This is a genomic window from Armatimonadota bacterium, assembly GCA_023511795.1.
Lineage (GTDB): Bacteria > Armatimonadota > UBA5829 > DTJY01 > DTJY01 > JAIMAU01.
This window is the reverse complement of record JAIMAU010000008.1, coordinates 1-57,671: the sequence shown is the minus strand read 5'-3', so window position 1 is coordinate 57,671 and position 57,671 is coordinate 1. Positions and strand designations below refer to the sequence as shown.

General features: G+C 45.7%; 44 protein-coding genes (1 of these 44 running past the window's edge). 13 read left to right on the top strand and 31 right to left on the bottom strand.

The genetic code is table 11. The features are described 5' to 3' along the window. Positions 1–165 carry the 5' portion of a hypothetical protein gene (locus K6T99_08600; GenBank protein ID MCL6519878.1) on the bottom strand. It extends 90 nt beyond the left edge of the window, so 165 of the gene's 255 nt are visible here — the first part of the coding sequence; it begins with the start codon at positions 163–165; the stop codon falls past the left edge of the window. A 456-nt stretch (positions 166–621) separates the two neighbouring features. On the opposite strand from K6T99_08600, the gene K6T99_08595 reads away from it, so the two are divergent. Continuing rightward, the gene (locus tag K6T99_08595) at positions 622–2,508 is read left to right on the top strand and encodes a S8 family serine peptidase (GenBank protein ID MCL6519877.1); all 1,887 of its coding nucleotides are present in this window, start codon (positions 622–624) and stop codon (positions 2,506–2,508) included. Positions 2,509–2,519: 11 nt separating this feature from the next. Here the strand turns inward: K6T99_08595 and K6T99_08590 are convergent, their stop codons facing one another. The 12 genes from K6T99_08590 to K6T99_08535 all read right to left on the bottom strand — a co-directional run bounded on the left by K6T99_08590 (position 2,520) and on the right by K6T99_08535 (position 23,496). Next, positions 2,520–4,043 carry a trypsin-like peptidase domain-containing protein gene (locus tag K6T99_08590; protein ID MCL6519876.1) on the bottom strand — a complete coding sequence of 508 codons (1,524 nt, stop codon included), beginning with the start codon at positions 4,041–4,043 and terminating at the stop codon, positions 2,520–2,522. A 468-nt stretch (positions 4,044–4,511) separates the two neighbouring features. Further along, a complete protein-coding gene (locus K6T99_08585; GenBank protein ID MCL6519875.1) occupies positions 4,512–6,590 on the bottom strand; it encodes a tetratricopeptide repeat protein in 2,079 nt (692 codons plus the stop codon). A gap of 17 nt (positions 6,591–6,607) precedes the next feature. Continuing rightward, positions 6,608–8,620: a tetratricopeptide repeat protein gene (locus K6T99_08580; protein MCL6519874.1), complete on the bottom strand. Its 2,013-nt coding sequence runs from the start codon at positions 8,618–8,620 to the stop codon at positions 6,608–6,610. Between the two features lie 40 nt (positions 8,621–8,660). Further along, positions 8,661–10,757 (bottom strand): tetratricopeptide repeat protein, encoded by a 2,097-nt coding sequence (locus K6T99_08575; GenBank protein ID MCL6519873.1) that lies wholly within the window; start codon positions 10,755–10,757, stop codon positions 8,661–8,663. Between the two features lie 137 nt (positions 10,758–10,894). Beyond that, positions 10,895–12,973, bottom strand: coding sequence for a tetratricopeptide repeat protein (locus K6T99_08570; protein ID MCL6519872.1), 2,079 nt, complete (start codon positions 12,971–12,973; stop codon positions 10,895–10,897). A 16-nt stretch (positions 12,974–12,989) separates the two neighbouring features. Next, entirely contained in the window at positions 12,990–15,104 is a 2,115-nt protein-coding gene (locus K6T99_08565; GenBank protein ID MCL6519871.1) for a tetratricopeptide repeat protein, read from the bottom strand. Positions 15,105–15,551: 447 nt separating this feature from the next. Then, complete coding sequence (locus tag K6T99_08560; protein MCL6519870.1) at positions 15,552–17,501, bottom strand: amylo-alpha-1,6-glucosidase; 1,950 nt, start codon at positions 17,499–17,501, stop codon at positions 15,552–15,554. A gap of 73 nt (positions 17,502–17,574) precedes the next feature. Further along, the gene (locus tag K6T99_08555) at positions 17,575–18,501 is read right to left on the bottom strand and encodes a hypothetical protein (protein ID MCL6519869.1); all 927 of its coding nucleotides are present in this window, start codon (positions 18,499–18,501) and stop codon (positions 17,575–17,577) included. A gap of 95 nt (positions 18,502–18,596) precedes the next feature. Next, complete coding sequence (gene dapF, locus K6T99_08550) at positions 18,597–19,439, bottom strand: diaminopimelate epimerase (GenBank protein MCL6519868.1); 843 nt, start codon at positions 19,437–19,439, stop codon at positions 18,597–18,599. Positions 19,440–19,600: 161 nt separating this feature from the next. After that, on the bottom strand, positions 19,601–21,541 hold the full coding sequence (locus K6T99_08545) for a hypothetical protein (protein MCL6519867.1): 1,941 nt from the start codon (positions 21,539–21,541) through the stop codon (positions 19,601–19,603). A gap of 200 nt (positions 21,542–21,741) precedes the next feature. Continuing rightward, entirely contained in the window at positions 21,742–22,578 is an 837-nt protein-coding gene (locus tag K6T99_08540; protein MCL6519866.1) for a metallophosphoesterase, read from the bottom strand. A gap of 204 nt (positions 22,579–22,782) precedes the next feature. Further along, positions 22,783–23,496 (bottom strand): hypothetical protein, encoded by a 714-nt coding sequence (locus K6T99_08535; protein ID MCL6519865.1) that lies wholly within the window; start codon positions 23,494–23,496, stop codon positions 22,783–22,785. A 530-nt stretch (positions 23,497–24,026) separates the two neighbouring features. On the opposite strand from K6T99_08535, the gene K6T99_08530 reads away from it, so the two are divergent. From K6T99_08530 to K6T99_08505, 6 genes are all read left to right on the top strand, one after another. Further along, a complete protein-coding gene (locus K6T99_08530; protein MCL6519864.1) occupies positions 24,027–24,776 on the top strand; it encodes a glycerophosphodiester phosphodiesterase in 750 nt (249 codons plus the stop codon). A gap of 158 nt (positions 24,777–24,934) precedes the next feature. Beyond that, the gene (hisI, locus tag K6T99_08525) at positions 24,935–25,318 is read left to right on the top strand and encodes a phosphoribosyl-AMP cyclohydrolase (GenBank protein ID MCL6519863.1); all 384 of its coding nucleotides are present in this window, start codon (positions 24,935–24,937) and stop codon (positions 25,316–25,318) included. Continuing rightward, positions 25,315–26,832, top strand: a complete 1,518-nt coding sequence (locus K6T99_08520; protein MCL6519862.1) for a bifunctional metallophosphatase/5'-nucleotidase — start codon at positions 25,315–25,317, stop codon at positions 26,830–26,832. Before hisI ends, K6T99_08520 begins: the two co-directional genes overlap by 4 nt. Then, positions 26,829–28,358 (top strand): amidohydrolase, encoded by a 1,530-nt coding sequence (locus K6T99_08515; GenBank protein ID MCL6519861.1) that lies wholly within the window; start codon positions 26,829–26,831, stop codon positions 28,356–28,358. The genes K6T99_08520 and K6T99_08515 overlap by 4 nt, the downstream gene beginning before the upstream one ends. Positions 28,359–28,490: 132 nt before the next feature. After that, positions 28,491–28,904, top strand: coding sequence for a hypothetical protein (locus K6T99_08510; GenBank protein ID MCL6519860.1), 414 nt, complete (start codon positions 28,491–28,493; stop codon positions 28,902–28,904). A 15-nt stretch (positions 28,905–28,919) separates the two neighbouring features. After that, entirely contained in the window at positions 28,920–29,126 is a 207-nt protein-coding gene (locus K6T99_08505) for a hypothetical protein (protein ID MCL6519859.1), read from the top strand. A gap of 131 nt (positions 29,127–29,257) precedes the next feature. Here the strand turns inward: K6T99_08505 and K6T99_08500 are convergent, their stop codons facing one another. Both K6T99_08500 and K6T99_08495 read right to left on the bottom strand, forming a co-directional pair. Next, positions 29,258–29,878, bottom strand: a complete 621-nt coding sequence (locus tag K6T99_08500) for a hypothetical protein (protein ID MCL6519858.1) — start codon at positions 29,876–29,878, stop codon at positions 29,258–29,260. 28 nt (positions 29,879–29,906) lie between these two features. Next, a complete protein-coding gene (locus tag K6T99_08495; protein ID MCL6519857.1) occupies positions 29,907–31,070 on the bottom strand; it encodes a hypothetical protein in 1,164 nt (387 codons plus the stop codon). A gap of 243 nt (positions 31,071–31,313) precedes the next feature. On the opposite strand from K6T99_08495, the gene lexA reads away from it, so the two are divergent. After that, positions 31,314–31,931, top strand: coding sequence for a transcriptional repressor LexA (gene lexA / locus K6T99_08490; GenBank protein MCL6519856.1), 618 nt, complete (start codon positions 31,314–31,316; stop codon positions 31,929–31,931). Here lexA and K6T99_08485 read toward each other — a convergent pair. The 7 genes from K6T99_08485 to K6T99_08455 form a co-directional block, all read right to left on the bottom strand. Further along, the gene (locus K6T99_08485) at positions 31,928–32,290 is read right to left on the bottom strand and encodes an STAS domain-containing protein (GenBank protein ID MCL6519855.1); all 363 of its coding nucleotides are present in this window, start codon (positions 32,288–32,290) and stop codon (positions 31,928–31,930) included. The genes lexA and K6T99_08485 overlap by 4 nt on opposite strands. A 34-nt stretch (positions 32,291–32,324) precedes the next feature. Continuing rightward, positions 32,325–32,969, bottom strand: coding sequence for a CPBP family intramembrane metalloprotease (locus K6T99_08480; protein MCL6519854.1), 645 nt, complete (start codon positions 32,967–32,969; stop codon positions 32,325–32,327). A 255-nt stretch (positions 32,970–33,224) separates the two neighbouring features. After that, entirely contained in the window at positions 33,225–33,503 is a 279-nt protein-coding gene (locus K6T99_08475; protein MCL6519853.1) for a helix-turn-helix transcriptional regulator, read from the bottom strand. Between the two features lie 303 nt (positions 33,504–33,806). Beyond that, complete coding sequence (locus K6T99_08470) at positions 33,807–34,889, bottom strand: hypothetical protein (protein ID MCL6519852.1); 1,083 nt, start codon at positions 34,887–34,889, stop codon at positions 33,807–33,809. A gap of 88 nt (positions 34,890–34,977) precedes the next feature. Then, entirely contained in the window at positions 34,978–36,171 is a 1,194-nt protein-coding gene (locus tag K6T99_08465; GenBank protein ID MCL6519851.1) for a glycogen debranching protein, read from the bottom strand. Between the two features lie 179 nt (positions 36,172–36,350). Continuing rightward, a complete protein-coding gene (locus tag K6T99_08460; protein MCL6519850.1) occupies positions 36,351–37,502 on the bottom strand; it encodes a glycosyltransferase family 4 protein in 1,152 nt (383 codons plus the stop codon). After that, entirely contained in the window at positions 37,480–38,070 is a 591-nt protein-coding gene (locus tag K6T99_08455) for a PIG-L family deacetylase (protein ID MCL6519849.1), read from the bottom strand. Before K6T99_08455 ends, K6T99_08460 begins: the two co-directional genes overlap by 23 nt. A gap of 230 nt (positions 38,071–38,300) precedes the next feature. Here K6T99_08455 and K6T99_08450 point away from each other — a divergent pair, with 230 nt between their 5' ends. Together K6T99_08450 and K6T99_08445 are read left to right on the top strand one after the other, a co-directional pair. Next, positions 38,301–39,374 carry an alkaline phosphatase family protein gene (locus tag K6T99_08450; GenBank protein MCL6519848.1) on the top strand — a complete coding sequence of 358 codons (1,074 nt, stop codon included), beginning with the start codon at positions 38,301–38,303 and terminating at the stop codon, positions 39,372–39,374. A gap of 391 nt (positions 39,375–39,765) precedes the next feature. Then, the gene (locus K6T99_08445) at positions 39,766–40,287 is read left to right on the top strand and encodes a nitroreductase family protein (GenBank protein MCL6519847.1); all 522 of its coding nucleotides are present in this window, start codon (positions 39,766–39,768) and stop codon (positions 40,285–40,287) included. Positions 40,288–40,293: 6 nt separating this feature from the next. Here the strand turns inward: K6T99_08445 and K6T99_08440 are convergent, their stop codons facing one another. From K6T99_08440 to K6T99_08425, 4 genes are all read right to left on the bottom strand, one after another. Beyond that, complete coding sequence (locus K6T99_08440) at positions 40,294–40,857, bottom strand: hypothetical protein (GenBank protein MCL6519846.1); 564 nt, start codon at positions 40,855–40,857, stop codon at positions 40,294–40,296. 563 nt (positions 40,858–41,420) lie between these two features. After that, on the bottom strand, positions 41,421–42,287 hold the full coding sequence (locus K6T99_08435; protein ID MCL6519845.1) for a metallophosphoesterase: 867 nt from the start codon (positions 42,285–42,287) through the stop codon (positions 41,421–41,423). Then, the gene (locus K6T99_08430; protein ID MCL6519844.1) at positions 42,288–43,031 is read right to left on the bottom strand and encodes a class I SAM-dependent methyltransferase; all 744 of its coding nucleotides are present in this window, start codon (positions 43,029–43,031) and stop codon (positions 42,288–42,290) included. It abuts the gene before it with no gap. Continuing rightward, on the bottom strand, positions 43,021–43,776 hold the full coding sequence (locus K6T99_08425) for a glycosyltransferase family 2 protein (GenBank protein MCL6519843.1): 756 nt from the start codon (positions 43,774–43,776) through the stop codon (positions 43,021–43,023). The genes K6T99_08430 and K6T99_08425 overlap by 11 nt, the downstream gene beginning before the upstream one ends. Positions 43,777–44,208: 432 nt before the next feature. On the opposite strand from K6T99_08425, the gene murJ reads away from it, so the two are divergent. Beyond that, positions 44,209–45,720 (top strand): murein biosynthesis integral membrane protein MurJ, encoded by a 1,512-nt coding sequence (gene murJ, locus K6T99_08420; protein MCL6519842.1) that lies wholly within the window; start codon positions 44,209–44,211, stop codon positions 45,718–45,720. A 17-nt stretch (positions 45,721–45,737) separates the two neighbouring features. Here murJ and K6T99_08415 read toward each other — a convergent pair whose 3' ends face one another. The 4 genes from K6T99_08415 to dacB all read right to left on the bottom strand — a co-directional run bounded on the left by K6T99_08415 (position 45,738) and on the right by dacB (position 52,507). After that, positions 45,738–45,923 carry a hypothetical protein gene (locus tag K6T99_08415; protein ID MCL6519841.1) on the bottom strand — a complete coding sequence of 62 codons (186 nt, stop codon included), beginning with the start codon at positions 45,921–45,923 and terminating at the stop codon, positions 45,738–45,740. A gap of 73 nt (positions 45,924–45,996) precedes the next feature. Continuing rightward, a complete protein-coding gene (locus K6T99_08410) occupies positions 45,997–48,735 on the bottom strand; it encodes a UPF0182 family protein (protein MCL6519840.1) in 2,739 nt (912 codons plus the stop codon). 212 nt (positions 48,736–48,947) lie between these two features. Then, positions 48,948–51,050 carry a hypothetical protein gene (locus K6T99_08405; protein ID MCL6519839.1) on the bottom strand — a complete coding sequence of 701 codons (2,103 nt, stop codon included), beginning with the start codon at positions 51,048–51,050 and terminating at the stop codon, positions 48,948–48,950. Further along, entirely contained in the window at positions 51,047–52,507 is a 1,461-nt protein-coding gene (gene dacB, locus K6T99_08400) for a D-alanyl-D-alanine carboxypeptidase/D-alanyl-D-alanine-endopeptidase (GenBank protein MCL6519838.1), read from the bottom strand. Before dacB ends, K6T99_08405 begins: the two co-directional genes overlap by 4 nt. Before the next feature lie 87 nt (positions 52,508–52,594). On the opposite strand from dacB, the gene K6T99_08395 reads away from it, so the two are divergent. After that, positions 52,595–53,683: a dipeptide epimerase gene (locus tag K6T99_08395; protein ID MCL6519837.1), complete on the top strand. Its 1,089-nt coding sequence runs from the start codon at positions 52,595–52,597 to the stop codon at positions 53,681–53,683. 359 nt (positions 53,684–54,042) lie between these two features. Beyond that, complete coding sequence (gene murA / locus K6T99_08390; GenBank protein ID MCL6519836.1) at positions 54,043–55,323, top strand: UDP-N-acetylglucosamine 1-carboxyvinyltransferase; 1,281 nt, start codon at positions 54,043–54,045, stop codon at positions 55,321–55,323. Positions 55,324–55,724: 401 nt separating this feature from the next. On the opposite strand, the gene K6T99_08385 is transcribed toward murA, so the two are convergent. Next, the gene (locus K6T99_08385) at positions 55,725–57,590 is read right to left on the bottom strand and encodes a glycoside hydrolase family 127 protein (GenBank protein MCL6519835.1); all 1,866 of its coding nucleotides are present in this window, start codon (positions 57,588–57,590) and stop codon (positions 55,725–55,727) included. Positions 57,591–57,671 lie beyond the last annotated feature (81 nt).

Sequence of the window (57,671 nt, the reverse complement as noted above, 5' to 3'; positions counted from 1 at the left end):
AATTACATAAAATCGCCGTAGTTCTGTGGAAACATCAACCAATTTGTCGCTGCGTACCCCATAAGCCGAACCCTTTTCCCCAGGACTCAATTGCCGAGGATATTTATACTTGACCTTCAATTCCTCGCCTGACATCAGTCTTGATTCTATAGCTGCCAGGTCCATAACCGTCACCATCCTGGTATAGTATGCAATGCTTCAATAAATGTATTCCCTCCAGGCTAGCTATGCCCATAGGTTTGGAATACGATTGCAATGGGGTAGCAAAAAATAGTATAGCGTCCGAATTGCTTGCATGTTTAATACCTACGCTATACGATCACCTCTCTCCAGGGCGATAGCAGGTAAATTACATTGCCTGCTATCGCTTTTATACCAAATACGTTTTATATAATTGAGATAGGAGATCGCTATTATTCTAACAACCATGGGCAAAAGTGTCAAGCAAGCTAGTAAAATTGCTGGTTTGTGAGCCGTTAGTTGACAATTTGAGCTGTCGGTGATAGAGTAGAAATGCAAAGTAAAGTCTTCAAAAATGAAAACTAGTAACCACCAACAACCCCTCGTACACCGACATGCAAGCGAATTAGAAAAAATCGCTTGGAAAGTAGTGCGATACAAATGAAAAGCATTAGATGCGCTTCAATATTAGCCATTTATTTCTTGATTCTGCCTTCGTTTTGCTTTGCACTACCATGGAAGCATTCGCTTCCAAGACACGGGAAATACGTCCCTGGCGAAATACTTGTGCAATTTCGAAAAGGTGCGCCAGCAGATAAGATAATTAAAGAACACGGTGCTTCCATCAAAGAAGTTATCCCGCGGATTAATGTATACCGCCTCCGTCTGCCAAAAGGGAAAACAATCGAAGAAGCGCAAGCCGAGTTTTCACGCAACCCTCATATAAATTTCGCTAGCCCCAACCATATAATATACGCCGATTTGTTTCCAAACGACGAGCTTTTCTTCCTGCAATGGGGTCTTTATAACAGCTATGGACGATACGATATACATGCGCCTGAGGCATGGGATATAAACACTGGCTCAGATAGCATAATCATTGCAATAATAGACACAGGCATAGACTCCAGCCACCCTGACTTAGCAGGTAAGATTGTCGCTGGCTACAATGCGATTGATGGTTCATCAAATACAGAAGACGACCACATGCACGGTACTTTTGTATCAGGAATTGCCGCCGCGTGGGGAGACGACTACACGGGAATAGCTGGAGTTAATTGGAATGCCCTTCTTATGCCAATTAAGGTGTTGAACGCCGACGGTTATGGAGAAGAAGCAGACGCAGCCGAAGGCATAATCTGGGCTGTTGAGCACGGCGCCAAAGTTATCAATACGAGCATTGGCACATATTTGCATGTGCCAGCTTTGGAAGCTGCAGTGAATGAAGCATGGGCCGCTGGATGTGTACTTACCGCTGCAAGCGGCAACGACGGCCTTGATGACCGAACTGACCCGCATTATCCCTCATACTATCCAGCAACAATCTCAGTGGGTGCAACCAATGAATATGATATGCGTTGCACAGCTGCCGACTGGGGCGAAGGCGGAAGCAACTATGGAGATTCGCTCGATGTCATGGCGCCGGGGAGCTTCATAATTAGCAGTGTACCCTGGTGGTATTGGTCATGGTTATTCGATGGCTTCGAGATACTGAGTGGAACTTCAGCCTCAACACCATTTGTTTCTGGCCTAGCTGCGCTCATATGGTCAGCGCACCCCGACTGGACAAACCAACAAGTGCGCGACCAAATTGAGCAAACCTGCGACGATATCAGCACAGCAGGTTGGGATAGGTATACAGGCTGGGGACGAATTAACGCATATCGGGCACTCAGTGAGGCGTTTGAAACTTATTTAACCATCGGAGAGCTTTGGAACGCCGAAATTGGCGAGTTTGTCAAACTATCTGCAAAGCCTGTACCGGCAGGAACGGTACAGTTTGGGGATAGATTCTATATCGAGGAACCTGATCGGTCAGCAGGAATTATGGTCTATTATGGCCAATCGGTAACCACACCAACGTCAATAGGCGACCTTGTGGAAGTTGCTGGCGAGCTTTACACAGCAAAGCCTGAGGATTTCCCAAACGGCGAATTAGCGATTATCAATCCACGCGTCACAATAGTAGGCAATGGAATAACAGTAGCTCCACTAGGTATTTCAAATAAAGATGTTGGAGGGCAGGAGTTGGGATATCGAGGCATAACAGGCGGAATTGGGCTGCCGAACACAGGGTTGTTGGTAAAAACATGGGGCAAAGTTACAAGTGTTGGTCGAAATTTCATATATGTAGACGATGGATCCAATCTAAATGATGGTTCAGGCCTTACAGGACTTAAGGTTTACACAGCTGGGACGCCTTCCGTTAAGAAAAACGATTTTGTAAGCGTGACCGGCATCAGCACCATTGAAATTCCTGCATATACAGAAATAAGAATCCCCGTAATTCGTGCCAGACAACCAGCTGATATAAATAAGCTGAATTAAGCTTCTGATTGTTACTCCCAACGGAAGCCGATTATCCGGGGCAACCCATCACGCAAAACGCGCATAACGACTATATCCCCAACTTGAATATTCGCCCACATCTCGGCAAACTGGCGGAATCCTCCAACAGACTTGCCATTAAGCGCTAGTATTACGTCGCCAACCTCAAGGCCTGCTGCCTGCGCCGCAGACCCCGGCTCTACCTGCGTAACAATCACTCCCATCACAACGTCCAAACCAATTCGTTTTGCCATCGCAGGAGTCATCGCCCTAGTTTGAAACCCAGGAGTCAACTTCTCAGGGGTTTCTGGTGCGGTTGGCCGTGCCTTTGGCGTGTTCGGCGACTCCCTCACTCGGACTGATATATTTATTTCCTTCCCATCCCTCACTATTGCAAGGGTTACCCGGTTCCCAGGCTCAGTATGAGCTACCAAACGCTTGAGGTCTGCTACATTATTGATTGGAACTCCACCATAGGAGATAATAATATCCTCACTCTTAAGGCCAGCAAAAGAAGCAGGACCTTTCTCATCCACATAAGCCACAAGGACTCCACTTTTAACATTGTAATATTCCGCAAGCACTGGGGTGAGTTGCTGTATACCAATACCAAGCCAGCCCCGCACAACTCGGCCATTGGTGATAAGCTCATCCAGTATTTCCTTCGCATCGTTGATTGGAATTGCAAACCCCAAACCAATAAAACCGCCCGTCGGGGATGCAATTGCGGTATTTATACCAATTACTCTGCCCTCCATATCAAGAAGTGGGCCGCCACTATTGCCTTTGTTGATGGCCGCATCGGTCTGTATTAGATTGAGATACTGAGTATCCTTGTCTTCAAGTTGGCGCTGAAGAGCGCTTATTATGCCAAAAGTAAGCGTATGCTCGAAACCGAACGGACTGCCGACAGCCAGAACCCAGGAGCCAACCTTTACCTTATCTGAATCACCTAGCGGTAAAACATTCTCATCGCTCAATCTGGGCGAAGATACCCGCACAACCGCCAAATCTGTTGCTGGGTCTACACCAACAACTATGACTTTCAAATCAGTATCATCAGCAAGCCTTACAGAAACGGCATACGAATTTGCAACAACGTGATAATTTGTAAGGATATAGAAGTTGCGTCCATCTCGTCGAATTATGGTGCCAGAACCGTTTGCAGTTTCAGATTGAACAGGAAAATTGCCTGAGAACTTATCCCTAGTGTTAGAAGAATACTCAGGATGCAAGAAACGCTGGGAGTACTTGTCAAGCGATTCTGAATTCTCGCGAAGGTTCCCACCCAAATCTGGAGGGCGCACCGCAGTTATGCTAACCACGCCTGATTCCACGCGTTGGGCAATTTCTCTAAATGACTTTTCAAGAATCGGGAGGATTGAATTCTGCTGAGTAATGTCAGAAGTTGAACTTGCCGCCAATCCAAAATATTTTGGCAACAAAAGTGAAATCAAGACGGCGAGGATTATGGAAAAGATTAAAAGGAAAGAGGGCATTCGCAGCCAAATGACGCCGTTTGTACGCAATGGCATTATCTACTCCCTCCTGTTCTGCACTTACTTCATAATGCTTATGGAGTCTGTTACCCTTGGTTGATATTGTGCAAAACAGCAGGCGACAACCGCTCTTAATGATTGAAATTCACCTTTATAAAAAGAAGAAGCCCCGGTAATAATCGGGGCTTAATACGACGTCACTAGCACTCAGAAAGTGATATGCAATAAGAATGCTTCACTACGTGACTCTACTCGCTTCCGATGTAAAAATTGCCTCGCTGACCCAATTCGAGGCAAGGTCAACCTTTAGAAACCAGCTACCCAGTTGCTAAAAGCTTGGGCAGTCTCCACAAAGCACATAATTATAATTAATGCCAGAAAAGTAGCCAGAACTTTCACTATACTCTACCTCCTTGCTTGAGGCTTCCTCTTCCAAATTAAGTCTTTTGCAAATTCCATGCCAATTTGCAGCATTTCCCAGACCTACTAAAACGTCAAACGAATCTAACGAGGGCGAGGTGTCTTACTTGACAGCAAACGGATTAATTCAAAATTTGGAGTGCCACCATAACTTTGACATTTCTGAACTTCTTTCCATGCCTCGGAATATTTTCCCTGAAGATACAACACTGCCGCTATGTTATTTCTTGCCGGGATATGGTTTGGCCTTATTCGCAATACATTTCTGTATTCTTCGATAGCCTTATCAAGTTCCCCCAGCGATACCATGGCATTCCCCAAGTTATAGTGCGCCTCAATTAATTGCGGGTTAATCTTTACAGCAACACTGAGATGCCTAACTGCTTCATCAAACCGCCCAAGCTTAACGAAGGCTGAGCCAAGATTGCAATGAATTTCTGCATCGTTGGGTTTAAGTTTTAGTGCGTTGGAGAAATGGGCTGCTGCTTTGTCAAAATGCCCCAATTTCGCTAATACCAAGCCGAGATTGTTATGAGCATCAGCATCGTCAGGATTTATCCGTAAAACTGCCTCATAGTTAGCAATTGCCTCGTCATTTCTGCCCCACTTCTCCATGATGAAAGCCATGTTATTCCTCGCATCCTCGAGGCGAGGGTCCAATCTAATAGCAGTACTGAAGTGCTCAACTGCCTTGTTATACCTACCTTGGCACATAAGGACTGCACCAAGGCCATTGTGTGCGGGCGCATAAGATGGCTTTAACTTCAGCGCGGCACGGAACTCATTGGCAGCGGCATCGAGCTTGCCTTGGTGGAACAATGCCACACCTAGGTTTTGGTGTGCTAGGTAATTGCCTTTCGTTACTGCAAGCGCTCGTCGAAATAAAGTAATGCTGTCCTTCCAATATCCAATTTGAACTCGAGCACCCCAAGTAAGAACAACAAGAATAACAACCGCAGGAACTATTAATAGTGAGTGAGAGTAAATGGAAGCTTTTTCTTTTGAGGAACGAGCCTTTAGCAAACATTGAATCAAATCGGGAGTACCCCACGCAATTATTATGAAGAGCCCGATTAGTGGAACATACGTATACCTATCTGCCATGGCTTGGATGCCAATTTGAACGAGGCCAATTACCGGAACCATCGTGCCTATATACCAAAGCCAGCCTACTGCTAAATATGGTTTGTTTCTTGAACCTCTGACTACCAACAGGGTAAAGGCAACCAAGAGCAATGCCGAGCCAAGCCAATTCCATATCGGCAAGGTGCTCCCAGGATGAGGGTATAGCACTGCCAGCTTTACCGGATAAAGCATCTTGAGCATGTAGCATGTATATGCTACCAAAGCATTTGCAGCCCGAACCCCCAGCGTCATGCGTTCGAATGAAGCGACGGCTCCTCCTGCACTTTGGGCAAAATAGGTTATCGCACACGACAATAGGGATAGCCCGAATAAGGGTAATTTTTCCACCAATAATTTTTTGAACTTACCAGAGGTAGCCACTCGAAATGAACTACCATCAAAAGTAAACCTGCCAAGAGGCCAATAATCAAAAAGCAATAACAAGAAGGGAAGAGTCACGAGCATTGGCTTGGACATAAGACCTAAGACAAAAAAGATTACTACAAAAATATAAGTTGTAATTCGCGGTGACTTGACATATTGAACATATGCCCACATCGTAAGTATCCCAAAAAGTGTGCTGAGTACATCCTTTCGCTCTGCAATCCAAGCCACAGATTCAACATGGAGAGGATGCATCGCGAACAAGGCGGCTACAAAAGCACTCCTCCATACAAAGCCTGTTATTTTAAATAAAAGCAAGAATAAAAGCAATACATTAGCGCTGTGGATTACGAGGTTCGTAAAGTGATGTCCCGCTGGATTCAACCCATAAACTTGGCAGTCGAGCATATGCGATATCCAGGTCAGAGGGTGCCAATTGCCTGCTCGTATTGAAGTGAATGCCCACTTTATTCCCTTAAATGTAAGACCAGCCTGTACATTGGGGTTATCCGTTATATATATCTCATCATCGTAGTTTAGGAACCCACAGCGAAGGACAGGCAAAAAGACAGTGATGGTTACCGTCAACAGGATAACGCCAACAATATAAACCAGTCTTTGCTTTTCTCGATTACCTACAGCACCGCGAACCATGATGGATGAGAAAGCGCTTATCTTTTTAGTTTACGAGCTACCTCAGCAATGAATTGAGGATTCGGATTTCCACCGCAGTTCCTGCTCAAAGTTATTTGGTCCCATGCGCCCTGGTAGTCGCCCTTAATATAAAGCGCAACCGCCAGGTTGTTATGAATCTCAGCGTCGCCGGGTTTAAGCTCCGAAGCCTTGCGCAAATGTTCAATAGCCTCGTTCAACCTACCGATATTTCCAAGAGACATTCCCAAACCCATCTGGACGTCTGGATCATTCGGATTTATGCGAACCGCCTTCGAGAAATACATCACGGCTTCTTCCATCTCCCCTAGACGCACAAGGGTCTTTCCTAAAGCTTTATATGCCTCCAGATAATCAGGAAGTATCCTAACAGCCTTCTTAAAATGTTCTACGGCCTCAACTTCCTTACCTTGTGCCTCCAGCACAACACCAAGATTGTAGTGTGCCTTTGCATAGTTGGGCGTGATTTTGATAGCTTCTGTAAGATGGGCGGCAGCTTCATCTAGCTTGCCCTGGCCAGCCAATGAAACACCAAGATTGTTGTGTGCTTTGTCGTAATCGGGCTTGATTTCTAAAGCTTTTCTAAATAGCTGAATAGCTTTTTCAAGCTCATCTTGTTCGGCATATTCAAGACCGAGATTATAGTAGGCTGCCGAACTTCGTGGGTTAACCTCAACCGCATGCTGAAAAAGCAGTGAGGTATTAGCCCAGTACCGACTTTGAAAAATTGTAAGCGTGCCGAGAACCACAAGCAGGGTAACCAAACCAGCCTTTACATTTTTCATTGGCCGAATGCTTGCAAACCATGCAAGCGCAAGTGCAGGGCCAAGCATCGAGAAATACACATATCGGTCGGCAACTGTTGAATAGGTTTGGAAGGCGAAAGGAATGACCCCAGACACAGGGAGAATACCGATGGCAAACACTGCCGCCGCCGACCACAATTTTCGTTCTTTCAAACGCCATATTAGAACACCCAAGCCAACAGGAACAACCCATGCAACATAAGCCCACCAATGTTCCAATACAACCTCGGGCCTTCGCCCATAATCTACGCCTAAAGAAATGGGAACAATAAGCTTGTAAAGATAAAACGTGAGCGTATCTCCCACAATAAATGGCCGCTTCCAAATTGGAGTGATATATGCAGTATGGTCGCTCCCTTGTATGATGCTGGTCATTATTGCCCAAGGAACAGCAATCACAACTAAGGGCAGCAAATCACAAGTGGTCTGCCTCAACGAGCGTCCCATCTCCCCCCAAGCGAACACCAACGCCACGAACGGCACAATTACAGCGCTTGGCTTGGTGAGAAGAGCAAGGATATAAAACAACACCGCTAGTGCATAATGAACAAATGCCTTTCTTCCAATTCCAGGCTCGCCTGCAATCTTTACGTAAAGGAGATATTGCCACACCGCTGCCAATGAAAGAAGTCCACAAAGCACATCTTTCATTCCGGTGACCCACGCAACGGATTCGACTTGCATTGGGTGAAGGGCAAAGAAAAGCGCTCCAAGTACCGCCGCTAACTCTGCATGCAGAAAATTTAAACCTTCGGCTCTCCGGGGCTGCATTTCTTTTTGAATTTTTACACCCTTTCTTGAAAAAGGAGAGCGGCTGATGTTAGAACTTGCCGTAGCCAAAAGCATTTTCAGCAAAATAAAAACAACTAGAACGCTAAGAACATGCAGAAAGAGATTACACGCATGGAATACATGGGGATTGAATGCTTCCGCCCCCCTCCTTCCGGGAACATAGGCAACGACTGCCTGAAGTGCCCATATGGTGTACGTCAGGGGGATATACAAATGCTCGAATGGCTTCTGCCAGAAGCCAAGTATATTTTGAAATGTTACTGGTTTAAAATTTGGATTATCGTATATGTTAACGTTGTCATCCCAGGTAACAAACTTGTAGGTGACAACTGGAGAAAAGACAGCAATCGTAACCAAAGTTACCAATAGCCATGTTGGAAAGTACCTTGGCTTTGTCTTCTTAGCCTTACGCATAGCGGACAATCCCCTTGCCTGTGTAAAACATATTTATTCCTCATTCGGCTGGCCAAGGATTAGCCATTCGCTGTGATAGCGCCTGCACAAATGCAGGATTTACAGCATAACCATACCGTGTGCTTAGATGAACTTCTCGCCATGCTTCCGCATATCGCCCCTTCATTGCAAGAACAACTGCAATATTATAGTGCGCCTGGCCAAGACTGGGCTGTATGCGTATTGCCTCTTCATAATGTTCTAATGCTTCATCAATTTTCCCCTGGGAAGCATAAGCAAGCCCAAGGTTATTGTGAATATCTGCAGACTCAGGGTTCAAAGCCAGCGCCCTTTGATACACTTCAATCGCCTTATCAAATTTGCCTAGCATTGCAAAGGCAACACCGAGATTTATGATAGTCCGTACATCTCTCGGATTGAGTTTTAAAGACTTCTCATATTCCAAAATTGCCCTATCAAATTCGCCCAGTTTTGCAAAAGCTAGACCCATATTCGTATGAGCAGCTGCATAGTCTGGATTAATTCTCAAAGCCTCTTTGAACTGCTCAATTGCTTCTCTTGGGTTGCCTTGCCCTACCAAAGCCGTCCCATAATTGTTCCTAAATACTGCCGAACGAGGTTCACTTTTTAGTGCTTCCTTAAAATGTGATACTGCTTCATCAAAGCGCTTCATGTCTACAAGCGCAAGGCCAATATTATTGTGCGCCAAAGGAAAATCTGGCTTAATCTCGAGTGCTCGTCTATAATGTCGAATTGCCGTACTAATATCGCCTTTATCAGCCAGTGCCAAGCCAAGATTATTATGCGCTAAAGCATTGTTTGACGTGCTGGCCAGGGCATGGGTGAATAGAGAAACGCTGTCCCTCCAATAACCAACCTGAATATAAGCGCATGTTGTAAACGAAAAAACAACTAAGCCTGCCGCAAATGGCAAAATCGAGGAAAGCCGAAATGAAATTAATGTCAAACCCCTTTTCTTCTTTTCGTCAGCTTCTCTATTAACCACTGTGCATTTAATAAGGTCAGGAATTCCCCATGCAATTATCACAAAAAGCCCTATTAGCGGAATATATGTGTATCGGTCAGCCATCGCTTGTGCCCCAACCTGCACAATGCCTATTACGGGAACAAGCGTACCAAGATACCAAAACCACCCAGTTGCCAAATATGGCTTGCTCCGTGATGCAACGATTACAATTGAAGTCACAGCTGCTAGAAATATACCAGCCCCTATGACCTGCCATATTGGCAACATGGCGACTGGATGCGGATAGAAGACAGCCAGCTTCTGCGGCCAAATCATTTTACCGATATAGGCGACATATGCAACTAATGTATTCTCAATCCTTATGCCAAGTGGAAATTGCTCCGTTGAGGTCACAGCCCCGCCTTTTTGCTGTACGATGTATGTTACCGTACATACTAGAGCGGAGAAAACAAATAACGGCAACTTCTCTGAAACTAGGGTTTTAATTTTACTCGTGGTTGAAGCAACTAACGAACAATGACAAAGGCGAGTGCGACCGAGAGGCCAAAAATCGAGAAGAAGAAATACAAAGGGCAAAGTAACAAGCATAGGCTTGGCAAGAAGTCCCATAGCAAAAAATACTACAACCCAGAGGTAGGTGACAATTTTAGGGCGTTGGACATATCGAATATATGCTAGCAACGCCAAAATACCAAAAACAGCGGCAAGAACATCCTTGCGTTCAGCAACCCACACTACTGATTCTACATGAAGAGGATGGATACCAAAAAGCAACGCCACAAAAGCGCTTCTCCAAATAAAACCCGTCATTCGCGTAAAGGCAAGAAACAAGAGAATGGTAGCAATAGTATGGAGAACGATGCTAGTGAAATGGTGCCCACCCGCTTTCAGTCCAAACAATTGGACGTCAAACATATGAGAAATCCAAGTTAGAGGATGCCAGTTAGCCGCATGAGTACTCGCAAATGCCCAGGCGACCCCTCGCCAAGTCAATCCTGCCAAAACCATGCCATTCTCGGTAACATAACGGTTGTCATCATAGTTGGTAAAATTATGACCAACCGCACGACCGAACACAATAATTATGGCGGTGGCAAGAAACAAGCAAATCCAAAGCTTAGATTGGCTAACCAAGAAATTTTCTTTCATTCGCAAAGAAAATCGCTGTGAACTTAAGTAGCGCCGTTACTGAATGCAGAAATTATTCCAAAGCCAAGTATACTGCCCTTTGAGCCTAAGTGCAACAAGGATTGGAATTTGGAGAGGACGGCTGATTAAAAGCATCTCTATTTCGGTTCGCCCATTTTTGCAGAGAGATCACGGATAATTGCAGGATGAACAGGGATTCCGCGTTCCTTGCATTGCTGTACTTGACGCCAAGCTTCAAGGTAATTGCCTGAGTATAAGAAAGCCGCAGCAAGATTATTCTGCGCCTGTTGGTTCTGTGGATTAGCCTCGACTGCCTGGCGGTATTCGTCTATTGCTCCTTCGTAGTCATGGCGGCTGAAAAGCATATTCCCCAAATTATTGTGAGCTGCCGAATGATTGGGGTTTAAGCGAATTGTCTCACGATATTCCGCCTCCGCTTCGGCATCGCGTCCCATTGACTTAAGAACCAATCCCAAGTGGAAATGTCCGTCAGCAAAATTAGGCTGAAGTCTCAGAGATTGGCGAAACTCCGCTTCTGCGGCGGCAGGATTGCCCATTGCCGCGTGCAATCTACCTCTTAGCCAATGTGCAACCGGATCATACGGAGCTAGGCGAAGCAGTTCTTCGCAATGATAGACAGCCTCATCAAACCTTTTGGCATCTGCAAGCATCATCGCCAAGTTCCCATGGGCATCTGGGCTGTTTGGCTTGAGTTCTACCGCTTTTTGCAAGCACTCTATCGCTTCCTGGAAACGCCCTTGCTTCTCCAGTGCGACTCCGAGATTGTTGTACACCTTATCGCTCAGTGGGTTTATCTCCAGTGCTCTGTAATAATGCCTGATGGCATCGTTGACGTTGCCGCTAACTTCGAGTGCGATACCCAGATTGAGATGACCGGCGAAGTTATTTCTCGTTACAGCAAGAGTATGCGTAAAGAGAGTCTTAGAGTTTTTCCAATATCCCACTTGGAACCAAGTGCATATACTTAAAGCAGTGATAGAAATGCACGAAACCAGCGGAAGAACAGAGGGGAAAGATGATAAATAAGATTCAGCGCCTAGGTTTTCCGCCTCCTTTTCATTTACTCGCCCAAGCGCAATTAGGTCTGGCAATCCCCATGCAACTATTATGAACAAGCCAATCAGCGGCACATAGGTAAAACGGTCCGCCATTCCAAATGAACCAACTTGAATAATCCCTATTACTGGTATTAAAGTAATTACATACCAAAGCCATCCAACTACAAAATACGGGCGCTTTGCGGCAATGCGAAAAGCCATCACCGTGATACCCGCTAGCACCAGCACCGATGCAATAGCTTGCCAAATTGGAAGCTCATGACCTGGGTGCGGATAAAAGGCTGCTAATCCCCTGGGCCAAAACATCTTCAGAATATACTTCGCATAAGACAAGAAAGCATTTCCAATGCGGCTCCAAAGTGGCACATCGATCAAGGTGCTCATGGCCCCACCTTTTCTTTGAGCAATAATGCTTATGACTCCAAATGCTATCGAGAGCACCAAAAGAGGTAGTTTCTCAAGTACGAGATTCTTATTTTTCCTTTCGAAAAAGCTTTGCAAAGAATGCCAGGCAAGGTTTGTGCGATGTAGCGGCCAATAATCGAAAAGAAGCAAGACAATTGGAAGCGTCATTAGCATTGATTTTGCTGTCAATCCGAAAAAGAAAAGCACCAGCACCAATAGGTATCGCTTCACGCCTGGTTTCTCGACATAGAAAAGGTAAGCCCACATGGTAAGAATCCAGAAAAGGGTGCTGAGCACATCTTTTCTTTCCGAAATCCAGGCAACAGACTCGACATGTAGCGGATGTATTCCAAATAACGCCGCCACGAAGGCACTCTTCCAAATCGAGCGCATAAATCTATCCATTACTATAAAAAGCAGAAAAACGTTGGCGAGATGCAACAACAAGTTCACTAAATGGAAACCGAACGGCCCAGGCCCAAAGATTTGTCTATCTATCAGGTAAGAAAGCCACACCAGTGGATGCCAAAAGCATTGATATAAAGTTGTAAGAGCCCACTTAATGCTTTGCCACTTTAACCCCAATTGGACGTGGTGGTTGTCGGTCACAAAGTAATCGTCATCATAATTGAGAAAGTCGCTTGTAAGTACTTGCCAAAAAACTGCAAAGGTAATTAGAACTAGCGCAGTTCCAATTAAATAGGGTAAGCGTTTGTCAAAAGGTTTTTCCATGGCAGCAATTCATCAATTAAGGCTCGGGCATTTTTGAAGAGAGTGCCTTAATAAACTCCGGATGTGGCGTCATGCCATACTTCCGACATAACTTAACTTCTTCCCAGGCGGCTGCATATTGACCTTTAAAGAAGTATGCAACTGCTAGATTATTATGAACTGGTGGAAAATTCGGCTTGAGCTTAATTACCTCAATATAATGGGCAATCCCCTCATCAATCCTCTGCATATCCACCAATACAGCACCCAAGTCGAGATGTGCCTCCGCATTAGTAGGGTTAAGACGCACAACTTCTTCAAGATGTGGAAGTGCATCTTGCAATTGTCCCCTCTCAACCAGCAAACGCGCTAGGTTGTAATGGGCGAGCTCAAGCTTGGGATCAAGGCGGACGGCTTCGGTTAGCTCTCGAATTGCATCATCCGGTCTTCCAACAAGAATTAACAAACGCCCAAAATTTAGATGGGATGTCGCTGAACTCGGATCAGCTTTTACTGCTTCCTCATATTTGTGCATCGCCTCAATTATTTGACCTTTTTGCTCGAGTATTCCCGCAATATTATTCAGCGCTGGTGCAAACCCAGGTCTTACCTTAAGTGCCGCTTGATATTCGCGCAGAGCCTCCTCTGTTTTGCCCTGTTCGGATAGAATGTTGCCAATATTTACGTGGGCCTCAGCATATCGTGGATTATCCCTCAAAGCAGCTCGGAAGTGCTTTATCGCTTCATCATGCCTTCCTGCCTCCATAAGGAAGAAGCCCAAGTTATTCTCCATTAAGTAATTGCCGCCAGTAGTCTCAACTGCACGCCCAAATAGTGTGAAATTATCTTTCCAGTAGGATAATTGCCGCCATGTACACACCATAAGGGATAAAATAATGACGCAAGCACAAAATGGCAAAACTTGAGAATGGGTAATGGTTGATACCTCGCCAGAAGCAATGACTCCTGCTTGGCATTCATTATCTCCACGTCCTCGTCCTTTCATCCCATATCTCTTTCCCAGGCACTCAACCAAATCCGGCACTCCCCAAGCGATTATTATGAAGAGACCTATCAGCGTAATATACGTATATCTATCAGCCATCGCCTGCATGCCGACCTGGACTAAACCGAGAACAGGAACTAGCGTGCCAAGATACCAAAACCAACCCACCACAAGATAGCGACGGTTTGGGGCAGCTTTGATAACAAAAGCAGTAATTATGACAAGGAACAAAGTCGCCGCTACTACCTTCCAAATTTGGAGATTTAGCCCAGGATGCGGATAGAATATACTCAACTTATATGGAATAATCATCTTAGCAATGTAACCAACGTATGCTAACATTGCATTGCCAATTCGAGCAGAAAACGGAAATTGTTCCAAAGAACCAACAGCACCACCATGTTGTTGAGCAATATAGGTGATAATGCAAGAAAATAAGGACAGACCAAACAAGGGAATCTTCTCCCACAACAACCTTTTGCTTTTGCTTCTACCCAAAGGGTCTTTCAGCAACGAATAATAAGTGAAGTCAATTCTTCCAAGAGGCCAATAGTCTAGAAGAAGCAAAACGAATGGTAAAGTCACCAACATCGGCTTTGAAAGCAACCCTAACAAAAAGAAACCTACTATAGAGGCATATTTTTTTCTATCCGGCGCATTAACATATTGATTGTATGCCCAAATGGTAAGCAGCATAAAAAATGTGCTGAGCATGTCCTTTCGTTCCGCTACCCAAGCTACTGATTCCACATGAAGCGGGTGTACGGCGAACAATGCTGCAACAAACGCACTACGCCACATTGATGCCGTCAGCTGCATTAGCACAAAGAAAAGTAGAAAAACATTGGCTGCATGAAAAAACAGATTGATTAAATGGTGCAAACCAGCTTTCTGACCAAATAGTGCGCAGTCAAGCATGTGCGAAAGCCAAGTCAAAGGATGCCAGTTGAAAGCATACATCGAGGTAAAAGCCCATCCGATACCCTTAAAAGAAAGACCATCTCGTACCTGATGATTGTCCTGAATATACTGCTTATCGTCATACACAAACTGATAACCCAATACCCGGCTAAAAAGCACAAGGGTTATAAGCACTAGAACCAAAGCGACCAGATATTCCCGCCGCATGCCAAGAGTTTTCTCCATATGCAGGGCTATCCTCCTGAAGACATAGATGCGAAAAGGAACACCGCTTCGGCAAAGTTATTTCAAGAGAAGAGGAGTCGCCGAACGGGTGGGTTGGTATTTTAAAGTATAGTGTAGGAATATCTGCTAGTCAACGTTTATTTAGGGGATAGCCAAATTGCATAGCAAGCATGCTTCCGAAACGCAAAAGTACCAGCATTGCAAGGAAAAGTTTAGCAATCTTCGAGGAAACTTACTTCTTATGCTTGCCCTTGCTAGTCTTCTTATGCTTGGTCGGTTTGTTTTTTGGTGCAGGGTCCTTCAGCTCTTCGTCAATAACAGAGCCACCCTTTTTGCCGGTCTGCTGACGCTTCTTCGCCATCTTCAAATTTCCTCCAGGAGTGCTACTAATCCGCCTATACCCTACGCATGAGCGAATGAAACACAAAGCCACAAAACTTCGAAAGTTTATTCTATCTTTCGAAGATTTGTGAGAATCCTGAGGATTTCTCCAACGCTCCAAGCCTGCGCTATACATCCGCCAGGGTTATGTGGAGGATCGCCATCAAAAAGTTCGCTAATGGTTCCAATACCCGCCTCACCGAGATGTTCTTCAAATGGTTGAAGAAGTTCCCTTACTCGGTTGCGATTCTGATATACACGATAATGAGCGTCAGCAAACTGACCTAGAAGCCAAGGCCAGACAGTTCCTTGATGGTATGCACTATCCCGTTCAAAAGGGCCGCCCGAGTAAGCGCCACAATATTTTGGGTTCCTAGGAGACAAGGTACGAAGGCCATATGGCGTGAGCAGTTCTCGCTCTACGACATCCACTACCAACTTCTGCTGATATGGATTTAGCGATGAAAAAGGCAACGATACAGCCATGATTTGATTTGGCCTAAGTGAATCATCCGCTCTGCCCGAGCAATCAATTACATCGTATAGATAATTTCCTTCACACCAGAATTTACTCTGAAAGCTTGAGGCGCACTTAGAAGCAAGTGATTCATACTCTTGAGCAGACTCTCCAACATATCCAGCCCAGCATGCCATCAGACAAAGCGCATTGTACCAAAGGGCATTGATCTCCACAGGCTTTCCGACACGCGGCGTGACGGGTTTGCCATTCACGCGCGCATCCATCCATGTAACTTGACTTTGTCTTTCACCTGCAAAAAGAAGGCAATCGTTAGGGTCCATTCTAATACCAAACTTAGTCCCTTTAACGTGATTTTCTATTATCTGTTTTAAGGATGGAAACAAATGGTGAATAATCTCCATTTCGCCTGAGGCAACCATATAGCGGTAGATTGCTTGAAAAAACCATAGAGTTGCATCAGCGGCGTTATATTCAGCATCACCCTCATCGGAAAATCTATTTGGAAGCAAACCTTGGTTAAGGTAGTCTGCGCAGTCGAGCAAAATTTGCCTAGCAACATCCAATCGCCCTGTTGAGAGAAGAAGCCCAGGTAGACTGATCATGGTGTCGCGGCCCCAATCGGTAAACCAGTGGTAGCCAGCGATAATTGCATGTCTTTGATAATTCCTATTCGCGGATGGAAGCTTTGCTATAAATTGGTCAGCAGCTAGAATTAAATACCGTCGGAAACTACTCCTCTCGCCGCGAACCAAACACCGCCTTCGTTGCATTTCACGCTCAAATGCACCTTGAACAATTGGAAGGTCCTCCTCACTCGTTGCCGTTAAGATAACTCGTTCACCTGGGGAAAGCCCTATCGTAAACAAGCCCGGCATATAAAGATCTTCCAAACAGTCAAAGCCGCGTGCACGCTCAAGCCTGTAAAGGTAATCCCAGTACCAATCCTCCTGATGTTTGAATTCAGCGCCTTCACAAATCAACTTGAGCTTGTAAGGTGCTCGTGCCGACCAAACAGTAAGAACCCCATTTTCCCATTTTGAGTAATAGCTAACTTTGCCTCTTTGGCATTCGTGGTATCCTCTAAACGCACAGAAAGGTTTAATTCTGAGTATAATCGGCTTTGAAGACTCAAGCAGCTCATAAAGTATGTAGACGGTATTCTGCCCATGCTCCATCCATATCCGCTTGCGAAGAACTAATCCTCCGGCACAATATTCGGCGGTAGGGATGCCTAATTCAAGGCTAAAACCTTCAAGGAGCTTGTGCCCCTGAGGATAGATTGTTCCATCGCGATATTCATTACAGCCAAGCATATAAAATTGGCCATCGATTTCAATTTCTTCGTCAACTTTTGAGAAGAGCATTTGCCTGCCAAGTGGTGGTGGGAACGAGGCTAAGAGGAGACCGTGATATCGTCGAGTATTTGCCCAAGCTACTGTTGATGAAGCATAGCCACCAATGCCATTTGTGACAAGCCATTCACGTGAGAAAGCAGAATCAACATCACGGAGAACGGATTTTGGTATACGAATCAACCTTCACTCCATGTGAGACTATTTCAGTATATTCCAATTATCGGCGAGTGCTCAGCCTGGATAGAGGTAGGCATTACTCTACAACTTGCCGAATTGCAAAAAGGTTTTCCTCCGGCGTCTCTGTAGGAATAGCGCATCCTGGTGTGAGGATAAAACCAACGGCACCTGCTTCTGCAACCGCACTTCGGCATTCATCCATTACTTCGTCCGCCGTCTTGCCTAATATTTCCAATTCGTTTATTCCACCGGCAATACAGCCTTGGTGGATTCCCCTTGCCTGCCTAAGACTAGGATATGTCGTTTGACTGCTCCAGTTAAGCACATGATTTGGAAGGGTATGAAGTAAATCGAACATGATGTCAGTGCCGTGAATATGGAGAACGTTGAAAGTGCCTTTCTCCATCACTGTTTCAAGGATATAGCGGTCAAATGGCAAAAAAATCTCACGGTACTCATCTTCTGACATCGTCGTAGTCTGCGCACCATCTAAAGCGTAAAATATCCCATCGCCGCCCTCCTCTATCCATGCAAGCGAGTAGTCAGCAAGTGAAACTGCAATTGCTTCCAATGCATGGCGCACTACCGACGGGTTCGCGCAGTAATGCTCCAAGAACCGCTTGCCGCACAGCTTGTTTGCGGCAGCATAGGGGTTAAATATCGTATCAATAATTGGCATATCTACAACAAGTTCGCGACGGATTAATCTCAAAGCCTCAAGCTGCTGTGCAAAATTTCCCTCTCTAGGAGGTAAAGGTTTGATCTTTGCCCAATCCTTTGGATTCTCTATCAAGGTCATGCCGGCAGGCAAATCAAGCTTCAAGTCATGCATTACTTTAAGGAAGTCAGGGTCGTATTTTCGTGCGAATGCCAGTTCGGCTTCTGCGAGAGGAGCACCAGAGGGATGTTCTAGGTGAAAATGATACCAAAAGCTTACGGGCACGCGGTCGCTCTCACGTCCCTCTACTGCAGCCATTACCCTCTCGCGCTTGCTCTCCCTCATTTCAACCTCCCATATTAAACATTTGCTTTCATTGGCTTATTTGTTGGTAATTCTTAAGGCTAAGTTTCGCTAAAACTCACACGCCGAAATTACAATCAGTTGGTTACCCAAACTCCCTCAAAAACTACCCTAGCAGGGCCAGTAATATATATATCCCTTTGATCTAGCCATTCAACATATAAAGTACCACCAGGTGATATAACATTTGCACTTTTGCCGACAGCCCCATGAACATTAGCAGCGACAAGCGCCGAGCATGCACCTGTGCCACAGCCTAGAGTCGCACCGACACCACGCTCCCATGTCCTTATTCTCAGCTCGCCTGCTTTACTCACAGACCACCATGTAACATTCACCTTTTTTGGAAAAATTGGGTGCGATTCGATTACACGGCTGACAGCCGGCAATTCTTTCCAGAAAAAATCTAGCGGTGCTTGAATTACCGCATGCGGCGTTCCAATAGAAACACAGGTCACTAAATACACCTTTCCGCCTACCTCAAGCGGAAAATCTATCACTTCATCGATATCGGCATTCATAGGAATATCAGCAGCTCGAAGTGAAGGCTTTCCCATATTCACCTTAACGTCGCCTGAGTTGTCCTCGCATTTGATTATCTCCGCTGTGCTAATTCCGCTCATGGTCTCAAATGTCAGCTTGTTCTTACCACATATGCCGTTCGAGTATACATAAACGGCTGAACACCTGAGGCCATTGCCACACATATCCTCTGTGCCATCAGGGTTGAACATTCGGAAGCCAAAATTCGCCTTTGCAGAGGGCACAAGCACGAGCAAGCCATCCGCACCGACTCCAAAATGCGCTTGGCACATTTGGACTGCAAGCATCGACCAGTCGAGTTCCAATTTGTTAAGCGCATTTATGAGCACAAAATGGTTGCCGATAGCTTCGACTTTTGCAAACGGAATTTCAATCAATTGGGTTTGCCCTCCGCGAACCAACTCTTGCTGAAACGGTTACTTTTATTCCAAAAACAGCATACTTTTCGTTTAGCAAAACCTTCTTAATACATAGATTCCAACCTTAATCACACGTCTTCTAAAATACCACGTCTAATATAGAGGAATAAATTAGTATATCAGGACTTGCTATTTACTATTTCCTCAAAGCGAAGGGTTGTCAACTCGACTATTCGGTCAAACCATTTCATTTCAGGGTCAACTAGCATGAGCCACCAAGCTGATGGCCGATGGTTCGTATAGCTTAAGCCTCGAGAAGTGAGTATTGCGTTGCGCACCAATTTAAGCTTTGCTAACTCAGCCTCTAATTCGATGGATTTCAGCTTCTCTCTATTTTCGCTTACTTCTTTGCTTTTTTCCAAAGACCTCACCATCCGCTTTAGGTCGAGATGCTTATCATGTGCCTTGACACCTTCTTTGTGTAAACGATCAATCTCCATATCCAACTGGGCACGCTTTTGTTGCTCCAAGCGAAGAGAAGATTTAATTTGTTCAACTTCCTCACCATCGGTAATTCCCTGCAAATCAAGCTCAATGAGTCTATCCTGCAGAGGCTTGATTGCACTGCGAAAATGCTCACCCTTCTTAACTTCAAGCCTCTGAGCCTCCTGTTTTAACTGGTGGCTGAGATCTCGGAGTCGGATGGATTCTTTTTTTATCGGTTCCGTGTTTTGCGAGAGTTCCCTTAGGGCAGAGTATGCTTTGCGGTATTCTAGAAGCTTCTTATCCCAAGGCTCTCCTATATGCTCAGCAAGAAAATTAAGCAAGCCCTCAGTAGTATTAATTATCTTAATTTGCCGAATTAGATCTTTCTGAGCAAGTACTACATCACGCCACGATTTTGCGAAGTCCTCCGAGTTAATTTCCTCACACCCAAAGGCTACCGCAAGATGTTCTGGCAATCTAAATGTAACTTTGGAAGCTCCAACAGCATCCCATGCACCATAGTCCAACCGCAAAATAGGATGGAATGGCAAACTGACACCACGCTCTTTCATAAGGCTGGCCATCTTCTCACACCGCCAAACATAGGCTGAGGCTTCCTCATTCAAAACAAAGATGAACTCACTTGCAATCATTAAGACAAGAGTCACTGCCTTGCCAATTAGTGCATTGTTTGGTCCAAGGTTTTCCTCCACAAGCTTAGAAAACTTTTCAAGAGTAAGCTGGGAACCTTTATAAGCCAAGTGTATTGGTTTGGGAGTATCAATGACGACTTCGCCATCCCGCAGACATACCGTGCCACGGCCCACACGTGGAATCACAAGGTCGAAGGGTATAGCACCTTCAGGAAACTTATCCAGCGTGTAGATATCCGAACCCTCGATTGCCGAGTCATAAGCTTCTTGACATGCGCTTCGGGTTCGAGGATCCAAGAACATTCGCACCAGATTAAATCTGGGAAGTTCCGAAGTCTCGACGTTAAACCTAAAAAGCTCCGTAGAAGTTGTGGTTTCAAGATTTTTGGGCGGTTTTCGTAAAAGCCTTTCATAAAACGATGGCAGAAAGTCACGATACATGTCCGTGATTGAAGCATCGGGATGGGATTTAGCATAATCCCGCACATCTGCAATTAACTTCTCCGCCACAGCACTAGCCCTTGAAGCATATTCAGCCGAAAGATGTTCTAAACTACCATTGACTCCCCATTGCAGCAAATTAATTAATGGGTCAAGTACCTGTTGCAAAGGAATACAACATGCAATCTCATCGGAGCTTCCCACATATGCAAGCCCACGCCATCCCCAAGCTTCAGTTATTTTATCTATAAATGCCTGACGCCCTCCAGGATTATTACGAACAGCTATTTCTATTTGAACGCCATGCTGGGTGAGTAGTTCGCGCGTGGGAATTGTCTCGCTGCCAAAAAGTCTAGAAATCTCGCCTGTAGCAACCCACAAGTCCCGCGTACTTCCGTCGTTATGCGGAAGGACCATCCAACCATCTGAAAGTGAAGTAGTCGGTGGAACTTTAGAAAAATAATCCGCATCATGAATTCCCACAAGCATCTTCACATTGGGGCAATACTGGTCCAGAAGGCTTCGAAGAACCGCCTTCATTGGCTCATCCCAGTAAACAGTCTGCCCTAACGCTACTAGCGTAATGCCTGGAAATTCCGAACACAAACGCTTGAATATGTTATCGCAACAATCTCGGTGGTGCTGCATTATCACATGTCACGCTGAAGTTTTACAAGGTGGGCAACGCCTCAAATAATACCATAACCGCTACCCTTGGTCAATCAAACCCCTACTTGCATTTACGGTACAATTAGCTTCGGAACGAAATTTAATATATCGGCTGAGACTATGTAATAACGCACTCCAGCTACTTCGCCATCTATCCATCCCCCTAAGCCAATATGAACGTGGCCATACACGAGTATATCAACATGGTAGTGCGATAGCATTTCTGCAAACTCATTAGGGCGGAGGCGCTCATCAAACGGTGGAAAGTGAAGCATTGCAATCTTGAGGCTTACTGTATCGGGAATGGAAAGCAAACCGTGTTCAAGATAATTTAGTTCTCGACGGAGAATACGTTCGCTTTGCTGTTCCGTTATTGGCACTCGACCACCTGCCGAAGGATGGCGAATGACTGTTTGTTGGTGGTTGGCAGATGATGAAGTTTCGAATTTACGATCAGCCCTTGCTGCTTGACTATTCTCAACAAAATCTTTTTCCTTATTTTCCCTTTCATAAGTTCTACTCTCCCAATCCACACGCCAGCCGCGTGTCCCGGTTATGCCGACATTGTCAAAAACGACTGACGTACCCTGGAGGAAAAATAGATTTCTATTAACTTCTTTTTGAATGCGGTTGGTCGCACGCCTCTGCCACCAGTAATCATGATTCCCGCGGATAAGAACTTTAGTCCCTGGAAGGTCGGCTAAAAAGTTCAAGTCCGGCATGGCTTCGTGAAGCTTCATAGCCCATGAGATATCACCTGGGATGAGCACGATGTCCTTATCTTTTACTGAAGCTATCCAGTTTGTGCGAATTGTATTAGCATGGTCTGCCCAAGCTGGTCCAAAGATATCCATTGGCTTTGGCTTTGAAAGTGAAAGATGAAGATCTGATATTGCAAAAATTGCCATCTAAGCCTCACCTAATAGGTTTTTAGCCAAAACGAAATAGTTTTCCTCAGGGTATAGGTGGATTAAATAAGAGGAAGGTTATTGGAGGAGAAGAGCCCCAAAAAAACCAGCATTTTGACATGCAAAGCTTCTAGTTATAAACAAAAAAATGGCCCGGCCGACTAAAAAGAAGTTTCTGCCGGCTGGGCCATTGAGCTATCTATTTTATTTCTGCAACCATTTTCCAGTGTACACTATGCCTAAGGCATGGTCACCACCAATGTTTGCATACTTGAAACGCCAGTGTGCGTTGTGATTGTAGCCAAGTGCCCAGACAAAGTTCTCATCTGTGTTTCCAGGAGTCATTAGAGCGCGTGGAGAATATTCGGCAGCGACGACAAAGGTTTTTGACAAAGGAAGCAAAAATCCGCCAAATACACCATTGAGAACCTTTGTTCCCGCCAACAGGTGGAGCGTGGCAGGGTATTTTAGACCAATTGGTACAGTCTTGTATACGCCAGCAAAAGCAGACTCTTCATGATTTACATGGTCCTCGGAATCATACCAATTGAGCACGCCCATTCCGTAGCCAGGCATATCCTCTGTTTCCCTGGCAACGGTCCATGAGAGACTCACCTGGGTATTGTTTGCTCTCCATGAAAGTGGATTCAGATTGCCTGAAGGGGTACCACCACTGTTGACGGATATTTCAAACCCCTTGAATACCGTCCCATCAAACTTATAGCACGGCAACCACTTGTCATGGGTCGGAGCAGTAGCCGGCGCGCTTTCGTTGAGTGGAGCGGCAATCTCGAGTCTGTACATTCCATCTGGCAACGTCTCGGCCGTTGGAATACAGATTAGTCTGTATGCAAATGCGGTGCTTGCTACCATGAGCAACACCAGGGCAAATACAACTACCCTAAACGTTCTTACCACTTAAGTGCCTCCTTCTTGAATTTCTTCGTTAAAAAAGATGGTAATAAACATAATTCAGTTCTCTCCACTAACCACCTCCTGCCCGGTTTAGAGTCTCTCAAAGTGGACTCTTATACCTTAAAATAGCTAGATTTTTACTCGTTCATCGCACTTATCTTGCTTTTTACTCCGATGCATTTGAGTCTCCTTGGCTCTTGCAAGTCGTATACAAGCTAAATCCCTAAAGCCAACTGGGTATAGTGTCAAAAGAACCTTGCGATTCCTATATCATGGCCTATCTTTTAAGAAAAGCCTAGATAATCAATCATTGAGCCAACGCTAGTTATAATGAGATATATCCTACTTGCCTTTGATGCAAGTAGGATATGGCTCGGCGAGTGTGCTTTGATATCTTTATTTCCTGCCCGTCTAAAATCCTCCTTTTAAGCTTTTTAAGAAAAACTTTTTCAAAAATTGGGGTAAAAACTATATTCAAGTTGATGGACTATCTTAATCTACTAAAGGTATAATCAAACCAAGGAGGCGATAAAATGCAAAAAGTTTTGACGATTGCACACAGAGGTTTTTCAGCCATTGCACCCGAGAACACACTCGCTGCTTTCAAAAGGGCTCTTGAACTTAAGCCTGACCTAATTGAGTGTGACGTTCGCCGCACTAAAGATGGCAAGATCATTATCATCCACGACGCCACAGTCGACCGAACAACGAACGGCACCGGTAGAGTAGCCGACATGACCCTTGAGGAGCTTAGGCAGCTTGACGCTGGAAGCTGGTTTGGAGCCCAATATGCAGGAGAACGGCTACCGACTCTGGAGGAGTTTCTTAACCTACCATGGGGAGAAACGCAACCAATCATTGAGATAAAGGAGCAAAGTTTGGAAGATGACGTCGTTGCCTTAGTACAGCAAAGGGGCATGTCTGAACGCACCGCGATATGTTCATTCCACCACAAGATTGGACTTCGCCTAAAAGAACTCGACTGTTTGATTCGATTTTCCCCGCTAATCAGCAGCCAAACGGAGATTTCAGGAGATGAAGCGGTACGACTTGCCAACGAAGCAGCAGCTGTTAACGGCTGGGTTTTTGGCGTAAATTACACTGCCATTACCCCAGATCTTGTTAAAGCTACTCATGCCGCAAATATGTTAATGGAAGCCTGGACAGTAGACGATGAAGAAAACATCCGTCGAATGGTTACCATGGGCGTAGATGTTATTGCCAGCAACCAGTTAGACCTTCTTTTGCAAGTGTTGGCAGAGATGGGAGTACGCAACAAGTAATCCAACGACCATTTTTGACGTAAAGATAGGAGTTTAACCTCTGCCGCCTCGCATATTGTTGGTACCTATGATATAATCAGCTCAACTGGGTGCATATTTCTGCCCCTTGGCGGCTTATAAAGTTAATAAGAAGTTTATACATTAATAATGGAGGTACAATGGAAATTCTTGACCAGCTGAAGTTTGACGAAAATAGCCTAATTCCAGCAATTATCCAAGATGCGGAGAACGGGGACGTTCTCATGATGGGCTTCATGGACCGAGAAGCTGTGCAACGGACCATCCGCGATGGAAAGGTTTGCTTTTGGAGCCGCTCACGCCAGAAGCATTGGGTAAAAGGTGAGACATCAGGCCACTTCCAATTTGTAAAAGGAATCTACGTTGACTGTGATATGGACTGCCTATTGATAAAAGTGGATCAAATTGGTGCGACATGTCATGAGGGATATCGAAGTTGCTTCTTTAGAAAAATAGCAAACGAAAACACTCTGAGCGTGATTGCCGAGCGGATTTTCAATCCTGAGGAGGTTTACAAAAAGTGAGAAGAGCTACTCTTCATTTGTTACTTGTTTGGCTAGCTTTTTTCTTGCTCTTCTCTAATGCATGGTGTCAGCCTGAGTATCGCCTGGTAACTATTCTCCACACAAATGATATCCATGACCACCTTATTCCCTTCAGCTACCCAGATGCACTTAAGTCAAGCGCCCCAGTGGCAGAGATGATGGCTACCAAAAATATCGGTGGTTTAGCAAGGGTAGCCACCCTAGCCAACCAAATCGAAGCTTCGGTGCGTGGCAATGCAATTTTAGTGGACGCAGGCGACATCTGCGACGGTACGCCATTCGGAATCGAATATAAAGGTGAAGCAGACTTTGCCGCACTCTCTGCCGCAGGATATGATGTAATGGTTACCGGAAATCACGAATTCGGCCAATCTCTCGAACAATTCAACCGCAATCTAGCACTGGCTGAGTTCCCCATAGTATGCGCTAATCTTCTAAAGAAAGACTCGTTAGAACCTGCACTTCCCGAATATGTGATTTATGATTTTAATGGAGTGCGAATCGCCTTTCTTGGATTGACAACGCCACAAATTGTTGATTACAAAGCAGTAAAAGAAGGATTTGCAGTAAAGGATCCTTATGAAACAGCAAAGCATCTTGTTCCAAAGCTGAAAAATAAAGCCGATATAGTAGTTGTACTGAGCCACCTAGGAGAAGCCGAAGATGAAAAGTTAGCGAGAATGGTCCCAGAAATTGACGTAATTGTTGGAGGACACTCACATACGCGATTAGCAACCCCAAAAATCATCAAGCACAACAAACCTGCAGAGGCATTCTCGCTGGGCGGCACCGTCATCGTCCAAGCATACCAATGGGCTGGCGAGCTAGGAAGACTTGATCTTCGACTTAGAAGAAACAGCGGTCCATTTACCCTAATGAGCGTGGACGGCAAGTTGATACCCGTTACTTCCGATATACCAGAAGATCACAGAACTGCCGAAGTTATTCGAAGGTATTATATTCCAATCTCTAAACGATACGACAAAATAATTGGCGAGGCTACAGCAGATATGGTTGATAAAGGAGGGGGCGGCCCAGTTTTAAACTTAGTGTGTGATGCCATACGTGAGGAAACGGGAGCACAGATTTCCATATATGGCGTAGGCGGAGTTCGAGGGAACTTTGCAAAAGGCCCTATCAAAGTTTGGGATGTAGCAACCGTTCTACCGTTCCACAACAAACTTGTGCTTATGGAACTAACCGGAGCACATCTCAAACAAATAATCGAAAGATTCCCCATCAGTCCGGGAGTTTCTGGCATGCGATATAAAATTGTCAACCGCAAGATAGTCGAAGCAACTGTTAATGGAAAGCCCCTCGATGAAAACGCAACTTATTCGATTGCAACAATAGACTGGCTTGTTGGGCTCTACTTCTCAGATGTAACGTCAGCAAAATACTTAGACACCCTTTCAGTAGATGCTCTCATAAACTATATACAGAAGCGCAAGGTAATCTCCCCTGTAAATGATGGAAGAAGGCAAGTAGAATGAGTCAAACAGCAGACATAATTTTGACACACGGCAAGGTATTCATCCTTTCCCAAACGGTACCGGCTTCAGCTGTTGCTATTCGAAATGGACGCTTTGTCTACGTTGGCTCAGATGATGAAGTTGAAGATTACATAGGCTCAAACACTGAGCAGATAGATTTGGAAAGCCGAACAGTAATTCCGGGACTAATAGATTCTCATGTCCACTTGTTATACTACGGCAGAAACAAACTCTTACGTGCCGACCTAAATGGATGTAAATCGATTAAGGAGATAATCCAGCGGCTCCAGGCACATGATGAGAAACGCTGTGGAGAGTGGATACTTGGCTGGGGATTCGACCAAGAAATACTCGCCGAACGCAGGTTTCCCACTCGCCATGAGCTCGACCATTTCAACAAACCGGTGCTCATCTCACGGCTTTGCGGTCATGCGTGTGTTGTAAATAGCAAAGCGATAGAGCTTGTAGGCCCGGAAAAAATTCCTGATTCGGCAAGGGATACAGGGCTCCTCACTGAAGAAGATATGAACCCAGTTTGGGAAGCAATGCCCCAGCCGACTTTCAAGGAAATGGTGGAGGCCGCCGAGTTCGCTGCTGCGAAAGCTCTTGCCACAGGATTAACCAGTGTCCATTGTTTAGTTAGCTCCCAAACCGAGCTTGACGCCCTTCGCCACATTAACCGGCAGAGCCAACTGCCTATACGTTTCTATGTACAACCTAGTTATGAAATGCTTGATTCGCTGCTTGCTGAAGGTCTCAAGACTGGCAATGGAGATGAAATGCTTCGAATGGGCGCAATCAAGATTTTTGCGGATGGCTCGATGGGCGCAAGAACAGCAGCTCTCAAAGAAGATTTCGCCGACGACCCCGGAAACAATGGCATCCTGCTGCATTCGGATGAAGAACTTACAGATATGGTTCGCAAAGTGCACAATTCCGGCTGGCAAGTGGCAATCCATGCAATTGGAGACCGAGCTGTTGAACAAGCCGTTAACGCAATTGAAACCGTTCTCATTGAAACCGGCGAAGACAACCGCACTCGGCGACACCGAATTGAACATGCTTCACTGTTGAATGAGGACCTTGTTTTCAGAATGGCAGACCTCCATATTTTGGCTTCCGTGCAGCCTCAATTTATAATAACCGACTTTTGGACAATTAATCGCGTTGGTCCTGAGCGCTATCGATGGGCATATCCATTTCGAACAATGCTTGAGGTTGGGATTCCTCTATCGCTCGGCTCAGACTGCCCTGTTGAAAATCTCGACGTTTTTGAGCTAATCTATCGAGCAGTTAGCCGTGACGAACATTCGCAATTTGAACGCCTAACAGTCGAAGAAACAATTGCATTATATTCCCTCGGCGGAGCATACGCCATGTTTCAAGAAGCAAACCTCGGCTCCATAGAAGTAGGCAAGCTTGCTGATTTTGTTGTTCTAAATCAAGACATATTCTCAATACCGAAAAACGAAATTCCGAACTGCAAAATAGATAAGGTTTTTGTTGGTGGCAAAAGAAAAATCTAGTCTTATATTCACAACAAACCTCAATTGCAACTTCGCCTAAATATCTGCCCTTTCTTCGCCGATAATAGTTATGCAGGTATTTCTTAACCCCGCCAAGGAAGGCAGGGGAGATTCCTCCGGTGAGGTGTTTGGATGGCAAATTCTGAGTTCAGCATCGCACTGCGGAACTACGCCGGCGTCCCCGTCGTGGATCTCGTAGGTGACATCAACAAGCAAACCCTCAGTAAGCTTGAAGACATCTTAAACAAACTTATTCGCGCTGGACATTTTCATGTTATGATAAATCTCAAACGTGCAGTATGGCAGAATGCGAACAGTTTGAGCCCACTTGCAAAAATGGCTCGAGTGTTCCAAGCGCACTATGGAAACTTAAATTTAATTGCAGAAAATAATCAGATTGACGGCCTGCTTAGAGTGAAGTCAATTGCAAACCTTTTTAGATTCTGCACTTCCGAGGGTCAGGCTCTGACGAGAATAAGAAAAATTCCAGGACCAACAGCAACTGGCGTCAAACCAAGCAGTGCCCGCCTTGCAGAAGTCAAATGAATGTGAGAGTGAAAAGTGACTAGACCTGATACCGAACTAAGAATAGTAAATGTCATCGATCCGATAATGTGCTTACGGTGCAAGCATGCGCACATAGCAGACGTGCTTTTCACCGACGGATCTACAAAAAAGATGTTTTACTGCTCACGCCTAGACTGCGACAACTGGCAGTGTACTTCGTCCGATTCTGACGAAGAAAACCAAGAGGAAACCGGCAAATAATTATTGATTTGAACTAGCGAACACTTTTAATACAGAGCAAGCAGTACACACGAGGGCTGCCATTTTTACCATCGGCAGCCCTCGGCGTATGAGTAGAAGGAAATTAAAAACTACAACCATCAAATCGCGGCTTAGGAAGCAATTATCCTTATTTTAACACACACAGCGTTCGTACGGCCCGTCCAAGCATCCAATCCAATCGAACGCCCGGTCAGATATGTTTCATACCACAGATAAACTTCATACTCGCCCGGCTCAGAGAAATCCCATTTTCCACCCCTGAAGCCACTTGCCAAATTAATATTAACACTCCGGGTTGCACCTGGCTCCAGATAAAAGAAATCGTATTTCGTATGAGGTGGAAGAATAGTAGCATTACCCTTGAATCGAATGGGCTTTCCTGATTTTAGAATAAAAACTTTTAATGGGAATTGGTTACTCCGAAAGTAGGCGGGATATGGCTCAAGCCAGGCATTTAGCGTCAGCCGCCGCTGACTGTAGTTTGTTAGCCGAATGGTTATGCGGATTGGCTGGCCAGCACGAACAGTAAGTGAACTAGGTTCAGCTTGAATCTTGAGAGCTGTGCTTGTACCAGAACGCTCGCCTAGTCCTTGATATTCATCAACCCACCGTATCTCCTCAGCTTTGCTGCCCCCACCCCATCTATCAAGTAGCCAGTTGCCGAACGTGAAGCCGCCAACGCCGACAGCAACAAAGGTGAGTATTAGCAGAGCAAATTTTACTGCACGCATCAAAATAATCCGCTGGGCTGAGAATATTTTACAACCCAAATAGGTATTTCTTCACTTTCAAATAGTGAAGATAGTTATCATATGATACATCAGGTGGGCATCTGTGGTCCACGTGTGGAATATATCCACCTGACTCGACGGTCTTCCGAATCCGCTCCAACTCCCGCTCGATCTCTTTCTTTCCTTTTGCAAGCTGAATTTTGTCCACACCCCCGGCAAGAAGCACCCTTTTACCAAATTTCTCGCGGAGCGCAACGGGATCGGAACCGGAATTAATTTCTAAAGGAAACATACAATTTACGCCACCTTCCAGCCAGTGCTCCACCAAAGAGTTAATGTTCCCATCGCAATCTACAATTACAACGTCCACTCCATGCTTCCTTAGCAAATCGGTGATTCGCTTGTACCTAGGCGTCATCCATTCCCTAAACATCCGCGGTGAGATAATCGGCCCATGATTGAATGCCATGTCTTCCCAACCAAGTGCAAAATCTGGCTCCACATATTGTAGCGCATGCTCTAGAAGCGTCGTGACCAAAACGGTTATGTGCTCCATTATGTCCTGAATAAGCTCAGGGTCGTCGTAGCATGCCAGGGATACGCCTTCGAAACCCATCCAGTTGCGAATCCAACCAAAAAGCGAGCCTATTCCGATTCCAACTGGGACATTGCTCTCCTTAAAAGATTTCCCAATGCCTTCCCAATCGAAAGCATAACGTGCTGGGTCGTTTGGGTTTAAACGACGCTTTATATCCTCCCAGGATTCCCTATCTTTTATAGGGAACTCAATGTAATGAGGTATACTTGACGAACCATCCTTATAGACCATGCACTTAATGCCATCACCGCCGCGAACTATTCGATATCTATCGGTCTCCTCCAAAACCAAATGCTCAAAGGGTGGACGCCAGCTGTAATCCATCGGCACAGAAAGAGTTGGATCGAAGCCAAAGAAGACGTCCGCAGCCTCGTTCGAATCAACCTCCTTTGGGAGTCCTTCGTCATGCCAGCGCTTAAGAGTTTCATTCCAATATCCAAACTCATGATTTGGCACGCGGTCAACCCCCTGGAAGTGCATTGTGCGTCTAAAACGATCGCGATGGGTATAACCTCCATCCCTCGATGGGGGGTCGAGTAAACCATACTCCTTTAGCTTTTTGTCCTCTGCCCGCAGCTCGCGGATTCTCTCCATTTTATCCATAATTATCTCCTGCCCCTTACCAGAACGCTTGCTTGTGGAAGGTGAAACCGAACTCTTTTCTCACCTTCGCCTTCCACCAAAATGAGTTTTCCAGTATTTCAAAAGCCCAATGGAATTTCCAGTCTAGAATACACTACAGGCGAAATAGGGTCAAGGCAAGTTATCGTTGACGTAGACATTGGTCTGCTATATACTTACAAAAATCGAGAAGCAAAGATATAAAGGAGCAGCACGATGGCTAAGCAATTGACCGAACGGCAAAAAATTGTCCTAAATTTTTTGACTAGATATGTTCAGAAACATGGATATCCGCCATCCATACGCGAGATTTGTGCGGGAGTCGGTATTAAGAGCCTAAGAGGTGTAACGATTCATTTAGAGGCTTTAGAACGAAAGGGTTATATCAGACGGGAACATACATCTCGAAGCATCACAATCTTACGACAACCCAAAGTAAAGGAAGAAGATGCATATATTCGCCTGCCTTTGATAGGAGCGATAGCAGCAGGAGAACCATTGCTTGCTGTTGAGAACATCGAAGGGGAGCTACCAGTTCCGCGGGCAATGCTAAGGAATACTGAAAATGCATTCCTCCTGAGGGTCAAAGGAGATAGCATGATTGAGGAGCATATAATGCCAGGTGACCTAGTAGTTATTCGTCCCCAACAGACTGCCGAAAATGGCGACCTCGTTGCTGTGCTTATCGGCGAAGAGGCAACAGTAAAGCGTTTGCGCTCCGAAAACGGAGAAATTACCCTCCTTCCCGCAAACCCAGCTTATGAGCCAATACCCCTTCGCGGCAAAGACTACAGGATAATTGGCAAAGCCATCGCCTTGCTAAGGAGCTACTAACCCTTTATCGCTTTTACAGCTTCGTCCACGCTTGCAAACAGCTTGAATATTGTATCAAGCCGGGTAATGCTCAATATTCGACGGATATTTTCACCGCACCCCACAAGATTTATGCTTCCACCAAGTGGCTTGACTTTGCGAACAGCTCCAAGAAGTACGCCAAAGCCACCGCTGTCCATATAGCTAACATCTGTAAGATCAATAATAATGTCTTTTGCTCCCGAATCTATTGTTGAAATGATAGCAGATTTAAAATCGGGCGAGGTGTAAAGGTCTATTTCACCAGCTACTTTTAATACCGGAACTCCTGATACATTTTCGACGCTGGTTTTTAAATTTGCATTTTTCACTTGAGCCAAACCCATCCCCCCTCCTTATCTCTTTAATTATTGGCTAGAAAAAGCTTCCTTTTTTACCTATGATGATTAGCACATCAAAAAGAACTGCGCTAGCCCAGTGGGCTAGGAAACACGGTAAAAACGATCTTGACCTGAGGGCAACTACTCCAAGCGCCACCCCAGCAACAAAAGAAGCTGCCACCTCAGGCGCAGGCTTCCCCATATGCATAATACCAAAAGTAGCGGCTTGCACAAACACTGCCCAGAAACCAATAGTCCTAGAAAGACCGAAAAGCAGAAATCCCCGGAAGAAAAATTCCCAGCAAAATAGGTACATCCCATATGCAAGCTCAAAGTAACCAAAATACACTGCATCATAAACAATACGTGGCTGGAGCGGATAGTATGATTGAAATTGATGCATCCTTGACGCAATTATGAGGAAAGGCAATACCACTACAAAAAGAATAATTGAATAGCGAATACCACGGCCAATATCTCCGGGCGTAAACCCAAACAAAGATGGCTCTTGGCGCAAAAAGAGCATCACAATCAAAATTGGTACCCAAAACAATGCACCAATATTTGTTATTAGGTATTTTTCATCTACCGGTGATTGCTTGTTATACCAATATAAAATGCTAATAACCGAAGCGCCAACTATTGCTGTTACTGCGGATGTGAACCTGTCCCGAGCCATTATCTTTCTCGCTCATTAAGTTATACACCGTTATAAACGACTATGCAAACGTTTACCAGAGCACTCATCAGGATAAAATTACTCAAAGAGGTTTGAATTCCTACTCTTAATAATTCAAATGTATTGGCAAGTCAAGCTATAAAAAACCGGACTGAAATTTTCTCTGTCTTCAGTCCGGTGAAAATTAGCAACATTTCACCCCAAAAACCTACCACATCTTACCTGCAGGCGCGTTTTAATAGATATAAAAGCTTTTCAGCCTACTTCTTCACGTCCGTTTCCACCATTGCCGCCCATGGGTATCAAGCCAAGCCCAGCACAGCGGCGCATCGCCTGAACCCTATTTGAAACATTCAATTTATCGTATATTCGTGCAAGGTGGAAGTCAACAGTTCGCTTGCTACAGCAGAGAATGGCGGCTACTTCTTTACTTGACTTGCCCTCAAGAACTAGTTGCAGAACCTCAATTTCGCGTTTTGTAAGCCCGATTACCGCTTCTTCTTGACCATCCGGCGACCTGTTTTCATTGTCCATTGATGTTTCCTTTCCGTTGGGTAGCAGCTCCCCGCCTTAAATGAGCGCCCTACGCATACTCCACAACTTTCAGTTAATTTTTGCGTCCAGCTGGTTCTAAATCACAGAAATATCGCCGTTTTGTCGTAAGTATATCACTTCTTGAAAGTTTTGTCAAGCCTCTGACTCACTCTATTCCATAGACTTGTCCGTCAAGCATCTGGGTACTGTGCAAAAAGGCTTACAAAATGCGCTTTTAAGTTAACGAAAACTTCGAAAATGAGGAGCTACTTTACTGGCGCCCTGGTGCTCCTATGAAGCAAACTATGCAATCCTACGCCATTTGAATGACTGACGAACAAGTTCGTCTGCTTCCTCTTGGCTCGGAACAAACACCACCAAATCGAGGCCTTCAGGGCCGAACTCTTCGACAAGAGCCTGTGCCTCTGATGGTGTGACGCCTAGAAGCATGAGCGACTTCCCAGCTTTACGGATGCGGTGATAGAGGGTATACCATACAGGGTCTCCACATCCGGGCTGTCCTGCCCCTGGCGTCCATTGGATTGCTTCTAGCTCCTTTATTGCCAGCAAGGGGCCTTCATGTTGAAGTGCACATGGACCATCCCAATGATAAACCGTGTGGTCGAGCTGACGGCACTGTTCGCATAAATATGGGGCAACAAACTCTTCAAACATTTTAGTAGAAATCATTGCACTGAAATCACACTGAAGTTTAGCAATTCGCCCTTTGCCATAAATCCGAAATGCAGAGAAACACGAACCGCCAATCTCGTCTCTAATAATTTCATAAAGTTTTTTGTGATACTCAATATACAGTGGAAGAATTGCGCGTTGGAACTCATGAATCTTCTCCGGACAATCAACCAAAGCTGTGAGTAGCTCGCGAGTACCAATTAACGAAGCAATCGTATCTAAATTTTCAATCAAATCCGGAAAAGATACCAGCGCACGCCCCTCAAGCCGCTTCACACCTTCCTGAGCTATTCTGAGGCTAGCCTGCCAGTATGGATTATTCTCATTGAAAGTCGGTACTATAGTAGTAGTGACATCATCAATGCACTTGTGATACCACACCGTGCGGTCGGTAAACACGGGTTTTGCGCCGAGGTAGAGAGATAGCGTCCCCGGACCGATATGCGTATCTAAATAAGGAAAAGCATCCCCGGCAAAATAGGTTCGACTCAACTCCCATTCAAAAAGGCGAATTCGGTAGTCAGGGTCAAGCCATTTTTCCTCCTGGCTAGAATATGTGGGCACAGGTTCATTCGGCGCATCTTTTTTTGGAGCAATTACCTGAAGCAACGGGCGGTCAATTACCTCTCCATGCCACCACGCCTCAAACCGCTCCCTAGATTTCTCCCAATTTTCCAACTCAAGAAGTCCCATAATTTTCTCCTAGAAAAAGTTCCCCAAAAAGCATACGATGAGGATTAAATAGATTCCTGCAGGGTTTGCAATTAAGATGCAATTGAGGTTATGAGTTTTGGTTGCCGAGGTTTGTATTATGCCAAAGCTGGCATTCCTTGGATTCGAGCACTGAAAAGACAGGTTCGTGACCTTCTTTAACACATGAATAAGCATACAAATACATTCCAGCCGACCATGCTTGGTATGCCGCTCCTCTTGGTTCGCCAGTAACACCATGAAGCCATTCGTTGAACTCCCATTCTTGTTCGCGGCCTAGTTTGTTTGCCATCGCCAACCGAATAAGCGTTTCTTTAGCTCGCTCCATATGTCCTGCCCGAACAAGAGCGGCAACATAAAGTCCACCCACCCAAGGCCATATACCCCCATTATGATACTGATTCGGCCTATTTAACTCGTGCTCGGTTATATAATAATCGCGCCAATCTTTATCGCCTGGCTTAATTGGAGGATGAATTGCCCTAACCGGATAAGGCTCATCCAGTCGGTGCTTGAACAAGTAATTGAGGATGCTTTCAGTCTGCTCGGGATCTGCAAGGCCAAATGCTATGGCAAATGCGTTTGCTGTAGTATCAAACCACTCTCCGCGTTCTTGCTTCCACGACCAAGGAAGAAAATAACCTTTCTCATCACTCCAAAGAAACCCATTTATTGCTTCACGAACAAGATGCGCTTTCTTAATATCGCGCCTCAACTCCAAGACCGCAAACCAAAGAACGTTCGTATAGAGAACGTGCCCACGATTGGCAGTGATATCCATCCAGTCGGTTGCCTCTTGCTGTTCAATTAAGCCTTCCTCATGAGCATCCTGATACTCCAGCCAAACCAGCGCGCGCTCAGCCGCCTGGTGAAATTCCGAGAATTCGGTTTCAAAAAGTCGCTCCGCATAAGCAAGTGTTAGGATAAACCAGAGTGAAGCATCGGCTGCCCCAAAAGCCACAAGCCTTGGACGCGTCGGAATAAACGTATCTACACAATTAGGTATCTGGCCGCTTGTTGACTGCCTATCCATTAGGGTATCCATAGTCTTCAACCATTGACGAAGAAACCGCTCCTCGCCTGAGACCAGTCCTCCAAGAGAAGCGATTAGAGCATCGCGGGCATAAACGGCATTGTAGTATGTGGGAGAAGCAAAAATCCCATTTGGCGTGGAACACTTGTCAAGTGCAATTTTCGCCTTGTCAAATGCTTCCTCAATTAAAACTTCAGCATTCTCGATTTTCATAGCATCTGATTTTGCCATTTTGAAACACCCGCCTTAAACACCATGACCCCAAGGTAAAATTCCATGAAAAATTGATATAGCAAAGTCGCAATAACTATTTCAAAGTACGTCTCCGCTCAACAATCCCCTGATAGCAGGAAACGCATTTTGTTTTCCTCCAATTACCGAGAGCTGGTGTCAAAGAACAACAATATAAATCATGCCGCCATTGGTAGGGAAAGCTTTGTGCTGACCAACTTTAATACTCGCTTTGCAACATCCCGATAATCAAAGTTTTTCTCCACATGCTGCCTAGCAGTTGCACCCATCTCTTCACGCAAATTATCATCGGCTAAGAGGCATAAGGTATATTTTGCCAAATCTTCCACATCTGCACGCACTGCGATCAGTTTGGGCTTCGTGAACTTAATGACTCGCTGCTCTGGAAAACCTTCTTTGGGGCCAACCTCCCCTTCTGTAATTGAAATCCATTCTCCCACTTTAGCCATGAAGCCGGTCTCGCCATGGATTACTGTTTCTTTTATGCCCATTGCGTTCACACTCAACACAGGTTTTCCGCACGCCTGGGCCTCTACATGTGGCATGCCGAAACCTTCCTGGCGGCTCGGGCCGGCGTAGATATCACAGGCATTGTAAAGATAGGGCATGAATTCGCGAGATAGAACGCCATCAATATAAAGAACTTTATGTCGTATACCTAGCTCTTCAGCAAGAGCTAGGTCAATCTTGGTCTGTCTTTCTGTGCGCTCCTGGGACCAAACTTTGCAGACATATCGCCAATTCGGATATTCATTATCAATCTTGGCAAGTGCTCTCATCATTTCCTGACTTCCTTTGCTAGCCCCATCACCACCAATTGTAAGTATCAGCTTCTCATCATCCCTGACCCCTAGAACCTCGCGAACCGCCTTCACATGTTGATTATCCTTCGAAAGAGGCCGGAATGAGTCTATGTCACAGCCAATTGGTTGAACAACCATGCGCTCAGGTAAAACACCGTCTCTCGTATAGGTTTCGGCTACCCATTTGCTTGTAGTAAGAATTAGGGGTAAAGCATTCAACACATCCTGATAGTTGGCAACCCACCCATCTGCTACAAGCCATGGAACCGCTTGTATGCCAAATCTTTGTGGATGCATCACAAGCTCAGGCAATTGTCCCCACCAGCCAACGCCTATAACTACATCTGGCCTATAGCATTTGTAGAGCCACTCCTTTTGCAGAGAGCCGGACCTCGGCGCTGGCATACAATCCGCGCCTAGTTCACGAAGACCGCGGTAAAGCAAATCCCCTTGCGTAGCAAGTCCAGCCGGAGGTGGTGGGTACTCATAGAGCAATAGGATTTTCATTAGCTTCCTCTTGGCAATATCGAAATGCTTCTATTGGCCCAGCAGCTTTGAACTCAAAGCTTTCCGAGCCAAAGCCGTAAATATCGTGAATAATGCGGCGTTTTGCGGCATGCTCTGCCTCGGTAAGATGCACAATAATTGGCGCCAACATATCAGGCCAGCCATTAATGTATGCAAAGCATGTAAGAATCCCTTTGAGCTCGCCTTTAGCCACCATGTTGCTTACAGCGCGATGAATCTGCTCATGGCGAATATGACGCTCATACTCGCCGTTCTCGCCATGTGTAAAAATTAAATCGTAAACTTCAGAAGCAAAACTCTTAATGCGAACTTTTATTTCAAGCAAATCCTGCGATAGCTCTGCTAGGGCTGGGCTATCGTCGAGATTGGATATCCCGGCTCTTGCACCAAATTCCCGCGCCGCATGCCAAAAACGAGGCTCACGGTCGGGATCACCAGCCCGGCACAAGCTAAGAATGTGCCACTCCCAGTCACGATGTCTCAATATTGTACCGCCCATCCATATAGCCTCGTCATCAGGATGAGCAACGATAGCTAAGCACTTCACTTTGCCGCTTTTTTCCATTTATAAGCTTTATGCAACGTATTCTTACCCAATTTTCAATGCTTAATTGAGACAGCCCGAAGACGTTTGGATTTAGGATACGCAACACTGTTGAAATGCAATTGTCATTCGGAAGGATTTTCACGAATATCGTTTAATGAAAGTATGAACAATTTACTGGCTTATTCGTCTACAAGGGCTGGTAAAAAATCAAGAAAGAGGAGGAGGAAACCTTGAGGAAATCCCGTTTTGTGCTTCTTATCCTGTTGCTTGTCGCTTTGTGCTTGCCTGGGTTCTGCTTTAACCCAGCAACCCCGCCAAGCCAGAGAAATGCAATTCTGTTCTCATGGGATGGCGTGCAGAAAGACCACTTAAATGAGTGTTTTTCTCGAAATGAACTGCCAAACCTCGCTAAACTAATCTCCGAGGGTAATATGGTCAAAATTGACATAAGTGGCCATAATACCGACACCAAGGCGGGCCATACACAGATGCTCACCGGTTATGATCCCGATGTCACAGGCGTAATGAGCAACTCCAAGTTCAAAGCCATACCTGCAGGCCTATCCATATTTGAGCGCCTTGAAAAGCAGTTTGGTGACGACAACATCGCTACTATTATGGTAACAGGCAAGACCCATCATATCGGTTCATGCCCTCCATCCACTCCCGAGCAAATCGCACAAGCAAAGGCTCAACTTGAAAAAATTAAAGCTCGGAACAAGCCCAATAACAAGACTGGTATAGCCGATCCTGATGCTGCCGCCCAAGCACAACAGAAGAGAAAAGCCCAAGTACAGAGATTAAATGCGATAATTCAAAATACTGATGGCGAGCCATTTTTCCATGTCAGCAAAAATATAGATATCTGGGATGGCGAAAAAAGCCGAACGTGCGAAGTAAATGGTCCTCTTATGATTAACTATCTGGACAAATATGGAAAAGGCCGATTCTTCGCTTTCTACCACTTCAGCGATCCTGATCATACTGGCCACAATCACGGTGAGAATTCGAAGGAGCACAATGATGCAATAATCGCTTGCGACAAGTGGTTGGGTGAGATAGTAAAGAAACTAAAAGACCTTGGCGTTTATGACAAGACTATGATTTTTGTAACTGCTGACCATGGGTTCGACGAAGGCAAGACGAGCCACAGCAATGCCCCTTATGTTTTTCTCGCATCGAACGTAAAATCACTAAAAAGGGATGGCCATCAGCGCGATATTGCACCAACTATTTTGAACGAAATGGGTGTTGATATTTCAAAACTTGAGCCCAAGTTTAAGGGAGTAGTGCTGACTAAATAATAACCAAAATTGCAAATGATATCTCATCTAACAATTTTTTAGATATCATAAAATCGCAAAAGCCCCGAAGCAATCGGGGCTTTTTATTTTTCAAAAACTTCCCTGCCACAACTTATCTAAATACTGGCCTTATACGCTGCATGTATCGCTTCAAAACACGATTGATGCTATGTTGCTCTTTTAAACACCTTAGAGACCCATGTTCTATATCATGTGTTAGAAGGGTATAAAAATGAACAGTTTGATGGTAAGTCTTGGATTGCATAGTATTACTAATTTTCGTTCTTATCGGACCAAAACTAGTAAAACAAAACTGGCGATGGGAAAGATATTGACATAAAATTGTTCGCAAAGTAGATTTTGCAAAAAGCAAACAGCAGGAGGCAAGAATATGGAATTCTTCGTTGCAGTAAAAGAAAGAAAGTCTGTACGGAAGTTCGAAACTCGTGAGGTGGAAGATGATAAGTTAAATCTAATCTTAGAAACTATCAACATCGCCCCATCTGCAGGCAATCTTCAGGCGTATGAAGTGGTGCTGGTAAAAGAAGCACAACGACGAGCAGAACTGGCTCAAGCGGCATTTGGGCAAGAATTTTTAGCACAGGCGCCACTAACATTAGTTTTCTGCGCAAATCCAATGCAATCAGCAAGCAAGTATGGAAAACGTGGGGCAGAACTTTACTCCATCCAAGATGCTACCATAGCAGCAGCATATTGCCAGCTAGCTGCGACTGCCCTTGGACTCGCTACTGTATGGGTGGGGGCATTCGACCCAAAAGCGGTTGCGCAAGTTGTCAAAGCCCCACCATCTATACTACCAGTTGCCATGATTCCTATAGGTTATGCTGCCGAGGAACCTCAGCGGCCACCTAGACGCTCCCTGGAAGATCTGGTTCATAAAGAAACACTCTGAGCAATATCAGAATAGATTCTTAACACCAAAGTAAAGCGTCATGCCGCTGAAGTCAATATCGGCTACCTTGCCGGCTTTCATATATCTAAGCTCAGCAAAAAAGCTTTCGCTGAATTCATATCCTACTATGCCGTTAATGACAAATGAGGTTTTTTTCTCGTCGGCTGGCACAAATGGAGGATGAACGGGGTATTCTTTTATATCCAAAAAACTAATTCCAACCCCTGCGCCAAAATAAAACGGCTTTGAGGAGGATGTTCCGGTTCGCCAAAGCCTTGTATATGTTATGGGCATTATGCTCGCCGTCAGTGCATAATCGTCTTGAGCCGTTCGGTCCAGAGTTATATATGTCACCGGCTTAGACATTTCATCGAAAGCAAGAACATAATCAATGCCAAAAGACTTCCATAATGAGCCGCCGCCCGCCCTCAGGTTCTCACTTGAAGGCCGAAACATGCCAACTTTAATACTAATCTTGCTTGGCTGTTCTTCGTATTGAGCAGCACCTTGCGAACAAAGCAAGATTACCAATAAAATTGCTGCCATGCATGCTGCAAGTGATTTTTGCATAAATTCCTCCATTTATCCGTTTTCCCAGTGGCCAACATAAACTTGAAATACAGCTGTCTGATTCGATTATAAGGGAGGCACAAGGCTTTGTCAAAGGCAGTGGTAGAAAAGCCGAAAGGCCCTCCATTAGGAAAGAACTTCAAATCTTATCCCAACAGAGGGCCCATCGGCTATGATTTCAAGAAGGAAACAACATTACATTACGCACGTGGTCCCTGCAAGCTCTCAGAGCGTCTCTACCATATAATGAAAAAAGAATTTGAATATTGCGTCTTGCTACCCATTCTACCATCGCTTCGGGAACGTAAATGGGGATAATTTGGCCGCTCCGAGGAAAGATCAGGTCCACGCGACGCTTCTCAAGCATTGCTCGCACCTGCCTTTCTGACCGTATGCTGTTATATTAACTAATGCACCTCCTTTGTGAACGCTTAGACTTAAGACCTTCACTTATTTGACGGCGAATATGTTTCTAGGGTTGCAATACCATCAAAACCATTTTGAAGGTTTTTTCTCATTTTGTAAACTAGAACATTTACTAGTTTACGCTGTTGGCTGAAAAACTAACTTGCTAATGTGGAGGCCTCTGGCTTGAGCGTAAGAATAGCCACTTCCGGGCGACATAGAAATCTTGCACGTATCCCACTGCCTGATATACCCCGGCTCACGTAAATTCTTGTCTGGAGATTGCGGCCAACTTTCAGAGAAATCGCCTCAGGCCCAAAGTACCCGGATGCAATGCGTAAATTGTAGCGGCAATGAGTCCAGACAACGCCGAAAAAGGGCACGCGAATTTGCCCGCCGTGGGTGTGCCCCGCAAAAATTATGTCTACGGAATGCTCCCCCAAGCTCTTTAAAACATCTGGCGAATGCGCGAGAAGTATCCGCAGACTGCCTTTCCCAAGACCTGCGAACGCTTCTTTGACGTCATCTAACCCAAGGAAAGGATCATCTACGCCGACAATTTGAACTTCCGAACCATTAATTGAGATGGAAGCTGACTCATTCACAAGAACTTGTATGCCAAGCTTACGCAAATCCTTAGCAGTTTCGACGCCAGGCATCGTTGGATCATGCTCGCCATTCCCCAACACCCCAAAAATTCCGTGCTTTGGCGAAAACCCTTCCAAAACCTTCGCTAGAACCGGAATTCCACCCCTAGTGGCGACTATGTCACCAGTGATTACGCAAATATCTGCTTCGATTTGCATGAGCACCTTTCTCAGCGCACGTTCTATGCGCCCGTAGCCTGCGACGTGCAAATCTGAGAGATGACAAATCTTAACGCCAGCGAGTGCCGATGGGAGGGCAGGAATCTCAATCTCACGTCGGGTAATTTTAATAAGAACTGGTTCGACAGCCCAAGCATAGGTAATAATACCGAGAGCCAGAAAACCAACAGCGACTCGAAAAACGTCCCACCAACTCATCTATTCGACCTCTATCTGCTGTGGCTTCTCTGCAATCACAAGAACCGATAGGCCGAATGGCAGACTTATATATCGGAGAAGAAAAGCTTCGGCGCCCATTAGTATTGCCAAAACTTTGTTTATCAGATGTGGTGTTGGAGCTAAATCGCTTTCCCTAGACCGCTTACCGATGATACGACGTGCAAACCTGAATGCAATTGCTAGCACAAGAACGCTAGACACAGCATAAGAAAGCTTTCGAACACCAAATCCGGCATTGGTAACACAACGAGCCAACAATGTAGCAGAGTATCTCCTTTTATGGCCGATTGCTTCGTCATGCGAACTCCAAAGCCATTGGTATGCGGGAACTGTTATTAGGGCAATCCCACCGGGTTTGCACACGCGGTAGAGCTCGCGAATCGCCATGTTATCGTCAGCAACGTGTTCCAATACATCAAGCGCAACGACTAAATCAAAGCTGGAGTCTCGGAAAGGGATTTCCAAGACAGAACCAACACACGGAACTCCAATCGTCCTCCATTCTTTAAGTTTGAAGACTTCATCGCAAACATCCATGGCGACAACCTTGCCAAGAGAGCTGAGCTCGCTTGCCGCAAGCCCCGTGCCGCATCCAGCGTCGAGGATTAGATCATCAGGCTGGCCAAGCATGGGGAGCATCGAACGTAGCAAATAGCGACGTCCAAGAAACCACCAATGCGTTTTATCGAAAGCATGCATCTTAGCAAGCTCATCAGTCTTCATTGCACGAGCACCGATTCAGCCGACGATGTCTCCATCGCAATCTAATTATATCCACCATCATTTTCATGCCATCATGAAGGAGCCTAACCTTTGACCCCTCTCGGTGGTACCAGCGAACGGGAGCCTCTACAATCAAATAACCCAGCCGCTGCGCTAAGTGGAGAACCTCTATATCGAATGAGAAGCCTTCCAGTGTGCAGCGTGAGAACACCTCCCTGGCGACATCGCGGCGAAAAAGCTTGAATCCACATTGAGTGTCATGAATGCCTCGAACTGCAAATATTCTTACAACATGGTTGAATGCTCGGCCTGCCCACTCGCGGTAGAATGGCTGGCGTTGAACCAGCCTAGATTCTTTCAGCGGCCGAGATGCAATTACCACGTCAACGCCTGCAGATATATGCTCCCAGAAAGCACCCAGTTCTTCTATTGGGGTCGCTAAATCAGCATCCGCGAATAAAACATACTCACCCTCGGCTGCAAGAACACCAACTCGGACAGCATAGCCCTTGCCGCGATTTGGTTTGTAGTGAATAATTCTAACAGAAGGCCTGCTTTCTGCAAACTTTTGAACAGCGGAAAGCGTGTTGTCAGTGCTGCCGTCATCAACTACCAAGACCTCAAAAGTATAGGGCTGAGCATCAAGGTATTCAACAACGTGCAGGAGGGTATCAGTTATTCTTGCCTCCTCATTGTAAGCCGGGATGACTACTGAAAGATACGGACTATTTTTGACAGCCTGCAAAAATTCGCTCCTGGAATTGGTCGTATTTAGCCTCGCGGTCTGCAAGATTATAATCACAGTAGCAATCTGCGTCAAGTTTTAGCAAGCCGAAGATCGTCAAACTTAAAATAACGTTATAGTCATAAAATCACGCTTAGATATTTCGAAATGCGCTTCGAAGTATTCAGTCTGATAGATTTAGAGATGCAAGCCAGATGAAAATATTTTGAAAGTTAACTTCGTATTTTAAAGTAGAATACAATTGGCCAGAACGCTCATTGACATGACACTAGATGTAAACTTATACTGAAAAAGCCTGGGGTGAAAAAAAGCAATGCGTATGATGATTAAAACTTGTCGCTCTATTGCAAGCGCCCCAAATCCTCAATATTCCTAATGTCAACGACTAAGACGGTTACAAAGGCCGCTGGAATCATGATGGCGGCCATATTCGTGAGCAGGCTGCTAGGCCTAGTGCGTGAAATGGTTATCGCAAACCAGTTTGGCGCAGGAGGCTTAGTAAGCGCATATGGGGTGGCTTTCAACCTTCCGGACCTGCTCTATTTCCTGCTCTCAAGCGGAGCGCTGAGCAGTGCATTCATTCCAGTCTTTACGGAATATTGGACCAAAGGAGAAAAAGACGAAGCTTGGAAAATATTTAGCATCATTGGAACGCTGATATTCATTGTTCTTGCATGTTTGATTCTTTTGTTTGAGATATTTACCCCCCAACTGGTGCCACTAGTAGCTCCTGGATTCGCGCGAGAGCATCGGAACCTTTTGGAAATCACTATCTTATTGACGAGAATCGTCTTGCCAGCACAGTTGTTCTTTTTTATAGGCGGCCTTATAATTGGAACCCTTTACTCCCGTCAGCATTTTCTTGCGCCTGCTCTCGGTCCGATAATTTACAATATATGCATTATATCTGGCGGAGTCTTCTTTGCTTCCAAGTTAGGCATATCGAGTCTTACGTGGGGTGCATTAGTAGGCGCTTTCCTCGGCAACTTCGTCTTGCAGATAATTGTCGTACGCAAACTTGGTGTGCAATTTCAGCCAAGTCTAAACTTGCGACATCCTGGAGTAAAAAAAGTTGGGAAGCTTGCGCTACCAGTGCTTCTCGGCCTCTCACTGCCATACGTGAACGTTATCTTCAACCGATGGTTCGCCACATTTTTAGAGGAAGGAGCAGTTGCCGCACTCAGTTACGCCAACCGGCTCATGCAAATGCCCCTCGGGGTTTTTGCGCAAGCCTCAGCAGTGGCGTTGTTCCCCACCCTTGCAGAACAAGCTGCAAGAAAAGAAATTGCTCAGCTTCGTTCAAGCGTGAACTTTGGTCTCCGAGGAATATTGCTTCTTACAGTACCGTCGTCAATCTTAATGATCGTCCTCGCAACCCCCATTGTGCGCATGCTGTTCCAACACGGACAATTCACCTCAGCCGACGCACCATATGTTGGATACGCATTGGCGATGTATGCTATTGGTATTGCAGCTTGGTCTGGGCAAGCAATTGTAACTCGCGGCTTTTACGCCCTCCAAGATACAGTTGTGCCAGTCGTAGTGGGCACCATTATGACCATAATCTTTATCCCAATGAACTGGCTTTTTATGAAGCCTTTCGGACATGGGGGATTGGCGCTGGCTACGTCTGTGGCAGCTATTCTAAACATGGTAGTTTTACTTGAACTCTTGAGAAGAAGATTGAATGGCATCAACGGAGGACTCATTCTCCGTTCATTCATAAAGGTATGCATTTCCTCGGCGGTTGCCGGCACAGTCGCATGGGTTGTCTTCAAAAATACAAGTTCGGCAATAAATACAAACACGCCAAGCGGAGCATTGATTGGCGTTTTGGCATCAACAGCGCTAGCAGTTGTAGCCTATATTGCGATGATAGCACTGTTAAAAGTTGACGAAGCTGCTGAGGTCTGGAGGCTTATCTCACAGCGCTTGCGTCGTTAAGCCCTTGCATTTACTTGCTAGTCATACCTACCAAATCGTTTGCGAAGATAACTCCAGGAGCCAATGGTTGCAGCAATTATCACAATAAGCGCCACCGCACGAAGGATTCCTTCTAGGTAGAGAATCGTGAGCATAGCTGCCCCGCCTACCGCCATTGCAAATATCAAAACCGTAAGGAACTCAGTAATCTTGTCGTTTCTCATATCTTTGACACTGCAGTCCTTAAAAATATCACACAAGAAGACTATTTCAAATCAAAGACACACTCAAAGCTGTTTACCTACCTGCCGCAGTGACCTCGCGGAGACGCTTCAATGTTTGTTCCAGCCTGTTCATTTGCTCGCCGTAGCCCGCCCAATCACCTTGACGCTGTAATTCCTTTGCCCTTTCAAAATAGTTCGTGGCCTCTTGCACCAGCTTGCCAACATCCGCTGGTACAGCCAGGGCTGAGGGAGGCCCTACTTGTCCAGGGACTGCTTTGGCTTCTAATCTAGCAGGTGTTTTAAGGCCTAGTAGTTTTGCAAGAGCTTCATCTAACGTTTCGCCCATCACAAGTCGGTTTCCATGGGCAACAATCACCCGTTTTAATTCAGGAATTTTGCTTGACTCTGATTCAAGATACAAAGGTTTCACATATATAATTGACTGGCCAATGGGGATAACCAGCTGGTTGCCCCGGTTTACCCGCGAGCCTTCTCTGCTCCACAGCGTAAGAAGCTGAGATATTGCTGCATCCTGGTTGATTCTTGTTTCAATTTGAGCTGGGCCGTAGACCAATTCCTTTCTTGGAAACTGATATAGCACAACTCGGGTGGGATTACTTTGTGCCGCCATCCATGCTACCATGTTGTCTTTTCCAACAAAAGTAAAAGGAATCATTATAAGAAATTCCTCTTTCGCTTCACCTGGAAGCGCCATGACCACGTAATATGGCTCCATTTGCGAAGGCTCACCAGTTGTTCCGACAATCTCATTCGGTATTGCCCACAAATCGCTCTTGGTATATAGAACCTGCACATCTTGTGTGTGGTATGCAAGCATCATTTCAGACTGCACACGGAACAGAAGCTCGGGATATCTGATGTGCGCATAAAGGTCGTGCGGCATTTGACTAATTGGCTTGAAAACGCCCTCAAAAATCCTGGCATAACTTCGGATTATGGGGTCGTTTTCGTCAGCAATGTAATAGTCTACTGTGCCATTGTAGGCGTCAATTACAATCTTAACCGCATTTCTAACGTAGTTTGCACCATAGAGATTGCCAACGCGGGTTGGAGTCGAGTATGGATACCGCGAAGTAGCAGTATAAGCGTCTAACATCCAGTAGAGCTTACCATTGGAAATCACAAGGTATGGGTCTGGGTCGTAAATTAGAAACGGAAATATTGTGTTAACACGTGTTTGAATATCTCTTCGAAACATCAGCCGGCTTTGAGATGTAATTGGGTTTCTTAAGATTAGATTAACATCGCCAAATTGAAGCCAGAAAGCCATTCGCCGTAAATAACTGCCTACAGGTATACCGCCCTTGCCATTGTATCTGGTGTAGACTTGTTCGCGCTCAGCTGGATAATCAAATTCCTTTGTTGCTGAGTTGCCAATAACATAATCAATGGTCAATTCCCCAAAATATATCTGCGGTCGAGTAATCTCTATGCCAACTTTCGAAGTTGGAGGAATACCCTCGATAAAAAATTCAGGCTGGCCCTCTTCGGTAATTGTGTTCACAGGGCTCATTACTGCTCCATAGCCATGAGTATATTGGAAATGTTGATTTACCCAAGATCCAGCCGCTGTAGTTGGCGGCGGGGGCACAAGCTCTCGAGCTGCAAGCATCACTTGTCGCAAATAGCCATCTATCACATAGCGGTCAACATCCACATTCTCAATTTTGTAATATGGACCTAGCTCCTGAAGCTGACTGTAAGTCTGACGAAGCGGTCGGTAGTCCCAAAGGCGAATGCTATTTATGGTGGCGCGATTTTGGTCTATATCTTGAGGTGTGAGAATTTCAGAAGCTGGAAAGCTACGAACAGTAATCTTATCTAAATTGAAAGCTTTCCGTGTAGATTCAATGTTATAACGAATATACCTCGACTCATTTTTTATTTCATTGGGTTTAACATAAACTTGTTGAACAAACGCCGGATACAAAACTCCTAGCAAAAACGAAGCAGCCACCAATACTCCTAATGCCGCCAGCGGTAAAACAATTCCTCGACGGTATATGTTAACCAGCGCTATTAGACCTGCAATCACAGCTACTACAGAAAGAACATTGTACGCTAGCAATCTCGCATTGACATCTGTAAAACCCGCACCGAAGACTACTCCGTATGGCGAATAAAGAAGATTATACGCGTCAAGTCGGTAACCCCATGCTTTTGCAAACAATATAAGTGAAAACAGAAATGAAAGATGGGCTTTTACATGCGGCATAAATCTGGGTGTTCCCGCAAGGAACTCAATTGCCTTATCAGCGTAACTAACCAAAGTAGTGCCAATAAAAGCAAGTATAAACACCGCCAAAAGCCATCCATAAATTTGCTCCAGGAAGCCAAGTTTGAACACATAGAATCCGATATCCCGATTGAATATCGGATCTAAGGTGCCAAATGAAATCGGATGAGTAAACATCTGATAGCTAAGCCATGAGCGTGAAGCTGTGCCACCTATGATTAAGCTCACAGCTAAGGTTAAACCAAGAAGAAGTACAGTGAAACCTATCTTGGCGATTCTACCGAACTGCTGGCGGAACTGACTAGTAACATAACGCTCGGGGATTGGAGGCGCTAGACGCCGTGCCAACCAAAGATTGAAATAGACAAAGAAAAATGAAAATGCCCCAACAATAATGCCTAGAACGAGTTGGGTGAGAAGTCGCGTCAGAAATACGCTCTTGTACCCGACCTCGCCAAACCACAGCAAGTCAGTGTAAAATCTCGCAATGGAACTCCCAAAAATAATAAAAAGTATTACAAGAATGGTGATTAATACCCAAATTCCACGCCGCATGTAAACCCCCTGTTTCTGGTTTAAGGGATACTTACCCAGGAAGCTGCACAATACTAGCATACAGAATGAGGACTGTCAAACAATATGTGAAAACTTAGCTAGCGATGCGATTTGTACTTGAAGTTTCAGAAAGCAATATATTGCGGCTAAATATTAGGAGGCTATTTTACAGCGAGTCGTTTTGAATGGCTTGCAATAGACCATTAAAACATTTATCTCATCCGATGATACGAGATACTTGAGCCTTTGCTCCAAATTCTCTCAACCTTAATGCATACTTTTTCTGGAAGCTCGAGGACAAGCACTTGATTGTCTTCCGCATCCTTTTCTAATTTGGCAGCCTTAGCAAGTCTAGCCGTCTCATCAGGCTTGACTTCTGTAAAGAATATAACAATCCGCCGGGCAACTTCCTCGCCTCGCTTAAATTCGCGCTCAATATCTGAATATGAACCATAAAGGAGATCCTCCCGCGCACCATCTCGGTTGTATGATGCCACGTCATTATACGCTATGCCAGAACCGAGAACCGCGACCATGCCAAGCCGCCCATCAACATTTGCCCAACTGCCTGGAATGCGGATAAGCTCTGCCGTGTTTGGACCAAGAATTGTTTTCTCCCCACCCTCATAGTACAAAGTTCGCTGGTTGCCGGTGAACTCGTCATTCTCGATGCCCACAGGGACGCCAAACTCTTTCAGAACTGCCAGCGGCGATTGAGCGGTAACCTTGTCCATGTATACCACAGTTTTATCACCAACTGAGATGAGCTTGATTTCTTGTTTTAACAGGCCATTGCCGAGAAGAAGAGTGCCGCTTGTTTCAAAACCGTCCTTGAGCCGCCGCCATGTGCGCTCAACCAACTGAGCCTTGCGGTTTTCGACATTCTTAAGAATAAAGTTTCCGACAAGACCATTTATAAACGGCGTGCAGAAATAGGGATTTGCGCTATGATTAAACCCAATAGGCATCACCAAACCCATAACGTTGTTTTTCCAAGAGAATGAGGCAAATTTATTCGACGTGCGGTGGGCTATGAGGTCTACTAAAGAGTATCTACGCACCCCATTGAGATTCACCTGGTCAATGGTGCATTCATTCTCAGGTCCAGAACCAACAATCTTGTGGTAAAGGTATGAGTAGGATAGGCGCTCTGCTGTAATGGCTTCCCTTGCAAAGCCCAATCTTGATGCTGGACCCGCGAAACGTCCGTCCTTGTGAATTGTTTGATGGCCAGCGATATATTGTGCCACCTTTTTTTCCATCCCAGCGGCAAGAGGATCCTTGGCATAAGTGGCAAGCCAAGCAAGATAGTGAATGTGCCCATCGCTATTGAGCGCCCAATCCATGCCTTGCGGATAAATCCAGTAACCACAGGGAAGCATGAAATTTTGGAGCAAACGCCAGTTATCCAAGAGATGATGGCCTGCAGCCTCCGGGATAGGTTGGCGTGCGTACGCGTAGAGAAGCCCACCTTGGCCAACCTCAGCGGGACTTACCATCGTGTAGGTGGGATGAAAAAAGCCATGGTTCTCCAGAGTGAAATCCGGATGAACATTCACTGTGCATACCCAATCCCTCACTCGCTTGCCATCCACAATCCGCTCATCTCGTGCATCTTGAGGTATAGAAAGTACATTCATCATATATTCGATAGACTTCTCTTTCCATTTTAATGCATTAGGGTGACTGGGAAACATGTTGGCAGCAAGAGAAATGCAAATTTGGTTCCATCCGATTTCTTCTGCTTTGGTATCACCCCAGCGATTGCTGGGCGGCTTTAGGTGTAAGAAACGGTCTGCTTCAAAAGAGACCACACGTTCAACCGAGGTTCGGAGGTCATCGTCGAGGTCATCCCATATTATCCAAGCAGCAAACCCGATATTTCCCGCCCACATCGCAGATTGCCATGAGTTGCCCCATTGTCTGCCATCAACGCACTTCTGCTTTCCAGTGAGGTGAGTCTCGACAGCATAACGTATCCCATAAGCAGCCCTTGAGATGTATGTCAGACGTTCATCGTTAGCCAATTTGTCAGCATGCTTTGCAAGAACAGCATAGGTAAGAGCTGTATTTGCTACCGCCCTGATGCCTTCATTGCCGTCGCTTATGCCATTGCCCCAGTACCCTGCATTTGGAAACGATGCAGCATGCCACTGCTTCTCGGCATAATTGGCAAACTTGCGCAATAAATCCACGTAAAGCCCGAGAAGCTCTGTCTTCGTCAGCGATGTCTTGATTGTATATACAGCGCCAGCATGCCCATAAATAGCCAGGAGAAGAATAAAGGCAAGGAAATATCTAATCCATCTATTCATTTCTCACCAACGCCGGCAATCCCCGCCATTATTTTATCCATCACTGCAATCGCCTCAGAGTGACGACACAGGTGATGGTTAAACATAATTGAGAAAACAAGAGGTTCACCACTTCTTGTGGTAACAAACCCAGAAAGCGTACATACCATCCCAACGTAACCCGTCTTTGCACGTACGTTGCCCTCAGCCGGCGTTCCTTTCATCCGTTTTCGAAGTGTTCCATCTACCCCAGCTATTGGCAGGGAATCCAGGTAGACCTTTGAATGCTTGTGGTTATACATATGCTTAAGGATTATAACAAGATTTCGGGGCGAAATTAAATTATGCCGCGATAGTCCTGACCCATCTGTAATATTAACAGCGGTCATGTCAGCGCCAATTTTCTTTAGAAACTCGAGTTCAACTTGCTCACCTGCGCTAGTACTTCCTTTTCCCTTTCTCTCCGCGCCAAGCACCTTGAGCAAAACCTCGGCGATTAGGTTGTCACTTGGCTTATTAAGAAACCGGAGTATCTCAGAAAGCGGAGGCGATGTTAACGACATCACAAATTGTGCGCTCTCGGGTTTCTTGCCGCGAACAACCTGACCTTTTACCTCAATTCCATGAGCACGCAGAGTCTCAAGCAACCTATGACAAGTGAATAGCGTTGGCTCCTCAACCGTGATTGCTTCCTCAGGACGCTCAGGTTTGTAGTCAAGTGGGACCATTCCCGTAACACGAACTACATTTTTTCCTCTGAGACGGTCAATGAAAACCGTTTTCTCGGATTTTGCAGCTGAAGTCCGACATTCGTTAACCACCGACACATAGGAGGTTTGCGGCAGCACCTCGACCGCCGCAGGCTCGCCTACCTTATCACCTGGCCGGACCCACACATCTATGATATTTTCATTGAGGTTTAGTGCGCTGATTTGAGCAGCATAGTAGTAAGGTTCGTCATCCCATGACCACCCCCAGCCAAGCCGAATGCTGTCGAACCACGTGTCGTCGCCAATGATATTTCCCTCGATTATCTTAATGCCAATTTCTTTTAACTTCGCCGCAATCTGTTCAAGGTGTTCGTATTTCAAAACTGGGTCGCCTCTGCCCTCTATGATTAAGTTGCCCTTAAGCACCCCACTAGTGGTTTTTTGGCCGCTGATAAAAATGAATGTCTTAAAACGGTAGTCCGGCCCAAGTGTGTCCAATGCCGTAGCAGAAACCAAAATCTTAAAGTTTGATGCTGGAATAAACACAAGGTCGGCGTTTTTCTCGTAAACCACGCGGCCGTCTTTTAATGACTCAATCAACACTCCTTGAATACCATGGCTTAGAACCGAATCTGCAAGCGCTTGGTCAACGATGCTTGCAATCTCAGCATCCAGATTAGGAGCCGAAATACATTTTAAAGCAAAACAGACTTGCAGAATCAGAGCAATTAAGATAACATAACGCCAACGAAATTTGTAAGCTAACATTGTTAGTCTTTACCTCTCATATTTTTCTTAGATTACTTAAATAATAACTTAGCAATTAGATATTTTGCCTAAGGGAGGCATGTGAAAATGCCAAGGATAAGCGAAGTAGTCGCATACCCTCTTGAGCTCCAACTTAAAGAGGCCTTTGAGACGGCCAAAGGCAGAAAGACGGCATCACCCACCGTTATAATCGAGCTTCAGCTCGAGAATGGAATAATCGGCTATGGCTCTGCGACACCGCTCAAATATGTGACAGGCGAAGACACTTCTACCGTTCTTTCGGCTATCAAAATAAGCAAGCCCGACCTTGAAGGGGTTGATGTTCGGCAATATTTAAACATCTTTAAAATCCTTGCAGAAATTTTACCAGACGAACACACAGCCCGCGCGGGGCTCGAGATTGCCGTCTTAGACGCCTTCTGCAAGGTGTTTAACCTCTCGATGTTTCACTTTTTCGGCGGCGCGCTGGAAGAGGTACAAACAGACGTGACTATCCCAATCTGTTCCCCGGACGAGGCGCGGTTCGCCGCCGAACGTGTCGCTTCCCAAGGATTTCGCTGCTTAAAAATAAAAGTTGGCGTCGAAGATCCTGAGGAAGACTTCGAACGCGTAATTGCCATTCATCAAGGCGCTCCCCAATGCGATATCAGAATAGATGCAAACCAGGGATTCGTTCCAACGACAGCCGTGTCATTCGTTACTAAACTCCAAGGTGCAGGCATACCAATTAGCTTGCTGGAGCAACCGGTTGATAAAAGCGACATAGCTGGCCTCAGATATGTCACTCAGCATACTTCAATACCGGTATTCGCTGATGAAGCTGTGGTTACCCCATTCGATGCCCTTAGGCTCCTAGAACAAGAGGCAATTGATGGCATAAACATCAAAGTAATGAAGTCCGGCCTCTCAGGTGCGCTGGCGATAATAGCCTTGTGTCAAGCCGCTCGAAAAGAAATCATGCTTGGAAGCATGCTTGAACCAGGGATTGGCCTCGCTACCTCAGTTCATTTCGCCTGTGGTACAGGTGCTTTCCACGCTCTGGACCTCGACGCGTACATGCTTGTAGCGGACCAGCCGTTTATCGGCGGATTTACAGCCGAAGCCGACGTCCTAAGAGCACACTCAACAGCTTTGGGCCATGGAAGCCTACCAGCAAGCGCCCAAAATTCAGGTTAATTATAGCTTCGAGCCTAGCGGAGGTCAATGTTTCAGAAAGCATTAACAGCGAAGAATGTGCAAGAAAGCAAAAAGGCAATTAAATACTAATTTATGATCACCTATTAATTGCCTACTTAAAATTCGCTGACTTAATTTAAATAATCAAACCATTAATCCACAACCACTTGCTTGACATAAGGGAATGCCCTCCTGTATACTTTGTTTGGTTAAGTGACATGGCTTTTGACAGGAAGTCGAGGGCAAGATGTAGAATTCTGAGTGTGTGGGTATAATTGAAGTGCAAGGCGGCTCCGCTTAGTATTAGTGCTGCCGAACTTCACAAAAGCGAGAGTCCTCAACATGGGAGGGGCTAGTTCTTGGAAAAATTATACGTTATTGGCGGCAACAGACTAAAAGGTGAAGTAGACATTGCAGGAAGCAAAAATGCCACTCTAGCTTTAATGGCGGGAGCACTGCTCGCAAAAGGAACTACTATTCTCGAAAACGTACCTCACATAGGCGACATATATACCATGTCACAAATGCTCCAAGAACTAGGTGTACCTACCCGTCTTACCGGAAATCAACTAGAGATTGATGCCACTGAAATAAAATCCAACGAAGCGCCCTACGAATTAGTCAAAAAGATGCGTGCTTCGTTTTGCGTTTTGGGTCCCTTACTCGCCAGACTTGGATATGCGAAGGTACCTATGCCCGGTGGTTGTGACATTGGAGCAAGACCGGTAGATTTTCACGTTAAAGGGCTGCAGGCACTTGGCGCGCGAATCTCTATGGAACATGGCTATGTTGAAGCCGAAGCGTCGAGGCTAAAAGGAGCGAAGATATATTTAGACTTCCCAAGCGCAGGCGCCACCCAGCACCTAATGACGGCAGCGTGCTTAGCCGAGGGCACGACATATATCGAAAACGCCGCTCTTGAGCCAGAGGTTGTCAATTTAGCAAATATGCTCATAGCTATGGGCGCAAAGATTTACGGCGCAGGAACAAAAACAATCCAAATCGAAGGCGTCAAAGAGCTTTGTGCCGTTAAGCATCGGGTAATCTCTGATAGGATGGAAGCCGGGACATATGCAATTGCAGCAGCAGTAACGCTTGGCGATGTAGTCCTCAGAAAAGCCATTCCCGAACACTCGCTTGCTGTGATCCAAAAGCTTCAAGAGGCAGGTATATCGGTTGAGGAAGGCACCGACTTTATTCGCGTCAAGGCAAATCGCAGACCAATTGCTGTTGACATCAAGACAATGCCGCATCCTGGATTTCCAACCGACATGCAACAACCGTTTGCAGCTCTACTCGTGATTGCCGATGGGACATCGGTTATCAGCGAGAATGTCTACGAGCGGCGGTTCAAATACGTTGCTGAGCTCCAACGGATGGGCGCAGATATAGTCCAGGAAGGCAGAACAGCAATCATCAAAGGCGTCCCCAAGCTCACCGGAGCTGAGGTTACTGCCACCGACCTACGGGCGGGTGCTGCCCTTGTCATCGCAGGTCTAGCAGCAGAAGGAAGAACCGACATCTCGGGAGTCGAGCACATTGACCGCGGCTACGAACGAATAGAAGACAAAATGTCTTCGCTCGGCGCGGAAATTGTCCGAATAGAATCCGAAGCCATGCCCACAGTGAAGCTCGCCTAATTGCCACTAAGGAATTGTCTTCCAATCTTATTTGCGAAAATAAACCTAGCGTTCATCAGAAAACCTAGCATCAATAAACATAACCCAGGCTGATAACGCCCACCTTCAGATTCCAAAAAGCGAATTGTTTACAAGTTGCCACAAGTTATTTTTGAGACTCTTCATTAAGAATACTCGAAACTCAAGAAAAGAGGCGGCCTGATGGATAACCCATCGTGCCGCCATATGCATGAGGAAGGCAAGGGCAAAACCTATTGCCCTGCGCACAAGAAGCGCACTGCAGCGTTTTTTTACCCGCAATGCCCAAAGCCTAAACGCGCTTGGGGAAAATTTTTTAGCAAATTAGCCCTACTAAAGCGCCTACACACTTTGCGCCTGCATTTTTTGTTTAACCCTTATCCCTAGCCGATGAGAGGAAATTCCGTAATTCTAAGCTTTGCACAACCATATGGGATGAGCGTGAGATCTTCCACGGGTTCGCTAGAACTCACAGGACTTTCGGGAATCAAGCCCGCCTGGTTATCTTCAATCCCCCATTCTGGTATCTGTTTTCCCTTCACTCGAAGCTCAACTGGGGCGTAATCAGCGCCGAATATGATATCTCCAATGCCTTTCTCAATAACTTCAACGTCAGGATGCTCGGGGTCAACCACTAAGCCATAATTCCAAGGCGTCGTTGGGTAAACAGCATAATCAGGGCATGGGTCTTCCCCACGGATACGCTCCCACCGCTCGCCTATCTTCAGAGAAAAGACGATTGGCCCACGTCTTAGAGTGATTGAATTGCGAAACCTTCTCTCGGATTCAACCTTCATCGGGAAAAGGAATTCAACTACATCGCCATCTCTCCACTCGCGCTCAACGGTTTTGAATGTACCTGGTTCGGCTGAGACCAAGCCGCTATTCACCTTCATTACTGGCAAATCCGCCCATCCAGGGATGCGAAAACTTAACGGGAAACGCGCGGATTTTCGAGTGTGAATTTCCATTCTCACTGTGTCGCCAAACGGATAATTGGTATCCACGTTGATAGTTACTTCTTGTCCTCCTCGAACCTTTGCTTTCACCTCACATGGCCCATAAGCCACAGCAGCCAACCCCTCGTCTTGAGTAGCCATCCAAAGGTTTGCAACGAACTTTGGCCAGCTCTGGTGGAAATTGGCTGTGCAACATCCATAGTTTGGCTCCAGGCCAAATATATTCGAATCCTCACGATTATTTGTCCAAGGACGCTTGGCGATTGTGCATAGCACTTGATTAGCCTGCTGGTCATATTGGTGCTGCCACATGTCAGCCGTAAACGTTGCCGGTAGAGCATTATACGCCACTTTCTCAAGCAAATCCCCGAACGCTGGATCGCCTAGTATCTGCATTAGATTCTCTAAGGAAAACATGAACTCAACAACCGCACAGAGTTCAGTTCCTTGCGTTGGATTTTTCCCTGCGTAGTGTTCATCACCTGTAAAAATGCCCGCGGCAGTTCCGTGATATGTTTCCAACATTTCAAGTGCCTTATATGCGCCTTCTTTATGTTCCTCCCACCCAGTAAGCAAATACTGAACTCCGGGTGTCTTCACGCCCATGGCGTTATTTACAACATGTGTTCGCATCTGAAAACGAACAGTTTGCTTCACTGGATGAGCAAAGTCGCGGAAGTGATAGCTCCAATCATATCCTTGCTTCATGATTTCCTCGGCAAGTTCAAGGAGCTCAGAATCACCGTTGCGGTTATAAAGCCAGATAATACTCAAGACAGTATCCGCCCACCGCATGATGGCCCACGAATGCAAATGTCGGCGAGGAAGCTCGCATTTCATATATCTGAAAAACTTTTCAAGCATGGGAACAACCCGCGGATCGCCAGTCACTTCTTGATATTGAGTCAGCACTTTGCAAGCGATCCCAAAAGGCCACCAGTCTTCAAGCGACTTCGGGCCAAAATGGCCGCTCTCATCTTGGCTACTAATCATCCAGTCCAGCCATTTTTGTGCAATACTAATCAGTCTTTCATCGTCGAGGAGATAAGCAAGCGGAACTAGACCATCAAGATAATATGGCCCTCGCTCCCAACTCTCGCCGGTTCCTCCAAGCCATCCACTATTGGGTCCGAGCGAATCCCAGAACTCCGGCAAGTGCCCACTTTGACCATTTGCTTGTATCTGAAGCTGTCTTCTCAACCAACCTCTAGGCTTCACACTTCCAAGTGGCAAAAATATGAAAGCACTTTGCACGAGCGGCTCACGATTGCCAAAATACAAACTGCTCATAGCAAGTCCCCCCAGCGCTCGTATATTACCCTTCTTATTATTTATAAGTTGGAAATAAATGTTTCATTTCCTGCTTGACAC

Bases quoted from the DNA above. Each gene is read 5' to 3' on its own strand.
- K6T99_08585 (MCL6519875.1), bottom strand. From the start codon at position 6,590: ATGGTTCGCGGTGCTGTAGGTAATCGAGAAAAGCAAAGACTGGTTTAT.
- K6T99_08475 (MCL6519853.1), bottom strand. From the start codon at position 33,503: ATGGACAATGAAAACAGGTCGCCGGATGGTCAAGAAGAAGCGGTAATC.
- lexA (MCL6519856.1), top strand. From the start codon at position 31,314: ATGGCTAAGCAATTGACCGAACGGCAAAAAATTGTCCTAAATTTTTTG.
- K6T99_08555 (MCL6519869.1), bottom strand. From the start codon at position 18,501: ATGAGGGAGAGCAAGCGCGAGAGGGTAATGGCTGCAGTAGAGGGACGT.
- K6T99_08595 (MCL6519877.1), top strand. From the start codon at position 622: ATGAAAAGCATTAGATGCGCTTCAATATTAGCCATTTATTTCTTGATT.
- K6T99_08500 (MCL6519858.1), bottom strand. From the start codon at position 29,878: ATGCGTGCAGTAAAATTTGCTCTGCTAATACTCACCTTTGTTGCTGTC.
- K6T99_08465 (MCL6519851.1), bottom strand. From the start codon at position 36,171: ATGGCAAAATCAGATGCTATGAAAATCGAGAATGCTGAAGTTTTAATT.
- K6T99_08495 (MCL6519857.1), bottom strand. From the start codon at position 31,070: ATGGAGAGAATCCGCGAGCTGCGGGCAGAGGACAAAAAGCTAAAGGAG.
- K6T99_08545 (MCL6519867.1), bottom strand. From the start codon at position 21,541: ATGAAGGCGGTTCTTCGAAGCCTTCTGGACCAGTATTGCCCCAATGTG.
- K6T99_08590 (MCL6519876.1), bottom strand. From the start codon at position 4,043: ATGCCATTGCGTACAAACGGCGTCATTTGGCTGCGAATGCCCTCTTTC.
- K6T99_08385 (MCL6519835.1), bottom strand. From the start codon at position 57,590: ATGAGCAGTTTGTATTTTGGCAATCGTGAGCCGCTCGTGCAAAGTGCT.
- K6T99_08395 (MCL6519837.1), top strand. From the start codon at position 52,595: ATGCCAAGGATAAGCGAAGTAGTCGCATACCCTCTTGAGCTCCAACTT.
- dacB (MCL6519838.1), bottom strand. From the start codon at position 52,507: ATGTTAGCTTACAAATTTCGTTGGCGTTATGTTATCTTAATTGCTCTG.
- K6T99_08410 (MCL6519840.1), bottom strand. From the start codon at position 48,735: ATGCGGCGTGGAATTTGGGTATTAATCACCATTCTTGTAATACTTTTT.
- K6T99_08430 (MCL6519844.1), bottom strand. From the start codon at position 43,031: ATGAAGACTGATGAGCTTGCTAAGATGCATGCTTTCGATAAAACGCAT.
- K6T99_08445 (MCL6519847.1), top strand. From the start codon at position 39,766: ATGGAATTCTTCGTTGCAGTAAAAGAAAGAAAGTCTGTACGGAAGTTC.
- K6T99_08570 (MCL6519872.1), bottom strand. From the start codon at position 12,973: ATGGAAAAACCTTTTGACAAACGCTTACCCTATTTAATTGGAACTGCG.
- hisI (MCL6519863.1), top strand. From the start codon at position 24,935: ATGGAAATTCTTGACCAGCTGAAGTTTGACGAAAATAGCCTAATTCCA.
- K6T99_08460 (MCL6519850.1), bottom strand. From the start codon at position 37,502: ATGAAAATCCTATTGCTCTATGAGTACCCACCACCTCCGGCTGGACTT.
- K6T99_08580 (MCL6519874.1), bottom strand. From the start codon at position 8,620: ATGCGTAAGGCTAAGAAGACAAAGCCAAGGTACTTTCCAACATGGCTA.
- K6T99_08435 (MCL6519845.1), bottom strand. From the start codon at position 42,287: ATGAGTTGGTGGGACGTTTTTCGAGTCGCTGTTGGTTTTCTGGCTCTC.
- K6T99_08480 (MCL6519854.1), bottom strand. From the start codon at position 32,969: ATGGCTCGGGACAGGTTCACATCCGCAGTAACAGCAATAGTTGGCGCT.
- K6T99_08440 (MCL6519846.1), bottom strand. From the start codon at position 40,857: ATGCAAAAATCACTTGCAGCATGCATGGCAGCAATTTTATTGGTAATC.
- K6T99_08510 (MCL6519860.1), top strand. From the start codon at position 28,491: ATGGCAAATTCTGAGTTCAGCATCGCACTGCGGAACTACGCCGGCGTC.
- K6T99_08565 (MCL6519871.1), bottom strand. From the start codon at position 15,104: ATGGAGAAAACTCTTGGCATGCGGCGGGAATATCTGGTCGCTTTGGTT.
- K6T99_08530 (MCL6519864.1), top strand. From the start codon at position 24,027: ATGCAAAAAGTTTTGACGATTGCACACAGAGGTTTTTCAGCCATTGCA.
- K6T99_08515 (MCL6519861.1), top strand. From the start codon at position 26,829: ATGAGTCAAACAGCAGACATAATTTTGACACACGGCAAGGTATTCATC.
- K6T99_08470 (MCL6519852.1), bottom strand. From the start codon at position 34,889: ATGGGACTTCTTGAGTTGGAAAATTGGGAGAAATCTAGGGAGCGGTTT.
- K6T99_08415 (MCL6519841.1), bottom strand. From the start codon at position 45,923: ATGAGAAACGACAAGATTACTGAGTTCCTTACGGTTTTGATATTTGCA.
- K6T99_08575 (MCL6519873.1), bottom strand. From the start codon at position 10,757: ATGAAAGAAAATTTCTTGGTTAGCCAATCTAAGCTTTGGATTTGCTTG.
- K6T99_08540 (MCL6519866.1), bottom strand. From the start codon at position 22,578: ATGGCAATTTTTGCAATATCAGATCTTCATCTTTCACTTTCAAAGCCA.
- K6T99_08405 (MCL6519839.1), bottom strand. From the start codon at position 51,050: ATGAATAGATGGATTAGATATTTCCTTGCCTTTATTCTTCTCCTGGCT.